Origin of the sequence: Caballeronia sp. EK (assembly GCF_014384845.1) — a bacterium.
In the GTDB taxonomy this organism is placed as follows: Bacteria; Pseudomonadota; Gammaproteobacteria; order Burkholderiales; family Burkholderiaceae; genus Caballeronia; species Caballeronia jiangsuensis.
In genome coordinates, this window is sequence record NZ_JACSUE010000009.1 from 225797 (window position 1) to 282057 (window position 56261).

The following is a 56261-nucleotide window of genomic DNA, read 5'->3' on the forward strand; positions in this document are numbered from 1 at the left end:
AGCGCAGCTTGCCGTGCTGGTCCGTGAGTGCGAAGTACTTCTGGTTCGTCTGCATCGTGAGGATGAGACATTCCTGCGGCACCTGCAGGAATTCCTCGTCGAAGCGGCATTCGTAGACGACCGGCCATTCGACGAGCGCGTTCACTTCATCGAGCAGCGCTTCGGGCATCACGACGCGGTCGTCGCCGGCGAACGCCAGAAGCTGCGTGCGAATCGATTCGCGGCGATCGTCGAAATTGGCGACGACGTGCCCTTTGCTGCGCAGCGTGTTGGCGTATTCGTCGGCGTTCGGAATCGCGACGAAGCCTTCCGACATGAATCGATGACCGACGGTCGTATCGCCCGAATCGACGCCGAGCGCGCTCACCGGCACGACATCGCGCCCATGCATGGCGACGAGGCGTTGCACCGGACGCACGAACTGCACGCTGGTGCCGTCAGGACGCTGATAGGTCATGACCTTCGGAATCGGCAGCTTGCCGAGGGTTTCATCGAGCGCGGCTTGCAGACCGTCGGCGAGTGTCGCGCCGGGCGCGGCGTAGCGCAGGAAGAACGCTTCCGCCTTGCCGTCCTGCGCGCGTTCGAGCTCGGCGAGCGGGAAGTCGGGGAAGCCGAGCGCAGCGAGCTTCTTTGCGAGCGGCGGCGTTGGGTTGCCTTCCTTGTCGAGCGCGACCGACACCGGCAGCACTTTCTCGCGCACCTGCTTTTCCGGCGCGACATCGCGCACGTTCCTGATGAGCACGGCGAGGCGTCGCGGCGTCGCGTACTTTTCGAACGTGGGCGCGCCGTCGATCAGATCGCGCGCGGCGAGACGCTCGACGATGCCATCGGCAAAAGCGGTGCCGAGACGCGCGAGCGCTTTCGGCGGCAGTTCTTCGGTGAGCAGTTCGACGAGCAGGGAAGCGTGGTTGGATTGCGTCATTGTTCTGTCGAGCCTCGTCAAACCTGTTCGTTGTTGCTGCGTTCGCCCGGCGGCGTGCTTTCCGGTTTCAGCGGCGGCGCCCATGCGGGACGCTGCGCTTCCTGCTCGTCGGTGACGAGATCGCGATCGCCTCGCACCGGATTGCCGAGCATCGGGAAGCCGAGCGCTTCGCGCGAATCGTAATAAGCCTGCGCGACGAGGCGCGACAACGCACGAATGCGGCCGATGTACGCCGCGCGCTCCGTCACGGAAATGGCGCCGCGCGCATCGAGCAGATTGAACGTGTGGCCTGCCTTCAGCACGAGTTCATACGCGGGCAGCGCGAGCTTCGCATCGATCATCTTCTTCGCTTCTTCTTCGTAGCTCTTGAAGAACGTGAAGAGCAGATCGACGTTCGCGTGCTCGAAGTTATACGTGGACTGCTCGACTTCGTTCTGGTGATACACATCGCCATAGGTCAGTTGACGCAGCACGCGGCCGTTCGGGCCATCTTCTTCCCATTCGGTCCAGATGAGGTCGTACACGTTCTCGACCTTCTGCAGATACATCGCGAGACGTTCGAGACCGTAGGTGATTTCGCCGAGCACCGGCTTGCAATCGATACCGCCCGCCTGCTGGAAGTAGGTGAACTGCGTCACTTCCATGCCGTTGAGCCACACTTCCCAGCCGAGACCCCACGCGCCGAGCGTCGGATTCTCCCAGTCGTCCTCGACGAAGCGCACGTCGTTCTGCTTCAGATCGAAGCCGAGCGCTTCGAGCGAGCCGAGGTACAGATCGAGGATGTCTTCAGGCGCGGGCTTCAGCACGACCTGATACTGATAGTAGTGCTGCAGGCGGTTCGGGTTCTCGCCATAGCGGCCGTCCTTCGGGCGGCGCGACGGTTGAACGTAGGCCGCGCGCCACGGCTCGGGGCCGATCGCGCGCAGGAACGTGTGGACGTGCGAGGTGCCCGCGCCGACTTCCATGTCGATCGGCTGGAGGAGCGCGCAGCCCTTTTCGTTCCAGTAGGACTGCAGCGTCAGAATGATTTGCTGGAATGTGAGCATGATTGCCTTGTGCGGGGCGGACGCGGCGCGGCCATCGTCGTGACGACGCGACTCGGAGGCTCGGCCAAAGTGCTGAAACGGAGAATTTTAGCCGAACGGCAGGGCGGGTGCGGCTTTTTGGGAGAAGGGCGGGCCGCGCGAGCCGCGTCGCCCGGTGCGACGCGGCCGCGTTTCAGTCGATGTTCAGCGCGTGCCCGGACGTTTCCGGTTCGGCGCGAACGCGAACCCGAACGCAAGCAACAACAGCGATACCGCGATCACCGTCATGTTCCCGCTCGTCACATACGGCGTGCTGCCCGAGGTTCCTTGCACGTGCGCTTCGAGCACGCCGGTCGTGAAGGTCGGCAGCTTCGACACGACATCGCCGTTCGCCGCGATCACCGCCGTCATGCCGGTGTTGGTGGCGCGCAGCATCGGCCGGCCGGTTTCGATCGATCGCATGCGCGCGATCTGGAGATGCTGATCGAGCGCGATCGTATTGCCGAACCACGCGAGATTCGTCGAGTTGACGAGAATGCCCGCGGGCGTTTCCTGCTCGCGGATCGTGCGCGCGATCTCTTCGCCGAAGATGTCCTCGTAGCAGATATCGACGGCGACCGGCTGGTTGTGCACGATGAACGCCTTCTGCGCGATCGGCCCGCGCGCGAGATCGCCGAGCGGAATGCCCATCAAGCGCACGAACCAGTGAAAGCCGAGCGGCACGAATTCGCCGAAGGGTACGAGATGATGCTTGTCGTAGCGGTACACGCCGTTCACGTGCGGTGTGACGCCGAAGAGGCTGTTGGTGAAATCGGTTGCGCGGCCGTCCGGGAGAATCGTGACGCCGATCGCGCCGAAGAGAATCGACGAATTCGTGTTGTCCGCGAAGTTTCGGATCGCGACGGCGAAGTCCTGAGGAATCTGCACGGACAAAACGGGCAGCGCGGTTTCCGGCGTGACGATCAGATCGGCCGGCTTCTCGGTGATGAGCCGCTGGTAGAGCGCGAGCGATTCATCGACGCCGGCCTGTTCGAACTTCATCTCCTGCTTCACGTTGCCTTGCAGGAGACGCACGTCGAGCGGCGCATTGGCGGGCGTCGTCCATTCGACGAGTGAGAGCAACATGCCCGCGACGATCAGCGCGATGGCCGCGATGCCCGGCGCGTAGGCGAGCCGCCGCGATTTGCGAAAGTGATAGACCGCCTGCACGATCAGCGCGGCGACGAGCGCGAGCACCCAGCCGACACCATACACGCCGACGATCGAGCCGAAGCCCTTGAGCGGTCCGTCGACTTGCGCATAACCGCTCGCGAGCCAGGGAAAGCCCGTGAACACGAGACCGCGCAGCCATTCGCCAAGCGCCCACGCGCTCGCGAACGCAAACGCGCCGTGCCACGTCGGCGCAAAGCGCTGCGAGGCATCGATGTCGCGTGCGGTCGCGATGTCTTCATCGCCGAAGCGCGCGCGGCCCGCGACGAACGACCAGACCACGCTCGACAGCGCCGGATAAATCGCGAGATACAGCGAAAACAGCGCGACGGCAGCCGCGGCGAGCGGCGCGGCCATGCCGCCGTAGACATGCATGCTGACGTAGAGCCACCACACGCCGGTCACGAAGTTGCCGAAGCCGAACGCCCAGCCGGTCGCGGCGGCGCTTCGCCAGTTGTCGGTGCGCGTGAGCCACGCGAAAAACAGCGCGAAGATGACGAGCTCGATCCAGCCGCCGTGCGGCGTCGGTGCGAAGGAGAGCGTATTGACGGCGCCGAGCACGGCGGCGACGAGGTAATGCCAGAAGGGCAATGCGCGCGGCGACTCGGCGATGACGGACGCGTCGCGTTGACGGGAGAGGAAGCGAAACGATGAATCGGCCATTGATGACGGTCGAGATGAAACGAAAGCGTGCGAAGAGAAGATGGCGGGCGCGGATTTTTTCCGACGCCCGCGACGCGCTTAGTCGCGCAATTCGTCTTCGTCGTCGCCTGCGTGATGATGTTGCTGCGCGAGATTCGGCACGCGCCGCACGAGAAGAACGTGAATCTGCCGGGCGTCGCCGCGCAGGATCTCGAACGCGAAATCGTCGATGCGCACCTTCTCGCCGCGATGCGGCACGCGCCCGAAGCGATGGGTGACGAGGCCGCCGATGGTATCGACTTCATCGTCGGAGTAATCGGTGCCGAATTCCTCGTTGAATTGTTCGATGCCGGTCAGCGCGCGCACGCGATACTTGCCGTCCGGCGTCGCGATGATATTGCCGGCTTCTTCGTCGAAATCGTATTCGTCCTCGATGTCGCCGACGATCTGCTCCAGCACGTCTTCGATCGTGATGAGGCCCGCCACGCCGCCGTATTCGTCGACGACGATCGCGATGTGATTGCGGTTCACGCGAAAGTCGTGCAGCAGCACGTTCAGGCGTTTCGACTCGGGAATGAACACGGCGGGGCGCAGCATGCCGCGCACGTCGAATTCTTCTTCGGCGTAGTAGCGCAGCAGATCTTTGGCGAGCAGCACGCCGATGATGTTGTCGCGATTGCCTTCGTACACGGGATAGCGCGAGTGCGCCTTGTCGAGCACGAAGGGGATGAATTCGGCGGGTGTTTCCGCGATGTTGATGGCGTCCATCTGGGCGCGCGGAACCATGATGTCGCGCGCGCAGAGATCGGACACCTGAAAGACGCCTTCGATCATCGAGAGCGAATCGGCGTCGAGCAGGTTGCGCTCGTGCGCGTCCTGGAGCACTTCAAGAAGTTCGTCGCGCGATTCGGGCTCGTGCGAGATGAAATCGGTCAGGCGTTCGAGAAGAGAGCGCTTTTCCACGGGTTTGTCGGTGTGGCGTCGACTGGGATAGGGTTCGTTCATAGCGGAGCGCCCGGGAGTTCCCGGGCGCAGGTTAGCGGAAGTTTAAGCATACACCAAGGAAAAACGCGGGCTGGGTGGCGCGGCGGGCATGTCATGAGCCATGCTAGCCGATAAATATGCGAGAAGTATGTCCGACCCCGAGCGTTAGCCGAACGGACGATGCGCAACGAGAAAGTCATACGGATGCAAAAAGCACGCGCGTCATTTATTTGCCTGCGCCTGACACCGCTTCAACAGCGCTTCGAGCGCCCGATCCGGCATCCCGCTTTCGCGCAGCGCCTCGACGGTCCGGCTGACGTAATCCAGCGTCGTGCCGTAGCGACCGCTCGCACAGCCGAGCACGGTGCGCACGATCGGATCGGCGAGTTTGCCGGTATAGGAAGTCGCATCCCGGCGCATCACGAACGCAAGCGCCTCGACGCGCCGTCCGTCCGCGAGCGTGCAGGGCAGCCACGCGGGCCGATACGAAGCCATCGCCATTTCGCGCCGCCACAGCACCTGAAGATGCTCGATCGCATCGGCGCCCGCGAGCCTGAACGCCATGCCGGTGCACGAGCCGCCACGATCGAGCGCCAGCACGAGGCCGGGCTGTTCCGGCGTGCCGCGATTCACGCGCGACCACAGATAAAGCCCGCGATGGTAGCCATGCACCTTGCCGCGCACGGCTTCGAGCGTCGGCAAGCCAGGGTTCCAGATCAGCGAGCCATAACCGAAGAGCCATAAATCCGACGTCCGGTCCCAATGAACGAGCGCCGCGTCGCGCGACGCGGCCAGCTCCTCGTCCGTCAGCAGCGCGGATTCGCCGAGCGCGGGCGGATAGTCCGGGCAGGGCGCGGGCGTCGGATCGACTTCGGAAAGTGCGGGTTGCGCGGGTTCGGGCGTCTTGTCGTTCACGGCGCGTTCAAAACATCGAGGACATCGACCGGCTTCAGGTCAAAGGCACGTAAGGATCGGAAAATCCCAGAGACTGCATGATATCCGTCTCGATGGATTCCATCTCTTGCGCTTCGCTTTCGACTTCGTGGTCGTAGCCCTGCGCATGCAGCGTGCCGTGGACGATCAGGTGCGCATAGTGCGCGGCAAGCGGCTTGCCCTGTTCGTCCGCCTCGCGCTCGACGACCGGGCAGCACAGAATCAGATCGCCCGCGACGGGATCGTCCTCGGATTCCGCGTAGGCGAACGTGAGCACGTTCGTCGCGTAATCCTTCTGCCGATACGTGCGATTGAGCATCCGGCCTTCTTCCTCATCGACGAAGCGCACGGTCAGTTCGGCATCGGCGAAAAGCGCAGCCTTGATCCAGCGAGCGACCGTCGCGCGCGGCAGGATCGCCTTGTGCGACGGATACGCTTTTGCCGCCGGGAACTGCATCGTCAAAGCGAGGCGTGGCTTCATTCGGGTTTTTGCTGCAATGACTGCGCGACGCGCGCCGCCTCGGCGAGCGCGGCATCTTTCTGCGATTGCGCGTCGTAAGCCTCGACGATGCGCGCGACGAGCGGGTGCCGCACCACATCCGCCGACGTGAAGTGCGTGATCGCGATGCCGCGCACTTCCGACAGCACGTGCTGCGCCTCGATCAGCCCGCTCTTGTGGCCGCGCGGCAGATCGACCTGCGTGGTATCGCCGGTGACGACCGCCTTCGAGCCGAAGCCGATACGCGTGAGGAACATCTTCATCTGTTCGGGCGTGGTGTTCTGCGCCTCGTCGAGAATGATGAACGCGTGATTCAGCGTGCGCCCGCGCATGTACGCGAGCGGCGCGATCTCGATCATCTGGCGCTCGAACATCTTCGCGGTCTTGTCGAAGCCGAGCAGGTCGTAAAGCGCGTCATACAGAGGACGCAGATACGGATCGACCTTCTGCGCGAGATCGCCCGGCAGGAAGCCGAGCCGCTCGCCCGCTTCGACGGCCGGCCGCGTCAGCACGATGCGCTTCACCTGATCGCGTTCGAGCGCATCGACCGCGCAAGCAACCGCGAGATACGTCTTGCCCGTGCCCGCCGGCCCGATGCCGAACGTCACGTCGTGCGCGATGATCTGCTTCAGATATTCGCGCTGCGCCGGCGTGCGGCCGCGCAGATCGGCGCGCCGCGTGTAGAGCTTCGGACCGTGGTCTTCGTCGTCGCCGAGGTCGATCGTCGCGCTCGGTTCATCGAAAGGATGATCCGGATCGCCACGAAAACGCGGATCGATCTCGCCTTCTTCGCCGTTGGCTTCACGCGCATCCCTCGCGCGGCGCGTCGCATGGCGCGCCTCGACGAGTGCAAGCTGAATGTCGTCGACGGAAATCGGATCGCGCGCGCGGTTGTAGAAGTTCTCGAGCGCCGCGAGCGCGACTTTCGCGCCACGGCCACGAATCGCGATCTTGTGGCCGCGTCGCGAAAGCGTCACGTCGAGCGCCTGCTCGATCTGCCGCAGGTTTTCGTCGAGCGGGCCGCAGAGGTTGGCGAGCCGCGCGTTGTCCTCGCGCGGTGCGGTGAATTCCAGATGCTGCGTAGGAGCGTTCTTCAAGGTGAACTTGAGTTCCTTTCTTTAGTGCGTCAGCTCGGGCGCCATGACCAGTTCGCCGCGCAGCGAATGCGGATACGCGTGCACGATCTTCACGTCGATCATCTGGCCGATCAGCCGCGCGTGCGACTCGGCCGGCGCGGGGAAATTGACGACGCGGTTGTTCTGCGTGCGCCCGGCCAGCTCGTTCGGGTCCTTGCGCGCGGGCCGCTCGACCAGAATACGCTCGACTTTACCAACCATCGACGCGCTGATGCGCTGCACGTTTTCCTCGATGGTCGCCTGCAAATGTTGCAGACGCTTGAGCTTCACTTCGCGCGGTGTGTCGTCGTGCAGGTTTGCTGCGGGCGTGCCGGGACGCGGGCTGTAGATGAACGAAAAACTCGTGTCGTAGCTCATCTCGTCGACGAGCGCCATCATCTTGTTGAAATCGTCCTCGGTCTCGCCGGGGAAACCGACGATGAAGTCCGTCGACAGCGACAAATCCGGACGAATCGCACGAAGCTTGCGGATGACCGACTTGTACTCGATCACGCTATAGCCGCGCTTCATCGCCATCAGAATGCGGTCCGAGCCGTGCTGCACCGGCAAATGCAGATGCGAGACGAGCTTCGGCACTTTCGCGTAGGTGTCGATGAGGCGCTGCGTGAATTCCTTCGGATGCGAGGTCGTATAGCGAATGCGTTCGATGCCCGGCACCTCCGCAACGTACTCGATGAGCGTCGCGAAATCCGCGATGTCGTGCGAGCCCAAGGTCAGCGCGCCGCGATAGGCGTTCACGTTCTGGCCGAGCAGCGTGACTTCGCGCACGCCCTGATCGGCGAGGCCGGCGATCTCGGTGAGCACGTCGTCGAGCGGGCGCGAGACTTCCTCGCCGCGCGTGTAGGGCACGACACAATAGCTGCAATATTTCGAGCAGCCTTCCATGATCGACACGAACGCGCTCGGTCCATCGACTCGCGCGGGCGGCAGATGATCGAACTTCTCGATTTCCGGGAACGTGATGTCGACCTGCGCGCGGCCGGTGGCGCGGCGCTGATCGATCATCGCGGGCAGGCGATGCAGCGTCTGCGGACCGAACACGAGATCGACATACGGCGCGCGCGCGACGATCGACGCGCCTTCCTGGCTCGCGACGCAACCGCCGACGCCGATCAGCAGATTCGGGTTCGCTTCCTTCAGCTCGCGCACGCGGCCGAGATCGGAGAACACTTTCTCCTGGGCTTTTTCGCGCACCGAGCACGTGTTGAAGAGAATGACGTCCGCGTCTTCGGGCGTGTCCGTCTTGACGAGTCCTTCTGCCGCGCCGAGTACGTCGACCATCTTGTCGGAGTCGTACTCGTTCATCTGGCAGCCGAAGGTCTTTACATAAACTTTTTTGGTCATGAATCGTCGCCGGTCACAGTGGTTGATCTGGGGGCGCTGGTAAAGGGGATTGAAGGAGTTTCGCGGACTTCTACCGTGATCTGCCCGCTTTTTGCTGTAATTTAGCCCGATATTATAGCGCCGACGGCAATTTCTGACGCGATGGGCGCGGCTCGGGCGGATACGCCAGATCGCCGAGCAATTCGTGCGTCGTTTTCTCGAAACGCGCGACCAGAAAATCCAGCAGCACGCGCACGCGCGGCGCCATGTAGCGGTTCGCGTGGAAGAGGGCGTGAACGGCGGCCTCGTGCGTGCACCAGTCGGGCAGCACCATCTTCAGCGTGCCGGCGCGCACGTCGGCGGCGATATCCCAGATCGATTTATGCGCGATGCCGTGGCCCGCGAGCGCCCACGCGCGGGTCATCGCGCCGTCGTTGGTTTCCCAGGCGTCCGCGAGCGGGATCGTGTACGCGTAGCGCTCGTCGCCACGGACGAAATCGAGCTCGTTGAGCGGCCCGCTTGCCGTGACCACGACGACGAAATCGTGACCCATCAACTCCGCGGGCGTCCTGGGCACGCCCTTGCGCGCGAGATACTCGGGCGATGCGCACAGCACGCGTCGATTCGGCGCGAGCGCGCGCGCGGCGAGTCCGCTGTCGGGCGGTGCGCCGAAGCGAATCGCCAGATCGATCTCCTCCAGCAACAGATTCGATACCGAATCCGACAGCGTGAGCGCGAATCTCACGTCCGGATGCAGCGCGCTGAATTCGTCGATCCAGCCGCGCAGCATCGAGCGCCCGAAATTCGACGTCGCCGAGATGCGCACTTTGCCGCGCACGACGTTCTGACCGGCCTGCAACGCGGCTTCGGCGTCGTCGATCGCCTGCAGCGCGATCCGGCAGTGCTGCAGATACAAGCGGCCTTCGTCGGTGACGCGCAACTGGCGCGTCGTGCGCTCGAAAAGCCGCGTGTGCAGCGCTTTTTCCAGCTTGATGAGCCGTGCGCTCGCCGCAGCCGGCGACAGTCCGAGCTTGCGCCCCGCCGCCGACAGACTGCCCGCCGCGGCCGCTTCCACGAAAAGGCGCATGTCGCCGAGCCGATCCATCGTCATTTTCAAATCCAGTTTGATAATGATTCAAAGGGTAGACCAATTCTCAAAGCAACGCATAGCCCGCAAAATGCCGCCTAAGCGTTAACCCTTTGAGGAGCATTTGCGTCATGCAACTCGATCACGTCACCCTCGTCGCGCCCGACTGCGATGCGTTCATGCGCTTCTTCGTCGATATCGCCGGGATGCGAGTCGGGCCACGGCCGCCTTTCGGCGTCGGCGGCTACTGGCTTTATCTCGGCGCGCGGCCGGCGGTGCATCTGGTCGCCTCGGGCGTCGTGGATTCGCATCCCGCTGAACGGCCGGGCGCGACGCGCATCGACCATCTGGCGCTGCGCGTCGACGACGAAGCCGAGTGGCGCGCATTGCTCGAACGTCTCGATTGCCACGGCTATGCCTACCAGTTCGCCGAAGTGCCGCTCGCTCGCGAGCTTCAGCTCTTCGTGCGGCTGGGCCCGGGCGTGGTCGTCGAATTCGTGACCGCCCAATTCTGATCCGGAGCCACCATGCCTCTTCCTCTTCTCGCGCTGGCGATCAGCGCCTTCGCCATCGGCACGACGGAGTTCGTCATCATGGGCCTGCTGCCCAACGTCGCGCACGATCTGTCCGTCTCGATTCCGTCAGCGGGCCTGCTCGTCACCGGATACGCGCTCGGCGTCGCAGTCGGCGCGCCGCTGCTCGCCGTGCTGACGAGCAAGCTGCCGCGCAAGCTCGCGCTGCAGGGGCTCATGCTCGTGTTCATCGTCGGCAACGTGCTGTGCGCGGTCGCGCCGGACTATGGCCTGCTGATGGCCGCGCGCGTCGTGACGTCGTTCGCGCACGGCTCGTTCTTCGGCATCGGCGCGGTCGTGGCCGCGTCGCTCGTGCCGGCGGACAAGCGCGCGAGCGCCATCGCGCTGATGTTCACCGGGCTCACGCTCGCGAACGTGCTGGGCGTGCCGTTCGGGACGTTCATCGGTCAGGAACTGGGATGGCGCGCGACGTTCTGGATCGTTGCGGGCCTGGGCGTGCTTTCCGCGCTCGGCGTGACCGCGCTCGTGCCGAATCGCCACGATGCGGCGCCGAGCGGACTCGGACGCGAAGTGCGTGTGCTGCGCGACGGCCAGGTCTGGCTCGCGCTCTCGATGACCGTGCTCGGTTTCGGCGGCGTGTTCGTCGTGTTCACGTATATCGCGCCGATTCTCGAACAGGTCGGCGGTTTCTCGCCGCGCGCCGTCACGCTGATTCTGGTGCTGTTCGGCGTCGGGCTGACGATCGGCAATACGATCGGCGGCAAACTCGCCGATCGCGCGCTGATGCCTTCGCTGATGGGCATTCTGTTCGCGCTCGCGATCATCATGGCCGTCTTCGCGAAGACGAGCCACAGTCAGATCGGCGCGATCGTCACGATTTTCGTGTGGGGCATCGCTGCGTTCGCGACGGTGCCGCCGCTGCAGGCGCGCGTCGTCGAGAAGGCGAAGGACGCGCCGAATCTCGCGTCGACACTCAATATCGGCGCGTTCAACGTCGGCAATGCGGGCGGCGCGTGGCTCGGCGGCGCGGTGCTCACGCATGGTCACGGACTCGATGCGCTCCCGTGGGCGGCAGCGGTGGTCGCGCTCGCGGCCCTCGCGGTGACATGGTTCGCCGCGCGGCTGGACGCGCCGCGCATTACATCCGAAGTAAAAGCAGCCGACGCTTGCTGAACGCTTATCATGTTGGCTCAACAAAATTCGAGCCAACATGATCGATCATCTCATCTGCGATTGCGACGGCGTGCTCGTCGATAGCGAAGTCATCGCGGATCGCGTGATGCTGGACGTCCTAACCGAGACGTTTCCCGGCATCGACTTCAAACCGGCCGTCAAGACGGCTTTCGGGCAGCAGACTTCGCGCTTCCTGACTTATCTGGAGACGAAGTTCGGCGTCGTGATGCCGCCGGATTTCGTCAACACGATCGAGGCGCGCGTCGCGGTGGAACTCGCGCGCTCGGTCGGACCGATCGCCGGCGTGCGCGCGGCGCTCGAAGCTTGCGGCTTGCCGGTCGCGGTGGTGTCGAACAGCCGTCTTGAGCGCGTGCGCGCGTCGGTGCGGCGCGCGGGCCTGGACGAAGTCGTCGGCGCGCGCGTGTTCAGCGCGCAGCAGGTCGAACGGCCGAAGCCTTATCCCGATGTCTATCTGCTCGCGGCGCGCACGCTCGATGTCGCGCCAGAGCGCTGTCTCGTCGTGGAAGACAGCGTCGCCGGGCTGACGGCGGCACGCGCGGCGGGCATGAAGACCATCGCGTTCGTCGGTGCGAGCCACATTCCGTCCGGCTACGCGCAGGTGCTGCGCGAAACCGGCATCACACGGATCATGGAGCACATGGACGAACTTCCCGGACTCGTCGCCGCGGGCGTGCGCGGGGATTTCGGCGACGTGCTGTCCTGAGCGCTTAGCGACTCAGGCCGCTTCTTCCACGGTCTCGCGCGCCGCTGCGAGCGCCGTGCGGAATTCGACCAGTTCCGCGATGGTCAGCATCGGCAGGCGGTGCTCCTGCGCGAAGCGCTCGACTTGCTCGCCACGCGTCATCGTGCCGTCCGGGTTCATCAGTTCGCACAGCACGACTGCGGGCTTGAGTCCCGCGAGAATCGCCAGATCGACGGTGCCTTCCGTGTGGCCGCGCCGTGCGAGCACACCGCCCGGCATCGCGCGCAGCGGGAAGACGTGGCCCGGCCGGACGATATCGCCAGGCTTCGCATGATCGGCGATGGCCGCGCGAATCGTCGTCACGCGATCTGCCGCCGACACGCCCGTCGTCACACCTTCCCGTGCTTCGATCGACACCGTGAACGCGGTGCCGTAGCGGCTGCCGTTGGCGGCGGCCATCGGCGGGAGTTCGAGCGCGCGCACTCGCTCGTCAGGAAGGCACAGGCACACGATGCCGCTGCATTCGCGGATCAGAAGGGCCATGGTGGCGTCGGTGAGTTTCTCGGCGGCGACGATCAGATCGGCTTCGTTTTCGCGATCGTCATCGTCCTGCAAGACGACGGGGCGGCCTTCGCGCATGGCGTCGAGCGCTGCGGCGATACGCGGCGGAACATCGAACGAAGCGAGCTGGGAAAGATCGGCAAAGGCGTCGTTAGCGATGACGGCGGGTGCGGCGAACGACAGGCTGTTGCTGGTTTGGGTCGGGGACATGTGAAACGCTCTCGCGAGAAAATTAAGCGAAAAACGTTTCAGGGCATTGCAAACAGACAGAACGACACCCCACGGCGACACGCCCGAAGGCGCGGCGTCGTCCGGTTCGGCGCGATGCAAGAATCGCCAAGGGGAACGGACATGACCATCTGCACATCTTCTCTCATCCGGACTGTGACCGTCGGCTCTGGCATTTCACCAGATCTGCTGACCCCGCGCATGTTGCCGGCGCGGGCGCTCGCGGGCTCATGGTCCGGCCGCGAAGCCTCGCCACATACCGCCGGTGGGGAATTACACCCCGCCCTGAAGACGTACTGAATGCTGCGGGGCCGAAGCCTCGACAGCTTTTTTAGGATACCGCACGCCAGCGATTTTTGCACCGCCGCATGGCGCGGCGTTCCGGAAAACGACATGAGCGGTTCGGCTTCGCTAGCTGTCGGCCCATACCTTCGCCGCGTGGACCGCGCGTTGCCATCCGGCGAGACAGGACTCGATGTCCGGTTCCGGCATCGACGGACTGAACCGGCGCTCCAGTTGCCATTGCGCCTTGAGTTCATCGACATCCTTCCAGTAGCCGACCGCGAGCCCTGCGAGATACGCCGCGCCGAGCGCCGTCGTTTCCGCGATGCGCGGGCGTGCGACTTCGACGCCGAGGATGTCGGCCTGAAACTGCATCAGCAGATTGTTCGCGCAGGCGCCGCCATCGACGCGCAATTCGCCGATGCGCATGCCCGAGTCCGCTTCCATTGCCTTGAGCACGTCGAGCGACTGATAGGCGATCGAATCGAGCGCCGCGCGCGCGATGTGACCTGATGTCGTGCCGCGCGTGACGCCGAAGAGCGTTCCGCGTGCGCGCGCGTTCCAGTGCGGCGCGCCGAGCCCGGCGAATGCGGGCACGAGATAGACGCCGTCGCTATGCGGCACGCCACGCGCGAGCGTTTCGATTTCGCTTGCGTGGCGAATCAGGCCGAGCCCGTCGCGCAGCCATTGCACGACCGCGCCCGCGATGAAGATGCTGCCTTCGAGCGCGTAATTGACCTCATCGCCGATCTGCCAGGCGATTGTCGTGACGAGGTTGTTGCGTGACTCGATCGGCTTGTCGCCCGTATTCATGACGAGAAAGCAGCCGGTGCCGTAGGTGTTCTTCACCATGCCGGAATCCGTGCACATCTGTCCGAAGAGGGCCGCGTGCTGATCGCCGGCAAGCGACGCGAGCGGGACGTCCGCGGCGAACACCGTGCCTCGCGTCGTGCCGTACACCTCGGACGACGGGCGCACTTCGGGCAGCATGCTGCGCGGTATGTCGAGCGCGTCGAGCAGTTCGTCGTCCCAGTGTCGCTCATGAATGTTGAAGAGCATGGTGCGCGATGCATTCGTGATGTCCGTGACATGCAGTCCCTGGCGCGTGAAATTCCATACGAGCCAGCTATCGACGGTGCCGAACGCGAGTCGTCCTTGCTTCGCCTTGTCGCGGGCGCCCTCGATGTTGTCGAGAATCCAGCGGATCTTCGTCGCCGAGAAGTATGCGTCGATGGGAAGTCCCGTCTTCCCGCGCACCATTGCTTCGAGGCCGCGCGATTTGAGCTCGTCGCAGGAGCCGGCCGTACGACGGTCCTGCCAGACGATTGCGTTGTAGATCGGCTTGCCTGTCTCGCGGTCCCAGACGATCGTGGTTTCGCGCTGATTCGTGATGCCCACCGCCGCGATCGACGAAGCGCTCTCGCCCGCGCGTGTGACGGCTTCGGCGGCGACGCCGGCCTGCGTCGACCAGATCTCCTGCGGATCGTGCTCGACCCAGCCAGCTTGCGGATAAATCTGCTGGAATTCTTTCTGCGCCACGGACACGACGTTGCCGTTTCTATCGAACAGCATGGCGCGCGAACTGGTCGTGCCCTGGTCGAGCGCGAGAATGTACTGATCCTGCATGGTCTCCTCCGATTTGAGCCGACATCGACGCGTCGTGCCGCGCCAGCCGATGTCCGTTTGCGCAATTTATCGGAGCGAGGCCACGCGGACAACCTGGCCCAATGGCATAGGCCGCGTGACACATCTCGCTAGAACGTCATTCGGCCTATGCCGTTCGGCCGAGTAGCGCGACGGTTCCGTTCGTCCGATACTGGCGGCACGAAATGCGATCGAAGGTGAGTGCCATGCGAATGCTGTGGGTTTCAGGCGCGCTGAGTGCGGCGTTGCTGGCGGGCTGCGTGGGAACACCCAGTCTGGACGGAACGATGGGCGCGCCCTCGTTCAGTGCGCTGCAGGGCATGTGCGGGACGTCCCTGGTCGATTACGGCGCGGATGCGCAGTCGGTCTACTCGACCTTTTACGACGCCTATGTGGCTGAGCGACGCGGTGGTCTGTCCAGGGAGCGATTCTGTGCGTTTCAGACGGCGATCGCCGAGCGATATCGCTCCTATCAGGCGAATCCCGGTCTCGAGGCGCAAAGCGCGTGGGCGAGTTTCTTCCTGGATCAGCGAGCACAGGCGCTGAGCTGGCGTGCCGCGGTCGACCCGACCCTGCGTGCCGGCTGAAGTGATCCGTTGAGAGATATCAGAGGAGGTGAAGCGGACGCGGCCGAGGGCCGCGTCCCGAGCCCTGCTACGCGTGCTACGAGTAACGCTTGAAAGCCTTGACGGTCGAATCGCCGGTGGCGGTGAGGCGCCATTGCTGGCGTCCGGATGCGAGATTTTCGAGTTGAACGAGCTGACGTTCGAGCAGAGCGTCGAGCTCCTGGCGTTCCATGTCGACCTGATTGGGTGCTTCCTGAACCAGTAGCAGCGTGGCAAATTCGTGCGGACTCAGCATTGTGTTCTCCATGACGACCGAACGGCATAAGCAGCCGGCTTTGTAAGCCGGATCTTTTTGCTTCGAAACGTTGTACGGGAAAACTGAAAAAACGCCGGGCAAACGCATTGAATTCTTGTACTGCGGATGCCGGGAATTGGGATTGTAGGCAAGTGTCTGACAAGTGCCAAATTCGCGTTGAAAATTTTCGCTTTGACTTTTTCCGGCTGCGGAAGCGGTCCATCGCTTACGCAAATTCGGAGAATCAACTTGAAGTTCGTGCGGCGGCGCACACAAGCAAGGTGCTCTGGAAGCGCACCGGTCGGTGCGAAGGCCCAGAAGGAATTCATGCGCCAATTTCATTAATTTATACGATAAATGAATTTGTTTCGGATTAAGCGGACAATGCAATATTCCTCTTTTGCCCGGCTGGCTCACATAATCGCCCGCCGTGTTCTGCCCGCAGGAATTTTGGACTTCATTCGATGACTCGCTTCAACTGGCAAAACCCCTATCCCACGCCGCGCCTGCCGGTGTTCGCCCGCAATATCGTCTCGACTTCGCATCCGCTGGCCGCGCAGGCCGGCCTGCGCATGTTGTGGAAGGGCGGCAATGCCGTCGACGCGGCCATCGCTGCTGCGGCGGCGATCACCGTGGTCGAACCCGTGTCATGCGGGCTGGGCGGCGACGCTTTTGCGCTGGTCTGGGACGGCCAGAAGCTGCACGGTCTGAACGCGTCGGGCGTGTCGCCGGCGGCGTGGAACGTCGACTACTTCCGCCGCAAGTACGGCGAGGAGAACGGACTCGCCCGTCAACCCAAGCGCGGCTGGGATGCAGTGACGGTGCCGGGCGTCATCGCCGGATGGGAGGCGCTGCATTCGAAGTTCGGCTCGCTGCCCTTCGCGGATCTGATGGAGCCGGCCATCGAGATTGCGGAACGCGGTCATGCGGTGGCGAGCATCGTCGCGTACAAGTGGGCGGCGGCGGTGCCCGAGCTCGAGGATCAGCCGGGCTTCGCGGATGTGTTCATGCCGCGCGGCCGCGCGCCCGAGGTGAGCGAACTCGTGCGCTTTCCTGGCCACGCGAAGACGCTGCGCCTGCTCGCGCAGCATGGTCCGCGCGCGTTCTACGAAGGCGAGAGCGCGGAGCGCATCGCCGCATTCGCACGGGAGGGCGGCGCCGCGCTGACGATGGACGACCTGCGCAACTATCGCGCGGACTGGGTTGAGCCGATCAGCAAGGACTATCGCGGCTACACCGTGCATGAGATTCCGCCCAACGGGCAGGGCATCGCGGCGCTCATCGCGCTCGGTATTCTCGACAAGTTCGATGTGAGCGCGCTGAACGTGGATCGCATCGAGTCGCAGCATTTGCAGATCGAGGCGATGAAGCTCGCCTTCGCCGACGTCTATCGCTACGTCGCCGATCCGCGTTCCATGGAAGTGACGCCCGAGCAGATGCTCGACGACGCGTATCTGACGGAGCGCGCGAAGCTCATCGACCCGTCGAAGGCGACGCAGTTCGACTTCGGCATGCCGAAGGCGGGGGGCACCATCTACATGTCGGTCGCCGACGAGCGCGGCATGATGGTGAGCTTCATCCAGTCGAACTACATGGGCTTCGGTTCGGGCGTGGTCGTGCCCGATACGGGTATCGCACTGCAGAACCGCGGCTGCGGTTTCTCGATGGATCCAAAGTCCGCGAACGTCGTGGAAGGCGGAAAGCGCCCGTTCCACACGATCATCCCGGCGTTCCTCACGCAGGAAGTCAATGGCAAGCGCGAAGCCGTCATGAGCTTCGGCGTGATGGGCGGCGACATGCAGCCGCAAGGGCACTTGCAATCGGTCGTGCGCATGCTCGACTACGGCCAGCAGCCGCAGGCCGCGTGCGACGCGCCGCGCTGGAAGGTGAATCGCGATTTCACGATCGACATCGAGGCCACGCTCGATCTCGAAACCGCGCGTGCGCTCGAAGGCCTCGGCCACACGATCAAGTCCGTCGACGATCCGTACATGGACTTCGGTTCGGGCCAATACATCTGGAAGCTCGATCGCAACGATCCCGAGCGCGGATATGTCGCGGCAAGCGACAGCCGGCGCGACGGACTCGCGGCGGGCTTCTAAAGCCATCATCGGAGACCGCACATTGAGCGGTCTCTGTTCATAAAAAGACCGCATCGATCGCTGCGACTTTGCAGGCGACAGGGATACGCACGCCCGTATCCACGATGGGGAAGCAGGGGGAGGAGAAATCATGAACCAACAAACGTATGGAGCGCGCGATACCCAGGGCGCAGCGCCAGCGAACGGCGAAACATCCGCACCGAAAGCGGCGCCATCGAAGGCGATGATCCGCCGCATCGTGTTCTCGTCGTCAATCGGCAATGCACTGGAGTGGTTCGACTTTCTCGTCTACGGCTATTTCGCGACAGTCATCGCGAAGGCGTTCTTTCCGTCGAACGATGAATGGCTGTCGACCATGCTGGCTATCGGCACGTTCGGCATCTCGTTCCTGATGCGGCCGCTGGGCGCGATCGTGCTCGGCGTCTACGGCGATCGCAAGGGACGCAAGGCCGCGCTCACGCTTGCCATTCTGCTGATGATGGTCGGCACATTCACGATGGCCGTGATGCCTTCGTATCAACACATCGGTATCGCGGCGCCGCTGCTGATCCTGCTCGCGCGACTTGTGCAAGGCTTCGCGGTCGGCGGCGAGTTCGGCAGCGCGACCGCGTTCATGGTCGAGCATAGCGAAGCGCGGCGCGGCTATTACGCGAGCTGGCAGTTCGCGAGCCAGGGGCTCGCCGCGATCATGGCTGCGGCGTTCGGCTCGGTTCTGAGCGCCTGGCTGCCGCAGCCGCAACTCGAAAGCTGGGGCTGGCGCATTCCTTTCGTCTTCGGACTGCTCGTCGGGCCGGTCGGCTACTACATCCGCTCGCACCTGGACGAAACGCCGGAGTTTCTCGCGACGCGTTCCGAAAGGAAGGACAACGCCCCGGGCGTCTCGTTCTCGAACCAATGGCTGAACCTGCTGCTCGCCGTGGGCATCGTGGCGCAATCGACAGTCGGCGTGTATGTGTTGCAGCTCTATATGCCGATGTACGCGGTCAAGCAGCTGCATCTTCCGGCGACGGCATCGTTCGCCGTCGTGGTGCTCAATGGCGGACTTCAGTTCATTTTTTCGCCGTTGATGGGCGCGCTCTCCGATCGGCTCGGGCGCATCCGCATCATGCTCGCCACGTCGATCTTCATGGGCGTAACGATTTATCCGATGTTTGCGTGGCTGCAGGCGCATCCGACGATTGCATCGCTCGTCATGCTGCAATCGGTAGCGGGCATTCTGAAGGCCGCGTATTCCGGTCCAATGCCCGCGCTCATGTCCGAGATCTTCCCGACGCGGGTGCGCTCGACCGGCCTGTCGATCGGCTATGCGCTCGGTGTCACGCTATTTGGAGGATTCGCGCCGACAATCGTCGAAGCGTTCATCCACGTCACCGGCGACAAGCTCGCGCCAAGCTACTACGTGTTGCTGGCCGCTGTATTGTCGGGCGTGTCGCTGGCGATCGTCGCCTGGCGCATGCGCGTGGCGCGTCGATCTCAGGCGTAATCGAAGCAAATGCCGTGGCCTAGTCGGCACGTTTCATGCTATAGCGCATCCACACTTACTCGTCAGACGTTGTAAGAATTCGGCACGCGAGGAACCGGCGCGCCGCGCGTGAGTCTGTCCCCAAGTCTGCAAACTCATTGCAGGGCGGCTAAGATGGAAAAACTAGCCGCTGACACTTGAAGTTGAGGACGCCAGGACTGAATCGTTCACGGCGTCGCCTGAACCTCGGCCGGCTCTTGTCGGCCGATGGCGCGTTCAGTCCAGCCTGGGAGCGCGATATATGCATACAGACAGTACACACGTGATGCCTTGGCGCATCGAAGATATCGATCTCTCGCGGATCGATCGTCAGAAGGCTGCATCCAACGAGCATCTTCTCTTGTTGTTGTGCGCCTGCTCGTTCATCGAGAGCGGCACCGATCTTTATACGAGCAATCTCAGCAAGTATTTTCACGACGATCCCGAGATCTCGGCGTGGCTGAACGATGAATGGGAGCCCGAAGAGATGCAACACGGAAGGGCGCTCAAGACATACATCCACCACGTGTGGCCGGAGTTCGACTGGGACACCGCGTTCAGGAATTTCTTCGACGAATACTCGCTCACCTGTTCCTACGAGGAGTTCGAGAAGAAGCGAGCGCTCGAAATGGTGGCGCGTTGCGTCGTCGAGACGGGAACCGCCACGCTTTATCGCGCAATCAACGATTGTTCGGACGAGCCGGTGCTGAAGGAAATCACCGACAACATCCGTACCGACGAAGTGCGGCACTACAAGCACTTTTTTCACTTCTTCAAGAAGTGGAACAAGATCGAAGGCAATGGCCGCCTCGCCGTGCTCGGCGCGCTCGTGCGACGCGTGATGGAGTTGAAGAGCGAGGATTCGGAAATCGCGCTGCGGCACGTGTTCGCCGTTCGTTATCCTGAGCGTGCGCAGGATGCCGAGTACAACCGCGAACTTTCCGCGCGCGTGAATGCGCTCGTGCGGCGCAATCTGTCCGCGGATCAGGCCATCAAGATGCTGCTCAAGCCGCTCGATTTGCCCGCGCGCATTCAGCCCGGCGTGCACTATCCGCTCTCGAAGATGACGCAGTTGTTCTTCCGCTAACCTTGCTCGACGATGCCGGTTCAAAGCCGGCATCTTTCCATGTCCGATTCCAACGCACCGCAGCCGTCGCTCTCTTCACATACCGTTTTCGACGAGTGGCCGCCCGAGTTGCGTGCGCTCTTCGACGGTACGCTCACCGGCGTCGATACCGGTTTCACCGCGTCGCTATGCACCGCCGATCGCGCCCATCGCGTGCGAACCGCGCTGCTCGGCGCCGGCGAACTGCTTGCGCCCGATGCGCGCACGCTTGCCTTCGCGCTATGGCCGTCGTCGCGGACGGCGCAAGCCATTACCGCGACCGGACGGGCCACTCTCGCCTTCGTATTCGACGAGGCGTTTTATCAGGTGCATCTGGATACACGCCGCGTTCCGCTCGACGACGTGCCGCTGGCGTGCTTCGTCGGCACGATCGAGAGTGGTGAAGTTCAGCGGGTGGGATATGCGCGACTCACGAACGGAATCGTCTTCGAACTGACTGATGCGCAATCGGCGCTCGCGCGCTGGCGCGAGCAACTCGAATGGCTGAAGCGGGCGGCGAGCGCCGCCGCCTGAAACATCGCTTTAACGACTGCGATCGCCCGATCGCAACGCATCGCGTCGGCCGCTGAGCAGCGCGCCGGGATTGCCCGACGGCTTGCGCGAATTCGCGGCATGACCGGTCTGCACCGGTTCCTGACGTCGCGGAGCCGGGCCCGCGTTTGCGCCCGGCTTGCTTTGCTTACTTTGATTGCGCGCTTCGCGTGAAGGCTGAGCGCTGCCATTGTTTGCCTTCGCCGGCCGCGCGCCGCGGGCCTCTCCGGTCGGACGGCCGCCTTCGCGGCGCGGCTCGCCACTGCGTCGCGCTTCACCGTTCGGACGTGCCTCGCCGTTACGCGGATTCTGACGCCCCTGACCCTGACCTTGTCCCTGGCCGCGGCCCTGACTACGGCGCTGGATCGGCTCCGGCTTCGCGGTCGGATCGGGTTCGAAGCCGGGGATCACCTCGCTCGGAATCGGCCGCTTGATGAGGCGCTCGATGTCCTTCAGCAACTGATGCTCGTCCACGCACACCAGCGATACCGCTTCGCCTTCCGCGCCTGCGCGACCCGTGCGGCCGATGCGATGCACGTAGTCTTCCGGCACGTTCGGCAGATCGAAGTTGACGACATGCGGCAGTTGATCGATGTCGATGCCGCGCGCCGCGATATCGGTCGCGACCAGCACCTGCAGCGTCTGATCCTTGAATTCGGCGAGCGCGCGCGTGCGTGCCGACTGGCTCTTGTTGCCGTGAATCGCAAGCGCGCTGATGCCGTCGCGCGTCAATTGCTCGGCAAGGCGGTTCGCGCCGTGCTTCGTGCGCGTGAAGACGAGCACCTGAAACCAGTTGTTGCCGCGAATCAGATGCGTGAGCAGTTCGCGCTTGCGATCGCGATCGACCGGATAAATCTTCTGCTCGACCTTTTCGGCCGTCGTATTGCGCCGCGCGACTTCGATGAGCGCGGGCGAATCGAGCAGGCTGTCGGCGAGCGCCTTGATCTCGTCGGAGAACGTGGCCGAGAACAGCAGATTCTGACGCTTCGCTGGCAGACGCGCGAGCACGCGCTTGATGTCGTGGATGAAGCCCATGTCGAGCATGCGATCGGCTTCGTCGAGTACGAGAATTTCGAGTTGCGAAACGTCGATCGTCTTTTGCTGCATGTGATCGAGCAGACGTCCCGGCGTCGCGACGACGATATCGACCCCACGGCGCAGCGCGTCGATCTGCGGATTGATGCCGACGCCGCCGAACATCACAGTGGACTTGAGCTTCAGGTACTTGCCGTACGCGCGGACGCTTTCCTCGACCTGCGCGGCGAGTTCGCGCGTCGGCGTGAGGATCAGCGCGCGCACCGGGCGTTTCGCGCCGCCCGAGGCGGGCGCGAGTTGCGACAGGCGTTGCAGGATCGGCAGCGTGAAGCCGGCGGTCTTGCCCGTGCCGGTTTGCGCGCCCGCGAGCAGGTCGCCGCCTTTCAGAACGGCGGGAATCGCCTGGAGCTGGATGGGAGTGGGACTGGAATAGCCGAGTTCGTTGACGGCGCGAAGCAGAGGTTCCGACAGACCGAGTGAATCAAAAGACATAAATTGGATACTTATTCGTTGTGTCGAGCGACGCGCATGCGAATCAGGCTGCGGCGAATCATGGTTCGGCCGGCAGAGCGCATGTGCATCGCTCGAAGAAAAATCGGGCGGCGGGCCATGGGCGATCAGCGATCGCCGGACGTTGCCGCGAGGTTCGACGTGCTATCAAGACACATCATCTGGCGCTAAGTTGCATCGATGGACACTTCGACGCGGCGGCGCCCGTTTCAGCCGATGCTCACGCGACGTAGCGCGCGACGCTCACAAACTGACACAGGCTGCCTGCGAGCACGAACAGATGCCAGATTCCGTGTCCGTGCCGAATGCGCTCGTCGTTGATGAAAAACCAGATGCCCGCGGTGTACACGACCCCGCCCGCCACCAGCCACGCGGTTCCCGCGGGCGGCAGCGCCGTCACGAGCGGATGAATGGCTACGAGCGCGAGCCATCCCATCAGCACGTACAGCACCATCGATACGCTGCGGGTTCGGCGCCCGAGCGTCAGTTCCTGCGTGATGCCGAGCACCGCAAGTCCCCAGCTCACGCCGAAGAGGGACCAGCCCCAGGGACCACGCAAGGTCACTAGTGTATACGGCGTGTAGCTGCCGGCTATCAACAAGTAGATGGCCGAGTGATCGCACTTTTGCAGTATCGCTTTCATGCGCGGCGTGCGCACGCAGTGATACAGCGTCGAGATGATGTAGAGCGCGCAGAGCATCGCGCCATACACCGCGAAACTGACGACCTTGTAGGCGTCGCCGTCCAGTGCGCCCATTGTCACGAGCGTTGCCAGACCCGCCACCGACAGCAGCGCGCCGATCAGATGGCTGATGCTGTTGAAACGCTCGCCTGCGTGCATGAATTGGATCCGCCAAAAGACAAGGGGCGCGGCCCCAACTACGAAGGCTGCGCCCCAAATGCGTATTGTACGCTCTATTGGCGAATGGCCGCCGCGGACCTCAGTCGAGCGGTGCCGAACGCAGGTTGCTCACCTGCTGCGGCGACACCGGCGTGCCGTGGTTGCCCCACGACATACGGATGTACGTCACGACCGCGGCCACTTCCGTATCCGACAGCGACTGCGCGAAAGGCGGCATGCCGTGCGGCATCGGATTGCCTTCCGTGCTCGGCGGATAACCGCCGTTCAGCGTCATGCGGATCGGGTTGACGGCCGACGGCATCTGGATCGACTGGTTGTTGGCGAGCGGCGGATACGCCGGCGGCTTGCCAAGACCGGTTTCCTGATGGCACTTCGCGCAGTTCTCGGTGTAGACCTTCTTGCCCAGCGTGAGCAACTCGCCGCCGAACTTCTCGGACGTCTCGAGCTGCATGACTTCCGGCGCTTCCTTCTTCTGCGGGATCGACTTGAGATAGGTCGAGATCGCGTTGACGTCCGCGTCGGTCATGTACTGCAGGCTGTTGTGGACCACTTCGGCCATCGGGCCGAACACCGCGCCGCGTTGCGACACGCCGGTCTTCAGCAGATCGTTGATGTCCTTCAGGTCCCAGTCGCCGAGGCCCGCTTCCTTGTTCGACGTGAGCGACGGCGCATACCAGTTCTGCAGCGGGATCAGGCCGCCGGCGAAGGCCGCCGAGCTGACCGGGCCGCCCATCGCGTTGATCGACGTGTGGCACATCGCGCAATGGCCGAGGCCTTCGACCAGATACGCGCCGCGGTTCCATTCGACCGATTTGGTCGGATCCGGCTTGTACTCGCCTTCGCTGAAGAAGAGGGTGCGCCAGCCGATCAGCAGGTTGCGGTTATTGAACGGGAAGCGCAGTTCATGCGGACGGCTCGGCTCGGAAACGGGCGTCACGGAACGCAGGTACGCATAGATCGCGTCGGAATCGGCGCGCGTGACCTTCGTGTAGCTCGTGAACGGGAAGCCGGGATAGAGCAGGCTGCCGTCCTTCGAACGGCCCGTGTGCATCGCGCGATAGAAGTCGTCGGAGGTCCACTTGCCGATGCCGTATTGGTCGTCAGGCGTGATGTTCGGCGTGAACATCGTGCCGAACGGCGTGGCCATCGGCAGGCCGCCCGCGAATTGCTTGCCGCCGCGCACCGTGTGGCACGCGATACAGTCGCCGGCGCGCGCGAGGTATTCACCTTGCTTGATGAGCGCGGCCTTGTCGGCCGGCGTCGCCGCGATGGCGCCGCCCGAATGCAGATTGTCGCCGCCCGACCAGAGAACGGCGGCGGCTGCGACGGCTGCCACCACGACAGCCGAGGAAAGTGCGAACAGGGACTTGCGTTTCATTATGTTGTCGCTCCAGACGCCTTATTGCAGTTCGCTGCCGCACTTGAGCGGCATCTTCAACGAGCCAGCAGGCGCGGGCACCGGGTTGGCGGGTGCGGTTTGCGTGGACAGCCATGCGGCGACGGCGGTCACGTCGTCATCCGTCAGGCGCGAGGCGATTTGCTGCATGCAATCGGGCGCCTTCGCGTGACGCGTGCCCGACTTCCATGCGCCGACTTGCGCGCTGATGTAGTCCGAATGCAGGCCGACGAGACCCGGAATGGCCGGCTGCATGCCGGTCAGGCCCTTGCCGTGGCAAGCCGCGCACGCGGGAATGTTTTTCGATGCATCGCCGTTCAGCACGATCTGCTGGCCGCGCGCGAGCGTCGTCGAGGAGACGTTCGTCTTGGCGGGCGGCGGATACGGCGGACGCTGATTCGAGAAGTACGTCGCGATCTGATGAAGGTAATCGTCCGAGAGATACGTGACGAGGTAGTTCATCGGCGGGTACTTGCGCCGGCCTTCGCGGAAATTCTGGAGCTGGTTGTACAGATAGTCGGCAGGCTTGCCGGCAAGACGCGGGAAGTAGTCGTTGTCCGTGCCTTCACCATGAACGCCGTGGCACGCCGTACAGCCTTGCACGCGCGCGGCCATCGTGTCCGGTGCGATCGGCTGGTTCTGCGCCTGCGCGGCGGAGCTGAAAACGCCAGCGCTGCCTACCAGAGCCGAGGCAAAAGCCATAGCGAGCAGCGGACGAAAAATGCGTCTTGAAAACACGCGACACTCCATGAAATTCGGGGACCTGCCGAGCTTCGTGCGGCTCGGTGCGAAGGTGGCGAACCACGGCCACGCAGGGGGCGGTGGGTGGCGGACCACGGCCACAGCGGCTCGACGAGCCTCTGATGCGACGCGGAATTCTATCATCGATGCATGATGATGACTATTTGACACAATCTCGCTCTAAGTCCCGCTGCAGCGCATTCGCGACAATATGCCGCGCGGCTCTTGACCGCCCGCGACGAACTTAATAGGCACGAATCGTCCATTGCGTTTCGACAAATATTCGACTCGACGCGGGAGCCGCCTGATCGATGTGCTTCATGCAGTTTCGGAAGCCCCCGGCAAAAATTCAAGGCGTTTCGACGACGTTCGATGCTGTGCTGCACCGTGGACGTTCGTTTAGACTCCGCAGACTTCCTTCGATGAGCTTCCTTTCGGCGATGCCCGCTCGCACCGCGACCGCTTCCGCATGATGAACGACGATCCTCTCTGGCTTGCTCAGACGGCCTTCGCGGCGCTCGCCGATCTCGCCTTTGCCTGCGCGCTCGGCGCATTGCTGCTGAATGGCTGGCTGTCGCGCGAACAGGCGTTCGCAGCCGTGTCGCCTGCGCGGCATGGCTGGCGGCGTGCCGCGCGCGGCGGTCCGATCGCCGCGATCGTGCTGATTTTGTGCAGCTTCGTCTCGCTATGGCTGCAATCGGCGGCGATGAGCGGCGCGCCGATTCCGCAAGCGGGCGCGTCGTTGTGGCTCGTCGCGACGGGCACGCACGCGGGCATCGGCTGGTCGGTCGCGCTCGTGGGCAGCGTGCTTTTGTTGCTCGCGGCGAGCGGCGCTTCGCTATCGATGGCGCGGATCGGAACGGCAGTGCTTGCAGCGCTGATCGTCGCGGCGGGCAAGTCGGCGATCGGTCACGCCGCCGATGCAGGCGCGTTTTCTCTCGCGGAAGGCGTGCAAACGCTGCATCTGCTCGCGACGGCGGCGTGGGGCGGCATCGTCATCGCGGGTGCGTTCGTGTTGCCGGCGCTCGATACGTCGGTGGCGCGCGCGGTCCTGATTCGCACGGTCGCACGTATGTCGAAAGCGGCGTCGATCGCGGTCGCGCTCGTCGTCCTGACGGGCGTGTTCAACGGGTGGCGCGGCGTCGGCGGTTCGCTCGCGGCGCTCACCGCAAGCGTCTGGGGTCACGTGTTGATCGTCAAACTCGCGCTGGTCGCAGCGGCGCTCGCGTTCGGCGCGCTGAATCGATGGTCGGCGTTGCCGCGTCTGCAACGCTCGGCATCGACGATGGACGCCCACACGGTCATCAACGTGATGCGCATCGAAGCCGTGATGATGGCCGGGGTTTTCGTGGCAGCGGCCGTGCTGTCGCACAGCGTGCCGGGATCGGCGCTCGCGGGCTGAAAGCGCGCGCGCTTATTCGTAGCCGAGTTTGTGAGAGACGATCGGCGCGCAAAAGAGCGCCACCGCGCAGCCGATGATCTTGCCTTGCAGCTCGACCAACGCCGTATGCGAGTCCGCGAAGAAGATCACTTCGAGCAACTGCGGCAGGCAGAACACGATCGCCGCGCCGATGAACCAGCGCGTCACCGCCGCGATGCGCCAGTTATGCTGCGCCCCGATTCCCGCCGCCACCACACGCGCCACGCCCAGCGCGACGAGTGAGCCCACGGCCAGTTGGGCTCTGACGTATTCATCGGGAAGGACGTGCCACATGATCGTTCTCGCTCTTTTTAGTGACTATTGGCAAGGGTACGCGCAGGAAGCTTGGCAGTATGTACGAAAAAACGCAGATCGTGGGCGCGCGGCATCGCTCAGAACGTATGCTCGGGGCCCGGGAAGGTGCCGTCCTTCACGGCGCGCACATACGCTTCGACCGCCGCGAAAATGCTCGACTGGCCTTGCATGAAATCCTTGACGAAGCGCGGCCGCTTGCCGTGGAAGATGCCGAGCATGTCGTGCAGCACGAGCACTTGTCCCGAGCAGTCGATACCCGCACCGATACCGATGGTCGGAATCGCGAGCGCCTCTGTGACGTCGCGCGCGAGCAGCGTAGGCACCGCTTCGATCACGATCAGTTGCGCGCCCGCGTCCTGCAGCGCGATGGCGTCGCGCTTCATCTGCTCGGCGGCCGCTTCGGACTTGCCCTGCACCTTGAAGCCGCCGAACGCGTGCACCGATTGCGGCGTGAGCCCGACGTGCCCGCACACCGGAATCGACCGCTCGACCAGAAAGCGCACGGTGTCCGCGAGCCACTCGCCGCCTTCGATCTTCACCATCTGCGCGCCCGCGCGCATAAGTTGCACGGCGTTCGCGTAGGCATCTTCCTTCGAGCCGATCGTGCCGAACGGCATGTCCGCGACGATGAGCGCGCTCCGGTTGCCGCGCGCGACCGATGCCGTGTGATACGCGATGTCGGCGAGCGTGACGGGCAGCGTCGTGCTGTGCCCTTGCAGTACATTGCCGAGCGAATCGCCGATCAACATGACGTCGACGCCCGCGCGTTCGAGCAGCGCGCCGAAGCTCGCGTCGTAGCACGTGAGCATCGCGATGCGTTCGCCGGTCTCGCGCATGGTTTGGAGCTTGGGTACGGTGATCGTCGAGCGATTCGTTTCCTGCAGATACGTCATGATCGTTTCACTATAGAGTCGCTAAAGAGGGTGGCTGCGCGACGCGCTCAGACCGATACGCCTTTGACAAAGAATTCCTTGCGTCCGCGCATCGATTCGATGCGCTCGACGAGAAGCGCGAGATCGTCATCCGATGCAAGCGGGTTCAGATGCTCCGCGTTCACCGTGAGCAACGGCGTCGCGTCATAGTGATAGAAGAAGTCGTTATACGCATCGCAGAGCGCGCGCAGATACGAATCGGAGATTTGCAGCTCCATCGGCAACGCGCGTTTCTGGATGCGCGAGAAGAGCACTTCCGGGCTCGCCTGCAGATAGACGACGAGATCGGGCGCGGGCCCGCTCGAATGTATGCGCGAGGCAACATCCCTGTATAGCTGAAACTCGTCGTCGGGCAACGTGAGACGCGCGAAGAGCTCGCTCTTCTGCGTGAGAAAGTCGGTCATCAGCGCGGCGCCGCTCGTCACGATATCGGCGGCTTCCTGTGTCTGCGATGCGCGCTGCAACGCGAAGCTCAACTGCGTGGCGAGCGCGTGACGCGTGGTGTCGCGATAGAAGCGTTCGAGAAACGGATTGTCCTGCGGGCGCTCGAAGAGCGTGCGCATCGACCAGCGTTCGGCGAGCAGCGTAGCGAGCGTCGTCTTGCCGACGCCGATCGGCCCTTCGATCGCGATATAACGATGCGGCGGCCGCAGTTGCGGCGCGGTCACGGTGAGTGGCGGAACGCTCATCGGCAGTCTGTCTTGTCGTTGGAAGGGGTGGCGGCTGCATCGGTGTCACGCGGATTCGCACCGACGATGCACTGGCACGTCGCGACTTTTTCGATGCGCTGATCGGTGACGCCCGCGATGAACGCATCGGCGCGGCCGCGCTGGGGAAGAATGAGATCCGGCTCGAGCTCGACGAGCGGTACGAGCACGAAAGCGCGCTCGGTCATGCGCGGATGCGGCACGACGAGATCCGCTTCGTCGATGCTCGATGCGCCGTACAGCAAGATGTCCAGATCGAGCGTGCGCGGCGCATTGCGATACGGACGCTCGCGCCCGAACTGCTCCTCGATGTGATGACACAGACGCAGAAGCGATCGCGCGGCGAGGCTCGTCTCGAGCTTGACGACGCAATTGAAGTAGTCGTCGCCCGATGCATCGACCGGCGCGGTGCGATAGACGCTCGATTTCGCGAGCACGGTGATCGTGTGCTGCTGGGCGAGACACACGACTGCGTCTTTCAGGGTCTGGCGCGCATCGCCGAGATTCGCCCCCAGGCCCAGATAAGCAATCGTCATGGCAGAAGTCCTACGCGTGGGTCACAGCGAAAAGCGGGAAAGCAGGATCGCTCTTCGCTACTGTAACCAAAACCGGCGTTACTCGTTGTCGGCGCCTTCGTGCTTGTTGGCCGCACTCGGGATCGCGTCGCCATCGTTTCCTTGTGCGGCCTGATCATCGGGCGCACCCGGCTCGCCCGGGCGACGTTTCGCGTTGCTGCGACGACGCCGCTTCTTCGGGCCGCTGCTGCGCTCCTTGCCGCCTTGCGACAGCAGCGTTTCGCGCTCGGCATGATCGGCGTCGATGAAGTCGCTCCACCACTGGCCGATGGCCGCATCGAGCTCGCCCGATTCGCATCGCAGTAGCAGGAAATCATACCCCGCTCTGAATCTTTGGTGTTCCAGCAGCTTGAGCGCGCTGCGGCCGCGCTTTTCCAGCCGATGCTGAAGACTCCAGATCTCGCGCATGTCCGACGAGTAGCGCTTGTGAATCGCGAGTTTCTCGGTCTGCATGTCGAGGACATCGTCCATCGCGCGATGCAATGCGGGCACCGGATATTCGCCGTTCGCGGTGTATTGCTGCCAGCGCGTCTGCACGTCGTGCCACAGGAGCGTGGCGAAGAGAAAGCCCGGCGAAACGGGCTTGCCCGCGCGCACGCGCTCGTCGGTGCTCGTGAGCGCGAGCGTGACGAACTTCTCGCCGTGCGGCTGTTCGAGCACGACATCGAGCAGCGGCAGCACGCCGTGATGCAGGCCTTCCTGACGCAGACGCGTGAGACATGCGAGCGCATGACCGGAGAGCAGCAGCTTCAGCATTTCGTCGAAGAGACGCGCGGCCGGCACGTTGTTCATCAGATCGGCGAGATCCTTGATCGGCGCGCGCGTGGCTTCGTCGATCTCGAAGCCGAGCTTCGCCGCGAAACGCACGACGCGTAGCATGCGCACCGGATCTTCGCGATAACGCGTGGCCGGATCGCCGATCATGCGCAACAGGCGCGCGCGGATGTCGGCCATGCCGTCGTGATAGTCCAGCACGGTCTGCGTGGCCGGATCGTAGTACATCGCGTTGATGGTGAAGTCGCGGCGCGTGGCGTCTTCGTGCTGCTCGCCCCAGACGTTGTCGCGCAACACGCGGCCGCTCGCATCGACGGCATGCGTGCGGCCATCGAGCTCGCCGCGCCTGAGCCGTCGCGGCGGTTCCGAAGCCGGTTCGGGCGGGACGTCCATCAATGCGCGAAACGTCGATGTCTCGATGATCTCCTGGCCGAACTGCACATGCACGATCTGAAAACGCCGCCCGATGATGCGCGCGCGGCGAAAGAGCTTCTGCACCTGATCGGGCGTGGCATCGGTGGCGACGTCGAAGTCTTTCGGCGCGACGCCGAGCAGCAGATCGCGCACCGCGCCGCCGACGATGAACGCGCGATGTCCCGCGTGCTGCAGGCCATCGGTCACGCGGACCGCGTTCTTCGAGATCAGCGACGGATCGATGCCGTGAATGTCCGACGACAGGATGACCGGCACGTTCGGGTCGCGCTTCACGGGCGCGGCGGCCTTCTTGCGCGTGCTCTTGCGAGCGGGCTTGGCGTCGGGCGAATCAGCCGGGATGTCGTTTGCTGCGCTTTCGTTGGAGTCGGCGCTATCTTGCCCGAACAGCTTGCGGATAAGTTTTTTAATCACGTGTGTCGAACAGGTTCAGGATGCGCCAGCCTTTGGCTTGCGCATGCGCGCGCAGGGTGTCGTCGGGATTGGTCGCGACAGGATCGGTGACGCGTTCCAGCAGCGGGATGTCGTTGTGCGAATCGCTGTAGAAATAGCTGTGCTTGAAATCGGAAAGCTTCTTGCCGATGGATTCGAGCCATTGCTCGACCCGCACGATCTTGCCTTCGCGATAACTCGGCGTGCCGGTGGGCCGGCCGGTGAGCGCGCCGTGCGGATGGTCGTCCACGGTTTCCACTTCGCATGCGATCAACGTTTCGATGCCGAAGGCTTCCGCGATCGGCGCGGTGATGAACGCGTTGGTCGCCGTGACGAGGCAGCAGAGATCGCCGTTGTCCTGATGCTCGCGCACCAGCGTGACGGCGGCCGGCACGATGCGCGGATTGATCACCTCGCGCATGAACTGCGCGTGCCAGTCGGTGAGTTGCTCGCGCGAGTACTTGGCGAGCGGTGCGAGCATCGCGTGCAGATATGCGTTGATGTCGAGCACGCCCGCCTTGTAATCGGCGTAGAAGGCATCGTTCTGACGCGCGAAGGATTCCGCTTCGACGATGCCCAGTTTCACCATGAAGCGGCCCCATTCGTGGTCGCTGTCGGTGGGGATGAGCGTGTGGTCGAGATCAAAGAGGGCGAGGTTCATGGGTGCGCATTTTACTTGAAGCGGGTCGGGGCGTTGTCCGGCGCGGCCGGGCCGGAATCGGGGGCGGCCGGATCGCCGGGTGCGCGTTCTTGCGCGGACACCGGAACGAGCGGCGCGGCGCGGCCGGTTTGCTGGAGCATCGTGCGCAGGAGCGGACGCGTCACCGCGCGCTTTTGCTCAAGAGAGAAGCGGTCGAGTTCGTCGAGCAGGGCCATGAGGCTCGGCATGTCGCGCCGGAAATGCGTGAGCAGATAGCCGGGCACGTCCTCGGCAAGCACGATGCCGCGTTCGCGCGCCGCGTGCTTCAGCACGGAGACCTTTGCTTCGTCGGAAAGCGGCTGCAGATGGAACACGAGACCCCAGCCGAGCCGCGTGCGCAGGTCTTCGCGCACGGTGAGCGCGAGCGGCGCGTCGTTGCCGGTCGCGACGAGCGCGCTCGTCGGATGCGCGCGCACTTCGTTGAAGAGATTGAAGAGCGCGATCTGCTGCGCGGCCGACAGGCGGTCGCAATCGTCGACGGCATAGAGCGTGACTTGCGGATCGAAACCGAATGCGTTGAGCGCGCTTTGCGGGCCCAGATAGCGCGCGAGGCCGTTCGCTTCGTAGGTCAGCGCCTGCAGCAGGTGGCTGCGGCCGCTGCCCGGCTCGCCCCACACGTAGAACGTGCGGTCGGCGACCGGTCCAGCCGCGAGTGCGCCTTCGAGCTCACGCAGCCGCGCGATCAGTTCGTGATTGCCGGCGGCGAAAAAATTGTCGAAGGTAGCGGGCGGCGGCGTGCCCAGATCGAGCGTCAGTTGGCGTTGCACGGGAGATCGGTGTCGTCGGGCCTTGAGTCGGGCATGTCTTAAAAACGGCCGGATGAGCTGCGGGTATACGCGCAAAGCCGCAGCGGAGCGCCCTGTGCGCCAATGGTTCGGGCGCCTTGGAGACCGCGTCCGATCTCGAAAAGAGCGCCTTCGCGATTTCTGGCGAACGCGGGAAAATCCAGTCTGCCGACCGTCGTCGGGTCATCATCGGGTAAAATCGCATTTTACCGACCTTCTCGCTTCCTCCCCATGAATCAACCGAAATCCGCTGCGGACGCCCAGGGTTTGTCGTATCGCGACGCGGGCGTGGACATCGACGCGGGCGACGCGCTCGTCGACCGGATCAAGCCGTTTGCCAAGAAAACATTGCGTGACGGCGTGCTGGGCGGCATCGGCGGATTCGGCGCGCTCTTCGAAGTGCCGAAGAAGTACAAGGAGCCGGTGCTCGTGTCGGGCACGGACGGCGTCGGCACGAAGCTGCGCCTCGCGTTCACGCTGAACCGGCATGACACCGTCGGCCAGGATCTCGTCGCGATGAGCGTGAACGACATCCTCGTGCAGGGCGCCGAGCCGCTCTTCTTCCTTGATTACTTCGCGTGCGGCAAGCTCGACGTCGACACCGCTGCGGACGTCGTGAAGGGCATCGCCACCGGTTGCGAGCTGGCGGGCTGCGCGCTGATCGGCGGCGAGACGGCGGAAATGCCGGGCATGTATCCCGATGGCGAATACGACCTCGCGGGCTTCGCGGTCGGCGCGGTGGAAAAGAGCAAGATCATCGACGGCAGCACGATCAAGCCGGGCGACGTCGTGCTCGGGCTGGCTTCGAGCGGGATTCATTCGAACGGTTATTCGCTGGTGCGCAAGATCATCGAGCGCGCGAATCCCGATCTGAACGCCGACTTCGACGGCCGCTCGCTCGCCGACGCGCTGATGGCGCCCACGCGCATCTACGTGAAGCCGCTGCTTTCGGCGATGCAAAGCGTGACCGTGAAGGGCATGGCGCATATCACGGGCGGCGGTCTGGTCGAGAACATTCCGCGCGTGTTGCGTGACGGGCTCACGGCGGAGCTGGATCATCGCGCGTGGCCGTTGCCGCCGCTGTTCGCGTGGCTGCAGAAGCACGGCGGCGTCGCGGACGCGGAGATGCATCGCGTGTTCAATTGCGGTATCGGCATGGCTGTGATCGTCGCGGCGGAAGATGCGCAGGCGGCGACCGGTTTGCTTTCCGCCGCGGGTGAGCAGGTGTGGCAGATCGGCGTCGTGCGCGAGAGCAAGGAAGGGGAGGCGCAGACGGTGGTGGTGTGATATCGCCGGCTTGCGCTGACAAAAAACCCTCGCTATGTGCGAGGGTTTTTTGCTTTTGAAGCCTACGTTCGCGATATCCGCTCCACCGCCTCCACCGCCCGTTCCGTCGCATCCTCCGCGCAGCAATCCACGACGACACGCTCCGGCATCGCCCTCAACCACGTCAACTGACGCTTGCACAACTGCCGCGTCGCGAAGATGCCCTTGTCGCGCATCTCGTCGTAGCCGGTCGCGCCGTCGAGGTATTCCCACGCTTGCCGATAACCGACGCAGCGCATCGACGGCATCGACAGATCGAGATCGCCGCGCGCGCGCAGCCGTCTCACTTCGTCGATGAAACCTCGCGCGAGCATCGCATCGAAGCGCGCGGCGATACGCGCATGCAGCACCGCGCGATCGGACGGCTCCAGTGCGATCGGCACGAAGCGATACGGCGCATCCACATGCTGGGTGCGTGGTGCGGCGAGGAGCGTGGACATCGGCTGTCCGGTCAGCATGAAGATTTCGAGCGCGCGCTGAATGCGCTGCGAGTCGTTCGGCGCGAGCCGCGCGGCCGTTTGCGGATCGACGGTTGCGAGCCGCGCGTGCAGCGCGGGCCAGCCGTCGCGTGCGGCATCGGCGTCGAGCGTGGCGCGCACGTCGGCATCGGCGGTGGGAAGATCGTTGAGACCTTGCGTCAGCGCCTTGTAGTACAGCATCGTGCCGCCGACCAGTAACGGCACATTCCCCCGCGCGACGATCTCGCCGACGAGCCGCAAGGCATCCGCGCGAAACTGCGCGGCGGAATAAGTCTCGGCGGGATCGATGATGTCGATCAGATGATGCGGCGCCGCCGCGCGCTCCACCGCGTCGGGCTTCGCCGTGCCGATATCCATCTCGCGATAGACGAGCGCCGAATCCACACTGACGATCTCGACCGGATGCCGCGCCGCGAAAGCGAGCGCCGCCGCCGTTTTTCCCGATGCAGTCGGCCCGAGCAGACAGGCCACACGCAAAGCGGTATCGCTCATTGTCCGCGCATGAAAAGACGGTCGAGATCGGCGAGCGTGAGCTGAAACCACGTCGGCCGGCCGTGATTGCACTGATCGGCGCGCTCGGTCGCTTCCATCTGGCGCAGGAGCGCGTTCATCTCGTCGAGCGTGAGCCGGCGATTCGCGCGCACCGCGTTGTGGCACGCGAGCGTGCCCAGCAATTCGTGTTGACGCTCGGTGAGCACGCGCGATCCGCCATAGGCCTGCAGGTCGGCGAGCACGGCGCGCGCGAGCGATTGCAGATCGGCGTCCTTCAGCAACGCGGGCACCGCGCGGATCGCGATCGACGTCGGCGACAGCACCGCGAGATCGAAGCCGAGCGCATCGAGCGTGTCGCGCTCTTCCTCGACGATGCCGATCTCGACCGGTTCCGCCGTCATCGACACGGGAATCAGGAGCGGCTGCACCGCGATCGCGCGATCGGCGAGCGCGTGCTTGAACTGCTCATAGAGAATGCGCTCGTGCGCCGCGTGCATATCGACGATCACGAGACCGCGCGCGTTTTGCGCCAGCACGTAGATGCCGTGAATCTGGCCGACGGCGAATCCGAGCGGCTGTTCGCCGGCGTGATCGAGCGCGCTGTCGTTTGCGATGACCGGCGCCGATGGCCGCTCGTCCACGCCCGGATAAGGCGTGTCGATGGCAGTCGTCGCGTTCGGCGTGCCCGCGCCGATGTCCTTGCGCCCAAAGAGCGCGTCATACAGCGCGAGCGGCTGCGCGACCGGCAACGTGCCCTGCGTCATGCGCGACTGGCGCATCCAGTTCGTGCCGTTCTCGCTTTTCAGATTGAGCGTGTCCGGCGCGCCCGCGAATGGCTTCGCGCTGAACGACGCTGGGCCGGTCGGCTGCAACTGCGCCGCGTGGCCGCCGGAAGTGGTCTCCGGCGAAGCGCCCGCGTGCCGCGCAAGTGCGCGTTGCACGGCGTGAAAGACGTACTGGTGAATCGAGCGCGAATCGCGAAAGCGCACTTCGATCTTCGACGGATGCACGTTCACATCGACGGATTCGGGCGGCAGATCGAGGAACAGCACGTACGCCGGATAGCGATTGCCGTGCAACACGTCCTCATACGCGGCGCGCACCGCATGCGTGAGCAGCTTGTCGCGCACGAAGCGGCCGTTCACGAAGAAATACTGCTGGTCGGCGCGGCCGCGGCTCGCGGTCGGCAGGCCCGCGCAGCCGTAGACGGCGAGCGGCCCGGCGCGCTCGTCGAGCGGCAGATGCGCGGTTTCGAACACCTCGCCGAGAATCTTCGCGACGCGCGTGTGCGGATCGCTCGCGTTCCAGTGCTCGACGGCCTTGCCGTTATGCATCACCGAAATCGCGACGTCGGGCCGCGCGAGCGCCGTGCGGCGGATCACGTCGAGACAATGCCCGAGCTCGGTCTGCTCGCTCTTCAGGAACTTGCGGCGCGCGGGCGTGTTGAAGTACAGCTCGCGCACTTCCATCGTCGTGCCGACGGTGCCGGCAGCCGGCGAGATCGCGCCCGTCTGCGCGTCGATGCGCGTGGCGTGCGGGCAGCTATCGGTGCGGCTCGTGATGAACAGTTCGGCAACCGATGCGATCGATGCGATCGCTTCCCCGCGAAACCCCAGCGTCGCGACGGCTTCCAGTTCGGCGAGCGAGCGGATCTTGCTCGTCGCGTGGCGCATCAGCGCGAGCGGAAGCTCGTTCGGCGGAATGCCGCTGCCGTCGTCGGTGATCATGATGCGTTTCACGCCGCCTTCGTCGAGCGTGATGCGCAATGTCGTCGCGCCCGCGTCGAGCGCGTTTTCCAGCAATTCCTTGACGACCGACGCCGGCCGTTCCACCACCTCGCCCGCGGCGATCTGGCTGATGAGCTGGTCGGGCAGCGGGGCGATGGCACGCGAACGGCGCGCGCCGTCGGCGGTCAAATCGCCAGCGGAAGTTTCGTTGAGCTCGGACATGGCGAAATTATAACGATTCGCATCGTTTCGGCCGTTTCGTCCATTTCGTCCCGGACTGGCCGTCCATGCCCGCCAACGCACCGCACGATCACGCCGCGCTACGGTTTTTTAACCGGCCCGACGTACCGGTTCGGTATCATGGCGCGACTCCCGCTTTCGATGCCGATGCGCCGCTTTTTCGGCGCCGGCTCAACTTTTTGAGGAAAGATTTTTGGATACGTTGCTGCAATTCCTGGGACTCATCCTTCACATCGACAAGTCGCTTGGTGTCTTTATCCAGAATTACGGCGCTTGGGTCTACGCGGTGCTGTTTCTGATCGTGTTCTGCGAAACCGGGCTCGTTGTGTTTCCGTTCCTGCCGGGCGATTCGCTGCTGTTCATTGGCGGAGCGTTCGCGGCGTCGCACGAGATGGATCTGGTCGCGCTGATCGTGCTGCTGCTCATCGCGGCGGTGACGGGCAACACGGTGAATTACTGGATCGGCCGCGCCATCGGGCCGAAAGTCTTCGACACGAACATTCCCGTGCTGGAGCGTTTCCTCGACCGGGCCGCGCTGCAGAAGACGCATAACTTCTATGAGAAGCACGGCGGCAAGACGATCGTGATTGCGCGTTTCGTGCCGGTCGTGCGGACCTTTGCGCCATTCGTCGCGGGCGTTTCGTCGATGAGTCACGCGCGCTTTCAGTTTTTCAATATTTTGGGCGCGCTGATCTGGGTGCTGCTGCTGGTGCTGCTCGGCTATTTCTTCGGCAACATTCCGTTCATCAAGCAGTATCTGAACGTGATCGTGCTGGTGGGGATTGGTGCAGCCGTCGTGCCGGTCGCGATCGGCGCGCTCTGGAAGATGAGCCGCCGCAATTCCAAGGCTTGAGCTTGAGGGAGTTCCGCGAGACCGGCGAATGCCGGCCTCGCGGGCGCTGCGCAGCCGCGTCAGGCGCGGCGGAACAGGCGGATGATGAAAAGCAGCACCACCGCGCCGACCACGCCCGTGATCAGCGTACCGAGGATGCCGCCGCCGAACGAGAGGCCGAGCTTGTCGAAGATCCATCCGCCGATCACGCCGCCGACGATGCCGACGAGAATATCCACGATCACGCCGAAGCCCGTGCCGTTCATGATGAGACCGGCGAGCCAGCCAGCGACGCCGCCGATGATCAGACTAAGGATGATTCCGTGTTGCATGATTTGCATGAGTTGAGACTCCTGTCGAATTGATGGTTGCGGGATGCAGTCGAAACCCGCATCCGGGCGCGGGCAATGTAGCGGAAATGTCCGTGACAGTGGCCCGTCAAATGTCAAGGATTGTCAATCTGGGCGAGCGTCGATGAACCGGACGACCGGCGACGCATGAACGCGGCCATTTACGTCAAAAATTTAGAATGCCAAAGCGTTTGGTTGGCCATTTTGCTGGGTGTGTCGTTTAGGTCACTGTGGCGAATTTGCTTCTGTAATGTTTTATGCTGGCGGGATCGTGTTTCTACGGTATTTGAGAGGTGTGGGTGGTGAGCGGATGCGCGCGATGTCCGGACTGTGGATCGCGCTTGCATTCATGGCGCTGGCGTCCGGCTGTGGCATTCTCCGATGCGGCGGAACAGCGGTGTACGGGGTGGCGATAAGCGTCTGCGCGTAACGAAAACGCCGCGCCGACGAGCGCAACCGGCAAGTTGAAATAGTTCAAGACGACAAGCATGAGAAAGCTGGTGGTGATGCACAAGGAAGGTTTCGTAGCCGATTCGCGCGGGGCGATCGCGGGCCTGGCGCTCGTGGCGGGGATGGCAGCGGGATTGGCGGGCTGCACGTCGACGCCGCGCACGCCCGCGCCGATCAGCGAAAATTCGGCGCTGAGCGCGCCGCCGGTCGTGCAGGGCACGTCGCCCGGCGTGACGCCCGCACCGGTCGTGCCGCTCGGGCCCACGGTTGCCGCGCCGGTCGAGCCGGGCTTCTATCGCGTGAAACCGGGCGACACGCTCTATGGCATTTCCCGCAACTTCAAGCAGAAGCCCGCCGATCTCGCCAAGTGGAACACGCTGCCGGAAAGCAGGCAGGTGAACGTCGGGCAGGTGTTGCGTGTCGCGCCGCCGGGCGCATCGACGATGGCTTCGGCGACCACGGGCGCATCGGCGGCCACGTCGAAGACGGCGCAGCCGCCGCTTTTGCCGACTCCGGAGAAATCGACACCGGAGAAATCGGCGGCGCAGAAGTCCGCTGCCGAAAAGCCCGCTGCGGCGAACGAAGAGCGTCCATCCGCCGTCACCGCGACCGCGCCGAAGGGCACCTTTGTGTGGCCCGTCCACGGCGACGTCGTGCGCAAGTTCGGCGCGAGCGGCAACAAGGGCATCGATATCGAGGGCAAGGTCGGACAGCCGGTCAAGGCGGCGGCGTCGGGCAAGGTGGTGTACGCGGGCAGCGGCTTGCGTTCCTATGGGCGCATGATCATCGTCAAGCATGGCAACGACTATCTGACCGCCTACGCGTACAACGAGAAACTGCTCGTGAAGGAAGGCGACACCGTGAAGCAGGGCGCCACCATCGCGGACATGGGCACGGGACCGAGCGGCACGCCGTCGTTGCATTTCGAAGTGAGAAAGTCGGGTGCGGCCGTCGATCCGATGCCGCTGCTCGGCGCGGCGGGTGGCTGATCCGGCGCGGCAGGAAGGGGATAGAAGGTGAAGAAGATCGTAATCGCCGCGCTGGCCGCGGCTTCGTTGACATCGCTTCTTTCGGGATGCGATCAGCAGCAGAGCGAGGAAGGGTTGAACAAGCTCAAGGCATTTTTCAATGCAGTGAAGCCGGATAACCTGCTGCTCAAGAACCTGCAGCCCGGCGTCACGACCGAGGCGCAGATCCGCGATCAGATGGGCGAGCCTGAAACCGAGCGCGCCTTCACCGACGGCAGCAAGCGCCTGGAATATCCGCGCGGTCCGGCGGGAACCAGCACCTATATGGTCGATATCGATTCGGACGGCCTCTTCGTCTCCGTGACGCAGGTGCTGACCGCGGAGAACTTCGCGAAGGTGCGGCCCGGCATGACGATGGACGAAGTGCGAAGACTGCTCGGCAAGCCGACCGAGATCGCGGAATATCGCCTGAAGAAGGAGCGCGTCTGGAGCTGGCACTGGCTCGAAGACGGCGTGAATCAGGACGCGATGTTCAACGCGCACTTCGGTCCTGACGGCATCGTCGTGACGACCTCGCGATCCGAAGCGATCCGCGGCGGCCAGCGCTGACACCAAGCACGAGAACGATGAGCGATTACGTCATCTGCAACACGCGCCTTCGTCTGATGGACGAGGCGTCGCGTTATCGCGATCAGATGCTGCGCGATTCCGGCGAAAAAGCGCTCACTCGCTGGGAGTGCGACCGTGGGCATCGCTGGGACAGGACGGTCGGCGTCGCGCAGAACGTGCGCTGCATGAATTGCACGGCCGAGCGGCTCGAACGGGAGACGAAGCGCCTGCGCGAAGTGGCGCAGGTGCGCGGCGGCGCGTTGCTCTCGCGCCGCTATGTCGATGCCGCGACGCCATTGCGCTGGACATGCGCATACGGTCACGTGTGGGACGCGCTCCCCGACAAGGCGTCGCGTCACTGGTGCGTCGAATGCGCCGAAAGCCTTTTCGCGGACTTCCGCTGAGCGCTTCTCAGACGCCGTTCAGCGCCGCCACCAGTTCATCCGTCGTCAGCAGTGCGTGCGCATAAGTGCGCGCGTTGATCTCATGCGCGGCATGCAGCGCTTCGTCGGAGAAGGCGGCGGTCGCGTCGCGCACGAGCGTCACGTGATAGCCGAGCTCGGCGGCGAAACGTCCTGTCGCTTCGATGCACGTGTTCGCGACCAGCCCGATCAGAATCACGTGCGACACGCCGCGCTGCTTCAGCAGGAAATCGAGGTCGGTGTTGGCGAAGCCGCTGCTCATCCAGTGTTCCTTGACGATCGTGTCGCCCGGATGCGGCGCGAAGTCGGGAAACCATTCGCCGCCCCATGTGCCTTTGCCGAAGATGAGCGACTTCGCCGCCGTCTGCAGATACGGCGTCGGATGCGTCCACGTATCGATGTCGCCCGGCTCGAAACGGCGATGCGGCACGATGAACACGGGCAGCCCGAGCGCGCGCACCGCCGACGTCACGCGCTTCAGGTTTTCATGCAGATGCGCCGCATTGCGCGTCTGCGCGACGCGTGGCCAGAGCTTGCCGCCATCGGCGAGAAAGTCGTTATAGGGGTCTACGAACAGCAGAGCCGTGCGGTCCTTCGGATAGGCGCTCATCGTCTGTCTCCGCTCGCAACAGTGAGAAGCGCGCGAACGCGCGCCGTCTCATGTTACGCGCGCATCGCGACGAAATCCGAAACCGTGCGACACCACGGATACCGCAAAAGAAAAAGCCGGCGGCTGCCGGCTTTTGAGCTTCTTTGTTGGGGCGCTGGCCTCTTTCGCCTGCTACTCGCCGCGTCGTCGATAAAAACTCGCGCTTTGGTTTTTTGTTCTCGCGCTTCGCTTTTACCCGTCACCCGGTCGAGTGCCGCCCATCCTGTTCGTCGGTCTCTCAGCGCGTTTTGCTGCTTCCCCCCGTGCGCTGGAATAAGTATTGCCAAGCGCCATTCCTAAGAATGTACGGTTGCAAACACATCCGCAATTGATAAGCACATTGAGGGAAAGTACTGATCCCGCCGCGATATTCAGCCCGCCGACGACACCGCCTGCGCGTGCCCGATGTCCGAACGCATGTTCGCCGCGACGAGCGATTGCGTGACCATGCGCGCTTCGGCCTGAGCGATGTGCTCGAGCGTCGCGACTTCGAGTTGCTCCGCCAAGACGTCGAGCGCGGCGCACAGGCGCGCGTGTTCATCGGCGTTGAGCGTCCACGCGCCGTCGGCGGAATGACGCGCATCCAGTTCGACCAGCGCCTCGTGCGCGAGCGTGATGTCGTCTTCGAACTCCGGCGCGTGGCCGAGCTGGCAAAGCTCCTCCGCGACCAGCATATGACGGCACAACGTCATGAAGAGCGGCTGCGAGCCGTGCCCGCGATCGAACGCGTCGAGCGCCGCATAGCAACGCAGCAGCATCGCATCGATCATCGGTTCGCGCGCCGCGCGGCTGTACGTCAACGCGCGCAAGAGCGGTGACATCGCGGGACGGGCGGATTTCATGTTTGTCGATTTCTTCTTCACGGCAGGGCTCCCGAAAGAGGTGTTCGCGCGGGCCGGCGCAGTCTGCTGCGCCGGGACGCTGTATTTGCTGGATGCGTTTGGCGTGGAAAGCATCATCGCACCGGAAAATTAGCTCTGTCTTAAGGCGCGCGACCGCTCGCTCAGGCGGGCGTCAGCGTTTCGCCGGACACGTGCACCTTTTGGCCGACCGCCACGCCCGGCGCGGCTTCGTAGTTGAAGCTGCGCACGCTGCCGTCGTTCATGCGGACCTGCACCTGATAGGTCGTCGACTTGTGAACCACGTGTTCGATCTGGTTCCCGGCCAGGCCGCCGCCGATCGCGCCGATGATCGTCGCCGCCGTGCGTCCGCGGCCATTGCCGATCTGCGTGCCCGCGAGCCCGCCGACCACCGCGCCGCCGATCGCGCCGATGCCGGTCGTCGGCTGCGCGGCCTGCACGGCGTTGACGGCGGTTACTTCGCCGGCATACGGGTCGTAGGCGGGCGCGGGATTCGGCGTGTAGGACGTGTTTTCCTGAACCGGCGGGGGCCTGTGCACCGGCGTCGGATGATGTCCGCGCACGGCGCGCGGCAACGACGCAGGTTGCTGAGCCGCGGCCGGCGAAGCCTGCGTGACAGGCACGGCCTTGGCCGTCTGGGCATCGACGAGCGGCGAGGCCGTGACCGTCGTGGCGGTCGCCTTCGACGACGGCAGGAGGCCTGTCATCGCCGCGACGCCGGTGCCGCACGCGAGGATGATCGACACGGCGGCTGCCGCGACGAGCGGATGAATGCGGGACGGCTTCGTTTGAATCTCGGGAACGGCGTTCATGGCAAGCGACTCCTGTGGGTGCCTGCCAGCTATAACGCCGACCGACGCAGGCGGTGCACGCGATTGCTGTGACATTTGTAAGCAAACGTCGCAGCGCGCACGGTTTCGAATCGGCTTAGGGCGAATACATATGTTGCAGTAATTTTGTTAATGGCAACATATGTATCACTTCACAAGGAACGAGGTCGTCATGAAATCCACGCCGCTGCTCGCATCGTCTGTCGCGTTCGCCGCGCTATCGCTCGTCACGGGCGCGAGCTACGGCCAGGACGGGCAGCCGACGCTCGCGAAGATTCAGAGCGTCAACCTGATCGCGATCGGCCATCGCGAAACGTCGGTGCCGTTCTCTTATGTCGATGCGAACAACAACGTCGTCGGCTTTTCGCAGGACTTGTGCAACAAGGTGATCGATGCGGTCAAGGCGAAAACGAAGCACCCTGATTTACGCGTGCGCTTCATCCCGGTGACGTCGCAGAACCGCATCTCGCTCGTGCAGAACGGCACGGTCGATCTCGAATGCGGCGTGACGACCAATCTCGTGTCGCGGCAGAATCAGGTCGCGTTTTCCGACACGTTCTTCGTCGCGACGACGCGCCTGCTCACGAAGAAGGATTCGGGCATCAAGGATTTTCCCGATCTCGCGGGCAAGACCGTCGTGACGAATCAGGGCACGACGTCCGAGCGCATTCTTCGCAAGATGAACGAAGAGAAGAAGATGAACATGAGCATCATCAGCGCGAAGGACTACGGCGAGGGACGCGCGACGCTCGAAACCGGCCGCGCGGTCGCCTACATGATGGACGACGTGCTGCTCGCGGGCACGCGCTCGCTGACCGCGAAGCCGTCGGACTGGGTGCTCGTCGGCACGCCGCAGTCGTCGGAGGCGTACGGCTTCATGATGCGCAAGGATGATCCGGAATTCAAAAAGCTCGTCGATGACGCGATGAGCCAGGTGATGAAGGGCCCCGAGATCAAAGCGATGTACGACAAGTGGTTCATGAAGCCCGTCCCGCCGAAGAACATCAACTTCGACTTTCCGATGAGCGAGACGATGCAGAAGCTCTACGCCGAGCCGAACGACAAGGCGTTCGAGTAACGATGCTTATTCGTTGAAGGGCAGATCGGTCTGCCCTTCGGCGCGCATGCCGAAGGTATTGAGCGTCATCGCGACGAGCGCGTAATAGCCCAGCAAGCCGACGAGATTCACGACGACCGTATGACCGAAGCGCGCGACGGCGGCGTCGTAGGTCGCATCGCTCACGCGCTTCGTTTCGTAGAGTTCGGTCGCGAAATCGAAGATGAGTTTGTCGTCGGCATCGGTGAAAGCGGGCGTCTGGCCGCAGCGCAGAGCTTCGGCGATATCGGCGGGGAGGCCGGCATCGAGCGCGATCGGATGATGGATGTGCCATTCCGCCTGCGAGCGCCAGCGCGCCGCGGTCACGAGAATCGCGAGTTCGGAAAGCCGCAGCGGCAGGCCCGTTTTGTAGCGACAGAATGCGCCGAGTTTCTGCGCGTTCTGCGCGAGTTCGGGGCTGAAGATCCAGCCGAGAAAGGGGCCGTTGAGATTGCCGCGCGGGCCGCTCAGGATGTCCTGCAGCACAGCCTTTTGTTCGTCGGATGCGGTGGCGGGATTGAAGTCGGGAAGTCGTTTGCTCATGATCATTCTTATGCGATAGCGGAAAGCGCGCCGTCGATTGCATCGGAGAGACGCTCGACGATCGTCTCGATCTGTTCGCCCGTCGTGATGAACGGCGGCGCGATGAGCACATGATCGCCGATGCGGCCATCGACGGTGCCGCCCATCGGATAGACCATGAGGCCGCGCTTCATCGCCTCGCTCTTGATCACGGCGTGCAGCTTGTGCTTGGGGTCGAACGGCGTCCTGCTCTCGCGATCCCGCACCAGTTCGACGCCGGTGAAGAGTCCGCGCCCGCGCACATCGCCGATGAACGGGTGATTCTCCTGACGCTGGCGCAATGCTGCGCGCAACTGCTCGCCGCGCGCCTTCACGTTGTCGAGCAGTTTGTCTTCGGCGATGACGTGTTGCACTTCGAGCGCCGCCGCGCACGCCGTCGCGTGTCCGATATACGTGTGCCCGTGCTGAAAGAAGCCCGAGCCACCGACGATGGTGTCGAATATCTCGTTGCTGACGAGCGTCGCGCCGATCGGCTGATAGCCCGCGCCGAGCCCCTTCGCGATCGCGAGAATATCGGGCGATACGCCGTCTTCCTCGCACGCGAACAGATAACCGGTGCGGCCCATGCCGGACATCACTTCGTCCAGGATCAGCAGCACGCCGTACTTATCGCAGACCGCGCGGATCTTGCGGAAGTACTCGCGCACCGGCGGCACCGCGCCCGCCGTCGCACCGACGACCGTTTCCGCGACGAACGCCGCCACCGATTCCGCGCCGAGTTCGAGAATCTTCGCTTCGAGCTCGTCGGCGAGGCGTTGCGCGAAGACTTCGTCGGTTTCGTCCGCTCGTTGCTCGCGATACGCGAAGCAGGGCGTGACGTGATGCGCCTCGATCAGGATCGGCAGGAACGGCTCGCGACGCCATGCGTTGCCGCCGATGGCGAGCGCGCCGAGCGTGTTGCCGTGATAGCTCTGCCGCCGGGCGATGAAATGCCGCCGTTCGGACTGGCCTTTCTCGACGAAATACTGGCGCGCGAGTTTGAGCGCGGCTTCCATTGCTTCCGAACCGCCCGACACGAAATAGACGTGACCGAGATTCTTCGGCGCGGCTTCGACGAGCAGGTCCGCGAGCGCTTCGGCGGGTTCCGTCGTGAAGAACGACGTGTGCGCGTAGGGCAATTGCTGCACCTGGCGCTGGATCGCATCGATCACGCGCGGATGACTGTGACCGAGACACGAGACGGCCGCGCCGCCGCATGCGTCGATATAGCGCTTGCCCGTCGAATCGACGATCTCGATGCCGTCGCCACGAACCGCGACGGGAAGCTTGGCGCGCGGCGCGCGATGAAATACCGTGGACATGATCCCTGCCTTTTGAATGCGCTCGCAACACGCGATGTGTGATTTTAACGCTTCAACAACATTTGTTGTCAAGTGTGCGTGCATCGGCAACGTGTTGCGCGCCCGGTCAGCTTGCCGCGTACGCGCCTTGCGAGTGCAGCGCGGCTTCGGCCTGCTCCAGATTGGCGACTGCATCCTTGCCTTCGAGCGCGAGCAGATGCGCGACGAGCATTTCCGCCAGCGCCGACGCCGCGACGAGCGACGGAAAGAACGACGGCGATTCGTGCGAGAAGATCAGCGTGTGATCCGCATTCAACGCGATGGGCGACACGGCGCTGTCCGTGAGCGCGATGAGTTTCGCGCCGCGCTCGATCGCCGCCTGCGCGACGCGCACGGCTTCGACGGAATACGGCGCGAAGCTCACGACGACCACGGCGTGCCGCTTTTCGATGCCGCGCAACTGCATTTCGAGCGTGCCGGCTTCGCCGCTGACGAGGCTCACTGACGGGCGGAACAGGCGATAGCCGTAGAGCAGGCTGAACGCGACGGGATAACACGAACGAAAGCCCGCGACGTGGACATGCGGCGCTTTCTTCAGCGTCTTCGCCGCATCGACGACGCTCTCGGCGTTTTGCGCGAGCGTGAGATCGAGGTTGTGCGATTGCGCTTGCGCGAGATCGCGGCTCAGGTGATTGTCGGCGCCGCTTTTTACGAGCGAGCGGGCGCGCGTCGTCAGCGGTTCGGGACGCGTGCGGACTCGGCTCACGAAGATTTCGCGGAGTTCGTTCCAGCCGGGAAAGCCGAGCTGTTGCGACAGGCGGACCATCGCGGCGGGTTGGACCTTCGCGCGTTCGGCGACCTTGCGCATCGAGAGGACGGCGACCTCGTCGGGATAGTCGAGAAGAAACGCGGCGCCGGCCTGGAATTGCGGGCTCAGGTCGGGGAAACGATCGCGGATGGTCGCGGCGAGTTGGTCGAAGGTGGGCACGTTCTAGATGCTTGAGGAAGCGGATGCGCTATTTAAGCATGAGGGGGATGGGGAACGCGCGCGTGAGGAAGAAAGCAAAAAGCCGCTGTCCTTGTGGGACAGAGGCTTTTTCTTGAAGCTGGTGGCGAATCAGGGACTCGAACCCCGGACCTGCGGATTATGATTCCGTCGCTCTAACCGACTGAGCTAATTCGCCGAAAGAAGACGAGATTATGGCGAGCGTCGTACAGGCTGTCAACCCCTTCCACGCGAATTCTTAAGAACCGCGTGGAAGGGCAGGCGAAGCCCGCATCAATCCTCGTGATAGACATTCGACTTGCGCGTGTCCTTCACGAACAGCATGCCGATCACGAACGTCGCCAGCGCGATCACAATCGGATACCACAAGCCGGAGTAGATATCGCCCCTGGCCGCGACGATCGCGAAGGCCGTCGCAGGCAGGAAGCCGCCGAACCAGCCATTGCCGATGTGATACGGCAGCGACATCGACGTATAGCGGATCCGCGCCGGGAACATCTCGACCAGCATCGCCGCGATCGGCCCGTACACCATCGTCACGAAGATCACGAGGATCGTCAGCACCACGATCGCCATCGGCCAGTTGATCAGCGCCGGATCGGCTTTCGCCGGATAGCCCGCGCTCTTCAGCGTGCCTGCGAGCGTCTTGTCGAAGGCCGCGCCTTGAACCTTGGCGTCGGCGGCCTTGCCGTCGTACGTGTTCACCACCGTCTCGCCGACCTTGATCTGCGCCTGCGTGCCCGCCGGCGCCGCCACGTTCTCATAGTTCAGACCCGCCTTCGACAGCGCGCTCTTCGCGATATCGCAGGAGCTCGTGAACTTCGCCGTGCCCACCGGATTGAACTGGAACGAGCACTCGTCCGGATTGGCGATCACGACGATCGGCGACTTCTGCGTCGCGGCTTCGAGCGTCGGATTCGTGTAGTGAGCGAGCGCCTTGAAGAGCGGGAAGAAGCTCAACGCGGCGATCAGACAGCCCGCCATGATGATCGGCTTGCGCCCGATGCGGTCCGACAGCGAACCGAAGAACACGAAGAACGGCGTGCCGATCAGCAGCGCCACGGCGACCATGATGTTCGCGCTGGTGCCATCGACCTTCAGCGTCTGCGTCAGGAAGAACAGCGAATAGAACTGGCCCGTGTACCACACGACCGCCTGGCCCGCCGTCAGACCGAAGAGCGCGAGCAGCACGATCTTCAGGTTCTTCCACTCGCCGAATGCTTCCGTGAGCGGCGCCTTCGAGGTCTTGCCTTCCGCCTTGATGCGCTCGAACACCGGCGACTCGTGCAGCTTCATGCGAATCCAAACGGACACGGCGAGCAGCAGGATCGACACGAGGAACGGAATGCGCCAGCCCCACGCGCCGAACTGTTCTTCGCCCATGATCGTGCGCACCGCGAGAATCACGATCAGCGAGATGAACAGGCCGAGCGTCGCGGTGGTCTGGATCCACGCCGTCCACGCGCCGCGCTTGTTCGAAGGCGCGTGCTCCGCGACGTATGTCGCCGCGCCGCCGTACTCTCCGCCGAGCGCGAGACCTTGCAACAGCCGCATCGCGATGAAGATGACCGGCGCCGCGATGCCGATCGTCGCGTATCCCGGCAGGAAGCCGATCAGGAACGTCGACAGACCCATGATCACGATGGTCACGAGGAACGTGTACTTGCGCCCGACCATATCGCCGAGCCGGCCGAACACGATCGCGCCGAACGGACGCACCGCGAAGCCCGCGGCGAAGCCCAGCAAGGTGAAGATGAAGCCGGCCGTCGGATTGACGCCCGAGAAGAAGGTCTTGCTGATATAGACGGCGAGCGAGCCCGCCAGATAGAAGTCATACCATTCGAACACCGTGCCGAGCGACGAGGCGAAGATGACTTTCTTCTCCTCCGCCGTCATCGGTGCGTGTGACACGCGCCCCTCAACCGTAGCCATGTATCGTCTCCTGATTTGAATTTTCGAATACATCGGTCCGCGACTAGGCGGCTCCGGTGCAAAGATTATTGGAACGAAAACTTACGGCGTTCTGACGCGGTGACTAACGGGCAACATCGAGGCTATAACAGGGATGTTCGCGGAATTGGCGGGCATGTGTTTCGAACGATCGTTTAAATTCTTTTAATCTCGTTCTTCTCGCGCGAGCAAAACCGCTGCGCGAGACTTACGCTCAGGGTTTGTCCCGGGCAGGAAAAACCCGCTGGAGGCTGACCCGTACAAGGGTTCCGGCGAGTCTCGGGCTGTCCTGATACACATGATCCTCGATGGCGAGCGAGCCGCCGTGCATCGTCGCGATCTCCTTGACGATCGCAAGGCCGAGTCCGCTGCCATCGCCCTCGCGCCCGAGTATGCGATAGAAGCGTTCGACCACGCGCGTGCGCTCCGCCGCCGGAATGCCGAGGCCCGTGTCTTCCACTTCGAGATGCACGAGATCGAGATCGTTATCGTCGGTCCGCACGCGCACGGTGATGCGCCCGCCCGCCGGCGTGTAGCGGATCGCGTTGTCGATCAGGTTCGACAACATCTCCCGCAACATCACGACGTTGCCTTCCACTTCGACCGGAAACGGCGGCTCTTCATAACCGAGGTCCATGCGCTTCGCGAGCGCGGCCTGAACCCAGTCGCGCACGGCGAGCCGCGCGAGATCGGTCAGCACGATGGGCGTGAATATCTGCCCCGTCGCACGATTCTCGGCGCGAGCGAGCGCGAGCAGTTGCGTCACGAGGCGCGCGGCATGCTCGGAACTCATCGCGATCTGTTCGAGCGAGTGCTGCACTTCCGTCGATACATCCTGGCGCATCGCCAGTTCCGCCTGCATGCGCAGGCCCGCGAGCGGCGTCTTCATCTGATGCGCGGCATCGGCGATGAAGCGTTTCTGGAACTCCATGTTCTGTTCGAGGCGCGTGAGCAGATCGTTGAACGACGCGACGAGCGGCGCGATCTCCGGCGGCGCGCTGCCCGCCTGGAGCGGCGAGAGATCGTCGGGGCGGCGCGCGCGGATGTTCGACTGCAGCGCATGCAGCGGCGCGAGCCCGCGCGACAGCCCGAACCATACGAGGATGATCGCGAGCGGCAGGATCACGAACTGCGGCAGGATCACGCCCTTGATGATGTCGTTGGCGAGCTGGCTGCGCTTGTCGAGCGTCTCGGCCACCTGCACGAGCACCGGTTGCGCGCTGTCCGGATCGCGGCCGGGCGCGAGGCCGGGCAGATCGACGGTCGTATACGCGACGCGGATGTCGTTGCCGCGCAGCACATCGTCGCGAAACTCGACGATGCCCGGCTGCGGACGATCGTCGTCGTGCGGCAAGGGCATGTCGCGGTCGCCGCCGACCAGCTCGCCGCGCGTGCCGAGCACCTGAAAGAACACGCTGTCGACGTTGTCGGCGCGCAGGAAATCGCGCGTCGCGTCCGGAAGCCGCAATTCGGCGACGCCGTTGACCGGCTGAATCTGGCGCGCGAGCACGTAGGCGTCGGCTTCGAGCGCGCGGTCGAACGGCCCGTTCGCGATCGACTTCGCGACGAGATACGTTACCGCGATGCTCATCGGCCAGAGCAGCAGCAGCGGCGCGAGCATCCAGTCGAGAATCTCGCCGAAGAGCGAGCGCGGATGCGTCTCGTCGTCGGGCTCGAGTTCGTCGGGCGGCGCGAAAGGGTTGGCATAGCGCGCGTCGCGCTGGGCGTCGGAATCGTCGGCGCTCGTCTTCGCGTGGTTCTTCGACTCGGGCGATTCGGTGGAAGCGGGCGACGCCATGCAGGCTACTTATAGTGTTGGCCGGCGGCGACGCCCGACGGTTGCGGGCCCGCGCCGTTCGTGCCGGGCGCCGTGACGCCCGCTTTCTCCAGCGTGTAACCCAGGCCGCGTACCGTGATGATCTTCGCGCCGCTCGGCTCGATCTTTTTGCGCAACCGGTGCACGTAGACCTCGATCGCGTTATTGCTGACTTCCTCGCCCCATTCGCACAGATGATTGACGAGCTGTTCCTTCGACACGAGCCGGCCGGTTCTTTGCAACAGCACTTCGAGCACGCCGAGCTCGCGCGCGGACAGATCGATGACCTGATCGCCGATCGTCGCAATCCGCCCGACCTGATCGAAGGAAAGCGAGCCGTGCTTGACGACCGTCGGGCCGCCGCCCGCGCCGCGCCGTGTGAGCGCCCGCACGCGTGCTTCGAGCTCGTTCAGCGCGAAGGGTTTGGCCATATAGTCATCCGCGCCGAGATCGAGGCCTTTGACGCGTTCATCGACGCTGTCGGCGGCGGTCAGGATCAGCACGGGCATCTGCGAGTTGCGCGCGCGCAGGCGGCGCAGGACTTCGAGGCCGGGCATGAGCGGCAGGCCGAGATCGAGTATCAGCAGGTCGAAAGTCTGCAGGGAAAGCGCGGTGTCCGCCTCGACGCCATGCTTCACATGGTCGACGGCGTATCCCGATTGGCGGAGTGATCGGACGAGGCCGTCCGCGAGTATGCTGTCGTCTTCGGCAATGAGGATTCGCATCGTCGTGTGCGCCTTATATTGCCGGCACCGTTTGTCGCCCGGCGCGGCGGTCTCCAGGTGTTTCGTAGTTTTAGCGCGTCTCGCGCGGCGTGGAAAAAAAGCTGCGCCACGCGGTTGCATGCTTGCAAAAACTACTGTTTTTTTATACAGTGTCTGCGTGAGTGTGAAGCGTGGTTTCGTATGCTCGATCGAGCAACGGAAAAGCCCGTGAACACTGCCTCAGACGCCGTTCATCATAGCAAAGGACGATTCATGGAAGAAAGCAAGAAAGGCCCGGCTGGAATGACTGCGGAAAAGAGCAAGGCCCTGGCCGCCGCGCTCTCGCAGATCGAAAAGCAATTCGGCAAAGGGTCGATCATGCGGCTCGGCGCAGGTGAGGCGGTCGAAGACATTCAGGTGGTTTCCACCGGTTCGCTCGGACTGGACATCGCGCTCGGCGTCGGCGGCTTGCCGCGCGGCCGTGTCGTGGAAATCTACGGTCCGGAGTCCTCGGGCAAGACCACGCTCACGCTGCAAGTGATCGCGGAGATGCAGAAGCTCGGCGGCACGGCGGCGTTCATCGACGCAGAACACGCGCTCGACGTGCAATACGCGCAAAAGCTCGGCGTGAACGCGCAGGATCTGCTGATCTCGCAGCCGGACACGGGCGAGCAGGCGCTGGAAATCGCGGATGCGCTGGTGCGCTCCGGCTCCATCGACATGATCGTCATCGACTCGGTCGCGGCGCTCGTGCCGAAGGCGGAAATCGAAGGCGAAATGGGCGATTCGCTGCCGGGTCTGCAAGCGCGTCTGATGTCGCAGGCGCTGCGCAAGCTCACCGGTACGATCAAGCGCACGAACTGCCTCGTGATCTTCATCAACCAGATTCGCATGAAGATCGGCGTGATGTTCGGCAACCCGGAAACCACCACGGGCGGTAATGCGCTCAAGTTCTATTCGTCGGTGCGTCTGGATATCCGCCGTATCGGCTCGATCAAGAAGAACGACGAAGTCATCGGCAACGAGACGCGCGTGAAGGTCGTGAAGAACAAGGTGTCGCCGCCGTTCCGCGAAGCCATCTTCGACATCCTGTACGGCGAAGGCATCTCGCGTCAGGGCGAAATCATCGATCTCGGCGTGCAGGCGAAGCTGGTCGACAAGGCCGGCGCCTGGTACAGCTACAACGGCGACCGCATCGGTCAGGGCAAGGACAACGCGCGTGAATTCCTGCGCGAGAATCCGGACATCGCACGCGAGATCGAGAACAAGATCCGCGCATCGCTGGGTGTCGCCGCGCTGGGCGAGGCTGCTGTCGCAGGCGCTGCAACGGCCGACGACGAGTAAGCATCAGGCTTGAAGGACGATGCAGAAGCGTCGGTTCGGATCGAAGGCTGACATGGCGGATGACGGAACCGAGAGCGGTTCCGACTCTGCCGATCGCTACGAACGAAGCAGCGAGCGGCGTGGTGCATCGTCGAAGTCGAGCGGCTTCAAACGCAGTAACAAGCAGCGCGCCGACGCGAAGTCATTCGCGTCGGCGCGTCGCGTTTTTGAGCCCGTGAACGACGGCGAAAAAAGCGAGGATGCGAGCGATCGCGCCGCGCGTCTCGAGCAAGCACGCGCGTTGCTGAAGCAGGCGACCGAGCAGCCGAAGGCACGTCCCGTTGATAGCGCGCCGCTGGCCGCCACGCCCGCAAGCAAACCCTCAGAACCCGATCTCACCCCCTTCACGGACCCGTTCGAAGACGCCGATCCTTTCGAGCCCTTCGAGCAATGCGCGCCTGCCGAGCAGGCAGGTGGCGAATCGGCGAAACCAGTCTACAGCCGCTCCAGTCAACGCACCCGAAAGCCTTCGGCGAGCGAAGCCAACAATCCCAAACGCCCGCAGCGCTCGCTGAAAGGGCGTGCGCTCGCGTTTCTCTCGCGGCGCGAATACAGTCGGGCGGAGTTGTCGCGCAAGCTGCGCCCGTACGTTGACGAAGCCGATTTGCTCGAATCGCTGCTCGACAGCCTCGAACGCGATGGCTGGCTGTCGAACGAGCGCTTTGTCGAGAGCGTCGTGCATCGGCGGGCGTCGCGTATGGGTGGCAGCAGGATCATCAGCGAGTTGAAGCGCCATGCCGTCGGCGATGAGCTCATCAGTGAAACCGCTGACAAACTCGCGCAATCCGAAACCGCGCGCGCCCAGGCCGTGTGGGAGAAGAAGTACGGCGTGCGGCCCGAGACGCCTGCCGAACGTGCGAAGCAGGCGCGCTTTCTGGCCGCGCGCGGCTTTTCGAGTGGCACCATCGGGAAGATACTGAAGGGCGGCGACGAGGACTGGAGCGAAGAGATCGTCGACGACTGAATGTCGGCCTGTCTCAGCCGAAACCGCACGCACGTTTCATTCGTGGAACGCATGTCCGGCTCCAAATACCCAATATGCTAAAATTCCACGGTTTCCCCCGTACCGGCTCACTTCCAGCATGCCTCTCTCGCCTCCCGCTCCCCGACAATTGCGCCACCGTCGCGCGATTAGGCTGGAAGCGTTCGAGCGTGACGACGGCCTCTGGGATATCGAAGCCTGTCTAACCGATGAGAAGCCGCGCGACTTTCGCCTCGCCACGGGCGTCCGGCCACACGGCCTGCCGATCCATGAACTCTGGCTGCGCATCACCATCGACCGCAAGCTCACCATCGTCGACGTCGAAGCATCGTCGGACTGGTCGCCCTATGGCGCTCTGTGCGCCGAGTCCAATCCGGTCTATCGCAAGCTCATCGGGCTCAATCTGCTCCAAAGTTTTCGCCGCGAAGCCAACAGGCTCTTGCGCGGCGCGGCCGGCTGCACGCATCTCACCGAACTGTGCGGCGTCTTGCCGACCGCGGCCATTCAGGCATTCGCCGGCGACGTCTGGAAGATCGAAGACGGCAATCCGTTCAATCAATCCGACGCCGCCAATCCCTCCACGACCGCACCGCAGGACGAGCCGCCGTTTCAGCTCGGCCGGTGTCACGCGTTGCGTTTCGACGGCCCCGCGGTCAAAGAGTATTACCCGCGCTGGTTCGGCCACGCACCCGCCGGTCAAACGGACACCGGCACAAAGGTACAGGACAGGCCGGAGACAAAGTCCGCCTCGTAGCGCGCAGGCAGCGCTTGCGCGCACGCATGGAATTCAAACAAGAATCGAAAAAAAAGCGGTTCAAGCACATAGAAGTTCACTCCAACTCTCAGACTGAAGGAATCACGCATGAAGATTCACGAGTACCAGGGTAAGGAAATCCTGCGGAAATTCGGCGTCGCGGTCCCGCGCGGCAAACCCGTGTTCTCGGTGGATGATGCGGTCAAGGCCGCGGAAGAGCTGGGCGGCCCGGTTTGGGTCGTCAAGGCGCAGATTCACGCCGGCGGCCGCGGTAAGGGCGGCGGCGTGAAGGTCGCGAAGTCGATCGAACAGGTCCGCGAATACGCGAACCAGATCCTCGGCATGCAGCTCATCACGCACCAGACCGGCGCCGAAGGCCAGAAGGTGAATCGCCTGCTGATCGAAGAAGGCGCGGACATCAAGAAGGAACTGTACGTCGGCCTCGTGCTCGACCGCGTTTCGCAGAAAGTCGTCGTGATGGCGTCGAGCGAAGGCGGCATGGACATCGAAGAAGTCGCGGAAAAGACGCCCGAACTGCTGCACAAGTTCGCCGTCGAGCCGTCGACCGGTCTGCAAGACGCAGACGCCGATGACCTCGCACGCAAGATCGGCATTCCGGACGCATCGATTCCGCAAGCGCGCGCGATCCTGCAAGGTCTGTACAAGGCGTTCTACGAAACCGACGCGTCGCTCGCGGAAATCAACCCGCTGATCCTGACCGGCGAAGGCAAGGTCATCGCGCTCGACGCGAAGTTCAACTTCGATTCGAACGCGCTCTTCCGTCACCCGGAAATCGTCGCTTACCGCGATCTGGACGAAGAAGATCCGGCGGAAGTCGAAGCGTCGAAGTTCGACCTCGCGTATATCTCGCTCGACGGCAACATCGGCTGTCTCGTGAACGGCGCGGGCCTCGCGATGGCGACGATGGACACCATCAAGCTGTTCGGCGGCGAGCCGGCCAACTTCCTCGACGTCGGCGGCGGCGCGACGACCGAGAAGGTGACCGAAGCGTTCAAGCTGATGCTGAAGAATCCGAACCTCAAGGCCATTCTCGTGAACATCTTCGGCGGCATCATGCGCTGCGACGTGATCGCGGAAGGCGTGATCGTGGCGTCGAAGGCCGTGGACCTGAAGGTGCCGCTCGTCGTGCGCATGAAGGGCACGAACGAAGACCTCGGCAAGAAGATGCTGGCCGACTCGGGCCTGCCGATCATCTCGGCGGACAGCATGGAAGAAGCCGCGCAGAAGGTCGTCGCGGCAGCCGAAGGCAAGTAAGCGCGGTTTCGCTTACCGAGCCTAAGAGAGCGTTCCACCAGATACGAATGGCGGTCGCCGAGCGCGAGCTTTGGCGACGCCAAACGAACAGAGGTCACTACATGTCGATTCTGATCAACAAAGACACGAAGGTCATCACGCAGGGCATCACCGGCAAGACCGGCCAGTTCCACACGCGCGCGTGCCGCGAATACGCGAACGGCCGTGAAGCGTACGTCGCGGGCGTGAACCCGAAGAAGGCCGGCGAAGACTTCGAAGGCATTCCCATCTACGCGTCCGTCAAGGAAGCGAAGGCCGAAACCGGCGCGACCGTTTCGGTGATTTACGTGCCGCCCGCGGGCGCAGCCGCCGCGATCTGGGAAGCCGTCGAGGCCGATCTCGACCTCGCGATCTGCATCACGGAAGGCATTCCGGTTCGCGACATGCTCGAAATCAAGGACCGCATGCGCCGCGAAAACCGCAAGACGCTGCTGCTCGGACCGAACTGCCCCGGCACGATCACGCCGGACGAGCTGAAGATCGGCATCATGCCGGGCCACATCCACAAGAAAGGCCGCATCGGCGTGGTGTCGCGCTCG

Annotated in this window: 56 protein-coding genes, 1 tRNA gene and 1 riboswitch (2 of these 58 running past the window's edge); of the genes, 21 read left to right on the top strand and 36 right to left on the bottom strand. The window is 63.7% G+C overall.

What is annotated here, in order from left to right:
- From glyS to IAG25_RS26975, 9 genes are all read right to left on the bottom strand, one after another.
- On the bottom strand, window positions 1–922 hold the 5' end (the start) of the coding sequence (gene glyS / locus IAG25_RS26935; protein WP_187607542.1) for a glycine--tRNA ligase subunit beta. 1178 nt of this gene lie to the left of the window's left edge; only the first 922 of its 2100 coding nucleotides appear in the window; its start codon is at window positions 920–922; its stop codon lies off the left edge, out of view.
- A 17-nt stretch (window positions 923–939) separates the two neighbouring features.
- On the bottom strand, window positions 940–1968 hold the full coding sequence (glyQ, locus tag IAG25_RS26940; protein ID WP_075583802.1) for a glycine--tRNA ligase subunit alpha: 1029 nt from the start codon (window positions 1966–1968) through the stop codon (window positions 940–942).
- Window positions 1969–2151: 183 nt separating this feature from the next.
- Window positions 2152–3819 carry an apolipoprotein N-acyltransferase gene (gene lnt / locus IAG25_RS26945; RefSeq protein WP_187607543.1) on the bottom strand — a complete coding sequence of 556 codons (1668 nt, stop codon included), beginning with the start codon at window positions 3817–3819 and terminating at the stop codon, window positions 2152–2154.
- Between the two features lie 78 nt (window positions 3820–3897).
- Complete coding sequence (locus tag IAG25_RS26950) at window positions 3898–4803, bottom strand: HlyC/CorC family transporter (protein ID WP_035497772.1); 906 nt, start codon at window positions 4801–4803, stop codon at window positions 3898–3900.
- A 201-nt stretch (window positions 4804–5004) separates the two neighbouring features.
- Window positions 5005–5697, bottom strand: a complete 693-nt coding sequence (locus tag IAG25_RS26955) for a gamma-glutamylcyclotransferase (protein ID WP_187607544.1) — start codon at window positions 5695–5697, stop codon at window positions 5005–5007.
- 34 nt (window positions 5698–5731) lie between these two features.
- On the bottom strand, window positions 5732–6196 hold the full coding sequence (gene ybeY / locus IAG25_RS26960; protein WP_187607545.1) for an rRNA maturation RNase YbeY: 465 nt from the start codon (window positions 6194–6196) through the stop codon (window positions 5732–5734).
- On the bottom strand, window positions 6193–7311 hold the full coding sequence (locus IAG25_RS26965) for a PhoH family protein (protein ID WP_187607546.1): 1119 nt from the start codon (window positions 7309–7311) through the stop codon (window positions 6193–6195). The genes ybeY and IAG25_RS26965 overlap by 4 nt, the downstream gene beginning before the upstream one ends.
- A gap of 21 nt (window positions 7312–7332) precedes the next feature.
- Complete coding sequence (gene miaB, locus IAG25_RS26970; RefSeq protein WP_187607547.1) at window positions 7333–8694, bottom strand: tRNA (N6-isopentenyl adenosine(37)-C2)-methylthiotransferase MiaB; 1362 nt, start codon at window positions 8692–8694, stop codon at window positions 7333–7335.
- Window positions 8695–8806: 112 nt separating this feature from the next.
- Window positions 8807–9778: a LysR family transcriptional regulator gene (locus tag IAG25_RS26975; RefSeq protein WP_222946665.1), complete on the bottom strand. Its 972-nt coding sequence runs from the start codon at window positions 9776–9778 to the stop codon at window positions 8807–8809.
- Between the two features lie 113 nt (window positions 9779–9891).
- Between IAG25_RS26975 and IAG25_RS26980 the strand changes: the two genes are divergently transcribed.
- The 3 genes from IAG25_RS26980 to IAG25_RS26990 are packed head-to-tail and all read left to right on the top strand — an operon-like array spanning window position 9892 to window position 12190.
- A complete protein-coding gene (locus tag IAG25_RS26980) occupies window positions 9892–10275 on the top strand; it encodes a VOC family protein (RefSeq protein WP_187607549.1) in 384 nt (127 codons plus the stop codon).
- A 12-nt stretch (window positions 10276–10287) separates the two neighbouring features.
- Window positions 10288–11466, top strand: coding sequence for an MFS transporter (locus IAG25_RS26985; RefSeq protein ID WP_035497778.1), 1179 nt, complete (start codon window positions 10288–10290; stop codon window positions 11464–11466).
- A gap of 37 nt (window positions 11467–11503) precedes the next feature.
- Window positions 11504–12190 (top strand): HAD family hydrolase, encoded by a 687-nt coding sequence (locus IAG25_RS26990; protein ID WP_187607550.1) that lies wholly within the window; start codon window positions 11504–11506, stop codon window positions 12188–12190.
- A 12-nt stretch (window positions 12191–12202) separates the two neighbouring features.
- Here the strand turns inward: IAG25_RS26990 and ribB are convergent, their stop codons facing one another.
- Both ribB and glpK read right to left on the bottom strand, forming a co-directional pair.
- The gene (gene ribB, locus IAG25_RS26995) at window positions 12203–12940 is read right to left on the bottom strand and encodes a 3,4-dihydroxy-2-butanone-4-phosphate synthase (protein ID WP_187607551.1); all 738 of its coding nucleotides are present in this window, start codon (window positions 12938–12940) and stop codon (window positions 12203–12205) included.
- Between the two features lie 151 nt (window positions 12941–13091).
- A riboswitch (FMN riboswitch) is annotated at window positions 13092–13255 on the bottom strand.
- 114 nt (window positions 13256–13369) lie between these two features.
- Window positions 13370–14866, bottom strand: a complete 1497-nt coding sequence (gene glpK, locus IAG25_RS27000; protein WP_187607552.1) for a glycerol kinase GlpK — start codon at window positions 14864–14866, stop codon at window positions 13370–13372.
- Window positions 14867–15090: 224 nt separating this feature from the next.
- Between glpK and IAG25_RS27005 the strand changes: the two genes are divergently transcribed.
- Entirely contained in the window at window positions 15091–15471 is a 381-nt protein-coding gene (locus IAG25_RS27005) for a hypothetical protein (protein WP_187607553.1), read from the top strand.
- A 76-nt stretch (window positions 15472–15547) separates the two neighbouring features.
- Here IAG25_RS27005 and IAG25_RS27010 read toward each other — a convergent pair whose 3' ends face one another.
- The gene (locus tag IAG25_RS27010) at window positions 15548–15745 is read right to left on the bottom strand and encodes a hypothetical protein (protein ID WP_035497782.1); all 198 of its coding nucleotides are present in this window, start codon (window positions 15743–15745) and stop codon (window positions 15548–15550) included.
- Between the two features lie 464 nt (window positions 15746–16209).
- Here IAG25_RS27010 and ggt point away from each other — a divergent pair, with 464 nt between their 5' ends.
- The 4 genes from ggt (at window position 16210) to IAG25_RS27030 (ending at window position 20987) form a co-directional block, all read left to right on the top strand.
- The gene (gene ggt / locus IAG25_RS27015) at window positions 16210–17847 is read left to right on the top strand and encodes a gamma-glutamyltransferase (protein WP_187607554.1); all 1638 of its coding nucleotides are present in this window, start codon (window positions 16210–16212) and stop codon (window positions 17845–17847) included.
- Window positions 17848–18070: 223 nt separating this feature from the next.
- Window positions 18071–19330 (top strand): MFS transporter, encoded by a 1260-nt coding sequence (locus IAG25_RS27020; protein WP_375336542.1) that lies wholly within the window; start codon window positions 18071–18073, stop codon window positions 19328–19330.
- A 280-nt stretch (window positions 19331–19610) separates the two neighbouring features.
- A complete protein-coding gene (locus IAG25_RS27025; protein WP_187607556.1) occupies window positions 19611–20435 on the top strand; it encodes a ferritin-like domain-containing protein in 825 nt (274 codons plus the stop codon).
- A gap of 39 nt (window positions 20436–20474) precedes the next feature.
- On the top strand, window positions 20475–20987 hold the full coding sequence (locus IAG25_RS27030) for a hypothetical protein (RefSeq protein WP_187607557.1): 513 nt from the start codon (window positions 20475–20477) through the stop codon (window positions 20985–20987).
- A gap of 9 nt (window positions 20988–20996) precedes the next feature.
- On the opposite strand, the gene IAG25_RS27035 is transcribed toward IAG25_RS27030, so the two are convergent.
- The 4 genes from IAG25_RS27035 to IAG25_RS27050 form a co-directional block, all read right to left on the bottom strand.
- Complete coding sequence (locus IAG25_RS27035) at window positions 20997–22532, bottom strand: DEAD/DEAH box helicase (RefSeq protein ID WP_187607558.1); 1536 nt, start codon at window positions 22530–22532, stop codon at window positions 20997–20999.
- A gap of 238 nt (window positions 22533–22770) precedes the next feature.
- Entirely contained in the window at window positions 22771–23391 is a 621-nt protein-coding gene (trhA, locus tag IAG25_RS27040) for a PAQR family membrane homeostasis protein TrhA (RefSeq protein WP_187607559.1), read from the bottom strand.
- A gap of 100 nt (window positions 23392–23491) precedes the next feature.
- Window positions 23492–24790: a c-type cytochrome gene (locus IAG25_RS27045; RefSeq protein ID WP_035497788.1), complete on the bottom strand. Its 1299-nt coding sequence runs from the start codon at window positions 24788–24790 to the stop codon at window positions 23492–23494.
- Between the two features lie 21 nt (window positions 24791–24811).
- Window positions 24812–25558: a c-type cytochrome gene (locus IAG25_RS27050; RefSeq protein ID WP_035497789.1), complete on the bottom strand. Its 747-nt coding sequence runs from the start codon at window positions 25556–25558 to the stop codon at window positions 24812–24814.
- Window positions 25559–26021: 463 nt separating this feature from the next.
- Here IAG25_RS27050 and IAG25_RS27055 point away from each other — a divergent pair, with 463 nt between their 5' ends.
- Window positions 26022–26951 carry a CopD family protein gene (locus IAG25_RS27055; protein WP_187607624.1) on the top strand — a complete coding sequence of 310 codons (930 nt, stop codon included), beginning with the start codon at window positions 26022–26024 and terminating at the stop codon, window positions 26949–26951.
- Between the two features lie 12 nt (window positions 26952–26963).
- Here IAG25_RS27055 and IAG25_RS27060 read toward each other — a convergent pair whose 3' ends face one another.
- The 7 genes from IAG25_RS27060 to hda all read right to left on the bottom strand — a co-directional run bounded on the left by IAG25_RS27060 (window position 26964) and on the right by hda (window position 32603).
- Window positions 26964–27263: a hypothetical protein gene (locus tag IAG25_RS27060; RefSeq protein ID WP_187607560.1), complete on the bottom strand. Its 300-nt coding sequence runs from the start codon at window positions 27261–27263 to the stop codon at window positions 26964–26966.
- A 98-nt stretch (window positions 27264–27361) separates the two neighbouring features.
- A complete protein-coding gene (gene panB / locus IAG25_RS27065; protein ID WP_035497791.1) occupies window positions 27362–28177 on the bottom strand; it encodes a 3-methyl-2-oxobutanoate hydroxymethyltransferase in 816 nt (271 codons plus the stop codon).
- 47 nt (window positions 28178–28224) lie between these two features.
- Entirely contained in the window at window positions 28225–28905 is a 681-nt protein-coding gene (locus IAG25_RS27070) for a deoxynucleoside kinase (RefSeq protein WP_035497792.1), read from the bottom strand.
- Window positions 28902–29459 carry a 2-amino-4-hydroxy-6-hydroxymethyldihydropteridine diphosphokinase gene (gene folK, locus IAG25_RS27075; protein WP_187607561.1) on the bottom strand — a complete coding sequence of 186 codons (558 nt, stop codon included), beginning with the start codon at window positions 29457–29459 and terminating at the stop codon, window positions 28902–28904. Before folK ends, IAG25_RS27070 begins: the two co-directional genes overlap by 4 nt.
- 78 nt (window positions 29460–29537) lie before the next feature.
- The gene (pcnB, locus tag IAG25_RS27080; protein WP_035497794.1) at window positions 29538–31118 is read right to left on the bottom strand and encodes a polynucleotide adenylyltransferase PcnB; all 1581 of its coding nucleotides are present in this window, start codon (window positions 31116–31118) and stop codon (window positions 29538–29540) included.
- Window positions 31111–31797, bottom strand: a complete 687-nt coding sequence (locus tag IAG25_RS27085; protein WP_187607562.1) for an HAD family hydrolase — start codon at window positions 31795–31797, stop codon at window positions 31111–31113. The genes pcnB and IAG25_RS27085 overlap by 8 nt, the downstream gene beginning before the upstream one ends.
- Before the next feature lie 11 nt (window positions 31798–31808).
- Window positions 31809–32603: a DnaA regulatory inactivator Hda gene (hda, locus tag IAG25_RS27090; protein ID WP_187607563.1), complete on the bottom strand. Its 795-nt coding sequence runs from the start codon at window positions 32601–32603 to the stop codon at window positions 31809–31811.
- A 249-nt stretch (window positions 32604–32852) separates the two neighbouring features.
- Between hda and purM the strand changes: the two genes are divergently transcribed.
- On the top strand, window positions 32853–33908 hold the full coding sequence (gene purM, locus IAG25_RS27095) for a phosphoribosylformylglycinamidine cyclo-ligase (protein ID WP_187607564.1): 1056 nt from the start codon (window positions 32853–32855) through the stop codon (window positions 33906–33908).
- A gap of 62 nt (window positions 33909–33970) precedes the next feature.
- Here purM and miaA read toward each other — a convergent pair whose 3' ends face one another.
- Window positions 33971–34918: a tRNA (adenosine(37)-N6)-dimethylallyltransferase MiaA gene (miaA, locus tag IAG25_RS27100; protein ID WP_187607565.1), complete on the bottom strand. Its 948-nt coding sequence runs from the start codon at window positions 34916–34918 to the stop codon at window positions 33971–33973.
- Window positions 34915–36867 carry a DNA mismatch repair endonuclease MutL gene (mutL, locus tag IAG25_RS27105; protein WP_187607566.1) on the bottom strand — a complete coding sequence of 651 codons (1953 nt, stop codon included), beginning with the start codon at window positions 36865–36867 and terminating at the stop codon, window positions 34915–34917. The genes miaA and mutL overlap by 4 nt, the downstream gene beginning before the upstream one ends.
- 211 nt (window positions 36868–37078) lie before the next feature.
- Between mutL and IAG25_RS27110 the strand changes: the two genes are divergently transcribed.
- Window positions 37079–37738, top strand: a complete 660-nt coding sequence (locus IAG25_RS27110; protein WP_187607567.1) for a DedA family protein — start codon at window positions 37079–37081, stop codon at window positions 37736–37738.
- A 59-nt stretch (window positions 37739–37797) separates the two neighbouring features.
- On the opposite strand, the gene IAG25_RS27115 is transcribed toward IAG25_RS27110, so the two are convergent.
- Window positions 37798–38049 carry a GlsB/YeaQ/YmgE family stress response membrane protein gene (locus tag IAG25_RS27115; RefSeq protein WP_187607625.1) on the bottom strand — a complete coding sequence of 84 codons (252 nt, stop codon included), beginning with the start codon at window positions 38047–38049 and terminating at the stop codon, window positions 37798–37800.
- 506 nt (window positions 38050–38555) lie between these two features.
- Here IAG25_RS27115 and IAG25_RS27120 point away from each other — a divergent pair.
- Genes IAG25_RS27120 through IAG25_RS27130 form a run of 3 tightly spaced genes read left to right on the top strand, consistent with a single transcriptional unit; the run spans window position 38556 to window position 40498 of the window.
- Entirely contained in the window at window positions 38556–39506 is a 951-nt protein-coding gene (locus IAG25_RS27120) for a peptidoglycan DD-metalloendopeptidase family protein (RefSeq protein ID WP_187607568.1), read from the top strand.
- 27 nt (window positions 39507–39533) lie between these two features.
- Window positions 39534–40094, top strand: a complete 561-nt coding sequence (gene bamE, locus IAG25_RS27125; RefSeq protein ID WP_187607569.1) for an outer membrane protein assembly factor BamE domain-containing protein — start codon at window positions 39534–39536, stop codon at window positions 40092–40094.
- 17 nt (window positions 40095–40111) lie between these two features.
- Window positions 40112–40498, top strand: coding sequence for a hypothetical protein (locus IAG25_RS27130; RefSeq protein WP_187607570.1), 387 nt, complete (start codon window positions 40112–40114; stop codon window positions 40496–40498).
- 7 nt (window positions 40499–40505) lie between these two features.
- Here IAG25_RS27130 and IAG25_RS27135 read toward each other — a convergent pair whose 3' ends face one another.
- Window positions 40506–41126 carry an isochorismatase family cysteine hydrolase gene (locus IAG25_RS27135; RefSeq protein WP_187607571.1) on the bottom strand — a complete coding sequence of 207 codons (621 nt, stop codon included), beginning with the start codon at window positions 41124–41126 and terminating at the stop codon, window positions 40506–40508.
- 410 nt (window positions 41127–41536) lie between these two features.
- A complete protein-coding gene (locus tag IAG25_RS27140; RefSeq protein WP_187607572.1) occupies window positions 41537–42028 on the bottom strand; it encodes a hypothetical protein in 492 nt (163 codons plus the stop codon).
- Between IAG25_RS27140 and IAG25_RS41530 the strand changes: the two genes are divergently transcribed.
- Window positions 42006–42140: a hypothetical protein gene (locus IAG25_RS41530; protein WP_255503957.1), complete on the top strand. Its 135-nt coding sequence runs from the start codon at window positions 42006–42008 to the stop codon at window positions 42138–42140. The two genes, IAG25_RS27140 and IAG25_RS41530, sit on opposite strands and share 23 nt — an antisense overlap.
- 28 nt (window positions 42141–42168) lie before the next feature.
- Here the strand turns inward: IAG25_RS41530 and IAG25_RS27145 are convergent, their stop codons facing one another.
- Entirely contained in the window at window positions 42169–42837 is a 669-nt protein-coding gene (locus IAG25_RS27145; protein ID WP_187607573.1) for a glycine zipper 2TM domain-containing protein, read from the bottom strand.
- A gap of 190 nt (window positions 42838–43027) precedes the next feature.
- On the opposite strand from IAG25_RS27145, the gene IAG25_RS27150 reads away from it, so the two are divergent.
- On the top strand, window positions 43028–43933 hold the full coding sequence (locus tag IAG25_RS27150) for a glutamate/aspartate ABC transporter substrate-binding protein (protein ID WP_187607574.1): 906 nt from the start codon (window positions 43028–43030) through the stop codon (window positions 43931–43933).
- Window positions 43934–43939: 6 nt separating this feature from the next.
- On the opposite strand, the gene IAG25_RS27155 is transcribed toward IAG25_RS27150, so the two are convergent.
- The 7 genes from IAG25_RS27155 to IAG25_RS27185 form a co-directional block, all read right to left on the bottom strand.
- Window positions 43940–44494, bottom strand: coding sequence for a carboxymuconolactone decarboxylase family protein (locus IAG25_RS27155; protein WP_375336540.1), 555 nt, complete (start codon window positions 44492–44494; stop codon window positions 43940–43942).
- A gap of 8 nt (window positions 44495–44502) precedes the next feature.
- Window positions 44503–45834 carry an aspartate aminotransferase family protein gene (locus tag IAG25_RS27160; RefSeq protein ID WP_187607576.1) on the bottom strand — a complete coding sequence of 444 codons (1332 nt, stop codon included), beginning with the start codon at window positions 45832–45834 and terminating at the stop codon, window positions 44503–44505.
- A 106-nt stretch (window positions 45835–45940) separates the two neighbouring features.
- Complete coding sequence (locus IAG25_RS27165) at window positions 45941–46801, bottom strand: MurR/RpiR family transcriptional regulator (protein WP_187607577.1); 861 nt, start codon at window positions 46799–46801, stop codon at window positions 45941–45943.
- 119 nt (window positions 46802–46920) lie between these two features.
- Window positions 46921–46997 (bottom strand) — tRNA-Met (locus IAG25_RS27170).
- Window positions 46998–47092: 95 nt separating this feature from the next.
- Window positions 47093–48751 carry an MFS transporter gene (locus IAG25_RS27175; protein WP_187607578.1) on the bottom strand — a complete coding sequence of 553 codons (1659 nt, stop codon included), beginning with the start codon at window positions 48749–48751 and terminating at the stop codon, window positions 47093–47095.
- A 232-nt stretch (window positions 48752–48983) separates the two neighbouring features.
- The gene (locus tag IAG25_RS27180) at window positions 48984–50567 is read right to left on the bottom strand and encodes a sensor histidine kinase (RefSeq protein WP_187607579.1); all 1584 of its coding nucleotides are present in this window, start codon (window positions 50565–50567) and stop codon (window positions 48984–48986) included.
- A gap of 5 nt (window positions 50568–50572) precedes the next feature.
- Window positions 50573–51310 (bottom strand): response regulator transcription factor, encoded by a 738-nt coding sequence (locus IAG25_RS27185; RefSeq protein ID WP_187607580.1) that lies wholly within the window; start codon window positions 51308–51310, stop codon window positions 50573–50575.
- 252 nt (window positions 51311–51562) lie between these two features.
- Between IAG25_RS27185 and recA the strand changes: the two genes are divergently transcribed.
- The 5 genes from recA to sucD form a co-directional block, all read left to right on the top strand.
- The gene (gene recA / locus IAG25_RS27190) at window positions 51563–52633 is read left to right on the top strand and encodes a recombinase RecA (protein WP_035497811.1); all 1071 of its coding nucleotides are present in this window, start codon (window positions 51563–51565) and stop codon (window positions 52631–52633) included.
- Window positions 52634–52652: 19 nt separating this feature from the next.
- Complete coding sequence (gene recX, locus IAG25_RS27195; RefSeq protein WP_187607581.1) at window positions 52653–53636, top strand: recombination regulator RecX; 984 nt, start codon at window positions 52653–52655, stop codon at window positions 53634–53636.
- A gap of 118 nt (window positions 53637–53754) precedes the next feature.
- Window positions 53755–54408, top strand: coding sequence for a DUF2889 domain-containing protein (locus IAG25_RS27200; RefSeq protein WP_187607582.1), 654 nt, complete (start codon window positions 53755–53757; stop codon window positions 54406–54408).
- 93 nt (window positions 54409–54501) lie between these two features.
- Window positions 54502–55683, top strand: a complete 1182-nt coding sequence (sucC, locus tag IAG25_RS27205) for an ADP-forming succinate--CoA ligase subunit beta (protein WP_309243970.1) — start codon at window positions 54502–54504, stop codon at window positions 55681–55683.
- A gap of 101 nt (window positions 55684–55784) precedes the next feature.
- On the top strand, window positions 55785–56261 hold the 5' portion of the coding sequence (gene sucD, locus IAG25_RS27210) for a succinate--CoA ligase subunit alpha (RefSeq protein WP_035497975.1). Its footprint extends 405 nt past the window's final position; only the first 477 of its 882 coding nucleotides appear in the window; its start codon is at window positions 55785–55787; its stop codon lies beyond the right edge, outside the window.

Bases quoted from the DNA above. Each gene is read 5' to 3' on its own strand.
- IAG25_RS27005 (WP_187607553.1), top strand. From the start codon at position 15,091: ATGCGAATGCTGTGGGTTTCAGGCGCGCTGAGTGCGGCGTTGCTGGCG.
- IAG25_RS27145 (WP_187607573.1), bottom strand. From the start codon at position 42,837: ATGAACGCCGTTCCCGAGATTCAAACGAAGCCGTCCCGCATTCATCCG.
- IAG25_RS27025 (WP_187607556.1), top strand. From the start codon at position 19,611: ATGCATACAGACAGTACACACGTGATGCCTTGGCGCATCGAAGATATC.
- IAG25_RS27175 (WP_187607578.1), bottom strand. From the start codon at position 48,751: ATGGCTACGGTTGAGGGGCGCGTGTCACACGCACCGATGACGGCGGAG.
- glyQ (WP_075583802.1), bottom strand. From the start codon at position 1,968: ATGCTCACATTCCAGCAAATCATTCTGACGCTGCAGTCCTACTGGAAC.
- mutL (WP_187607566.1), bottom strand. From the start codon at position 36,867: ATGTCCGAGCTCAACGAAACTTCCGCTGGCGATTTGACCGCCGACGGC.
- recA (WP_035497811.1), top strand. From the start codon at position 51,563: ATGGAAGAAAGCAAGAAAGGCCCGGCTGGAATGACTGCGGAAAAGAGC.
- IAG25_RS27200 (WP_187607582.1), top strand. From the start codon at position 53,755: ATGCCTCTCTCGCCTCCCGCTCCCCGACAATTGCGCCACCGTCGCGCG.
- IAG25_RS27030 (WP_187607557.1), top strand. From the start codon at position 20,475: ATGTCCGATTCCAACGCACCGCAGCCGTCGCTCTCTTCACATACCGTT.
- IAG25_RS26985 (WP_035497778.1), top strand. From the start codon at position 10,288: ATGCCTCTTCCTCTTCTCGCGCTGGCGATCAGCGCCTTCGCCATCGGC.
- IAG25_RS27045 (WP_035497788.1), bottom strand. From the start codon at position 24,790: ATGAAACGCAAGTCCCTGTTCGCACTTTCCTCGGCTGTCGTGGTGGCA.
- purM (WP_187607564.1), top strand. From the start codon at position 32,853: ATGAATCAACCGAAATCCGCTGCGGACGCCCAGGGTTTGTCGTATCGC.
- IAG25_RS27135 (WP_187607571.1), bottom strand. From the start codon at position 41,126: ATGAGCGCCTATCCGAAGGACCGCACGGCTCTGCTGTTCGTAGACCCC.
- miaA (WP_187607565.1), bottom strand. From the start codon at position 34,918: ATGAGCGATACCGCTTTGCGTGTGGCCTGTCTGCTCGGGCCGACTGCA.
- IAG25_RS27085 (WP_187607562.1), bottom strand. From the start codon at position 31,797: ATGAACCTCGCCCTCTTTGATCTCGACCACACGCTCATCCCCACCGAC.
- folK (WP_187607561.1), bottom strand. From the start codon at position 29,459: ATGACGATTGCTTATCTGGGCCTGGGGGCGAATCTCGGCGATGCGCGC.
- trhA (WP_187607559.1), bottom strand. From the start codon at position 23,391: ATGCACGCAGGCGAGCGTTTCAACAGCATCAGCCATCTGATCGGCGCG.
- panB (WP_035497791.1), bottom strand. From the start codon at position 28,177: ATGACGTATCTGCAGGAAACGAATCGCTCGACGATCACCGTACCCAAG.
- IAG25_RS26990 (WP_187607550.1), top strand. From the start codon at position 11,504: ATGATCGATCATCTCATCTGCGATTGCGACGGCGTGCTCGTCGATAGC.
- lnt (WP_187607543.1), bottom strand. From the start codon at position 3,819: ATGGCCGATTCATCGTTTCGCTTCCTCTCCCGTCAACGCGACGCGTCC.
- ribB (WP_187607551.1), bottom strand. From the start codon at position 12,940: ATGTCCCCGACCCAAACCAGCAACAGCCTGTCGTTCGCCGCACCCGCC.
- ybeY (WP_187607545.1), bottom strand. From the start codon at position 6,196: ATGAAGCCACGCCTCGCTTTGACGATGCAGTTCCCGGCGGCAAAAGCG.
- IAG25_RS27180 (WP_187607579.1), bottom strand. From the start codon at position 50,567: ATGGCGTCGCCCGCTTCCACCGAATCGCCCGAGTCGAAGAACCACGCG.
- IAG25_RS27010 (WP_035497782.1), bottom strand. From the start codon at position 15,745: ATGCTGAGTCCGCACGAATTTGCCACGCTGCTACTGGTTCAGGAAGCA.
- IAG25_RS27130 (WP_187607570.1), top strand. From the start codon at position 40,112: ATGAGCGATTACGTCATCTGCAACACGCGCCTTCGTCTGATGGACGAG.
- IAG25_RS27055 (WP_187607624.1), top strand. From the start codon at position 26,022: ATGAACGACGATCCTCTCTGGCTTGCTCAGACGGCCTTCGCGGCGCTC.
- IAG25_RS27185 (WP_187607580.1), bottom strand. From the start codon at position 51,310: ATGCGAATCCTCATTGCCGAAGACGACAGCATACTCGCGGACGGCCTC.
- IAG25_RS27070 (WP_035497792.1), bottom strand. From the start codon at position 28,905: ATGAGCGTTCCGCCACTCACCGTGACCGCGCCGCAACTGCGGCCGCCG.
- IAG25_RS27035 (WP_187607558.1), bottom strand. From the start codon at position 22,532: ATGTCTTTTGATTCACTCGGTCTGTCGGAACCTCTGCTTCGCGCCGTC.
- IAG25_RS26950 (WP_035497772.1), bottom strand. From the start codon at position 4,803: ATGAACGAACCCTATCCCAGTCGACGCCACACCGACAAACCCGTGGAA.
- glpK (WP_187607552.1), bottom strand. From the start codon at position 14,866: ATGCAGGATCAGTACATTCTCGCGCTCGACCAGGGCACGACCAGTTCG.
- IAG25_RS27115 (WP_187607625.1), bottom strand. From the start codon at position 38,049: ATGCAACACGGAATCATCCTTAGTCTGATCATCGGCGGCGTCGCTGGC.
- IAG25_RS27060 (WP_187607560.1), bottom strand. From the start codon at position 27,263: ATGTGGCACGTCCTTCCCGATGAATACGTCAGAGCCCAACTGGCCGTG.
- recX (WP_187607581.1), top strand. From the start codon at position 52,653: ATGCAGAAGCGTCGGTTCGGATCGAAGGCTGACATGGCGGATGACGGA.
- IAG25_RS27020 (WP_375336542.1), top strand. From the start codon at position 18,071: ATGATCCGCCGCATCGTGTTCTCGTCGTCAATCGGCAATGCACTGGAG.
- IAG25_RS41530 (WP_255503957.1), top strand. From the start codon at position 42,006: ATGTTTGTCGATTTCTTCTTCACGGCAGGGCTCCCGAAAGAGGTGTTC.
- IAG25_RS26975 (WP_222946665.1), bottom strand. From the start codon at position 9,778: ATGGATCGGCTCGGCGACATGCGCCTTTTCGTGGAAGCGGCCGCGGCG.
- ggt (WP_187607554.1), top strand. From the start codon at position 16,210: ATGACTCGCTTCAACTGGCAAAACCCCTATCCCACGCCGCGCCTGCCG.
- IAG25_RS27120 (WP_187607568.1), top strand. From the start codon at position 38,556: ATGAGAAAGCTGGTGGTGATGCACAAGGAAGGTTTCGTAGCCGATTCG.
- miaB (WP_187607547.1), bottom strand. From the start codon at position 8,694: ATGACCAAAAAAGTTTATGTAAAGACCTTCGGCTGCCAGATGAACGAG.
- IAG25_RS27150 (WP_187607574.1), top strand. From the start codon at position 43,028: ATGAAATCCACGCCGCTGCTCGCATCGTCTGTCGCGTTCGCCGCGCTA.
- IAG25_RS27050 (WP_035497789.1), bottom strand. From the start codon at position 25,558: ATGGAGTGTCGCGTGTTTTCAAGACGCATTTTTCGTCCGCTGCTCGCT.
- IAG25_RS27160 (WP_187607576.1), bottom strand. From the start codon at position 45,834: ATGTCCACGGTATTTCATCGCGCGCCGCGCGCCAAGCTTCCCGTCGCG.
- IAG25_RS26980 (WP_187607549.1), top strand. From the start codon at position 9,892: ATGCAACTCGATCACGTCACCCTCGTCGCGCCCGACTGCGATGCGTTC.
- IAG25_RS27155 (WP_375336540.1), bottom strand. From the start codon at position 44,494: ATGAGCAAACGACTTCCCGACTTCAATCCCGCCACCGCATCCGACGAA.